Genomic DNA, 40,832 nt, shown 5'->3' on the forward strand with positions numbered 1-40,832 from the left:
CTATTGGTAGCCCCAACGGGATTTGAACCCGTGTCTCAGCCTTGAGAGGGCTGTGTCCTAGACCAGGCTAGACGATGGGGCCACATTTCAAAAAGAAATCGTATACTATCACCTCTTACTTAAGATAGCAATGTCGTTTTTGGATAACAACCTTCCCTTCACCGCCCGCGGTGCACAAAACATTTTCACTGCGGCGGCGGAAAGATTGTATGATAATCAACCGTTATATTTTGTGCCGTTTACTTTTGTTTTGTCATCGAAAAGCCATGTAGAAAGATATCGTTCGCCGGAATCACATTGCACAACCACTATCGTTTTCCCTACTGCTTCTTTTCGTTTTGCAACTTCGATTGCAGCCCACATCAGTGCACCGCTTGATATACCAACAAGGACACCCTCTTCTTTTGCAAGACGCCTGGCAACGAGACCTGCTTCAGCGTGCCCGACTGTCATTATCTCGTCTACTACATCCATATCAAGAACTTCGGGAACAAATCCCGGTCCTATACCCTGTATTTTGTGCGGCCCTGGCTTTCCACCGGATAATATCGGTGAATCTACCGGTTCGATCGCTATAATCTTAATGTCAGGATTTTTTTGTTTTAACGCTGTTCCAACACCAGTTACTGTTCCACCAGTACCGACACCAGCGATAAAATAATCCACTTTTCCGTCCGTATCATTCCAAATCTCTTCTGCCGTAGTCCTGCGATGCACTTCAGGGTTTGCAGGATTATTAAACTGTTGCGGCACGAAACTGTTTGGCGTCTCATTGACCAGTTCTTGCGCTTTATCGACTGCGCCTTTCATGCCTTTAGCTCCTTCGGTCAGAATGAGCTCTGCTCCGAATATCTTCAAGAGCTGCCGCCGTTCAATGCTCATTGTATCCGGCATAGTCAAAATAAGCTTATACCCTTTGGCAGCACAGACAAACGCAAGCGCAATGCCAGTATTACCGCTTGTCGGCTCTATAATAACCGTATCTTTATTGATCAGGCCCTGGCTTTCAGCGGCTTCGATCATCGCTAACCCTATTCTGTCTTTTACACTCGCCAGTGGATTAAAAAACTCCATCTTAGCTAAAATGGTCGCAGGTAATCCCTTCGTGAGCTTATTGATCCTTACCAGAGGAGTATTTCCTATTGTCTTTGTAATATCATCGTATATTTTACTCATACCGCATCTCCTTCGTATTATTTTATTGAGTTATCAAGTGCTTGAGAAATATCAGTTATAATATCTTCTACATCTTCAATACCAATTGATAACCGCACATAATCCTGTGTAACCCCTGCTGCTAACTGTTCTTCCGAAGATAGCTGCTGATGAGTTGTCGATGCAGGATGTATCGCAAGTGATTTCGCATCGCCAATATTCGCCAGATGAGATATAAGCTGCAGCGAATCTATAAACTTCTTGCCAGCTTCAATACCGCCTTTTATACCAAAACCAACAATAGCACCTGCACCTTTCGGTAAATATTTTTTTACTTTCGCGTTTTCACTGCTTGACTCAAGCCCCGGATAAATTACCCATTCAACATGCTCGCTCTTTTCTAAATATTGTGCGACTTTTAACGCGTTTTCAGAGTGTCTGGGCATCCGTAGATGCAATGTCTCTAAACCTTGCAAAAAGAGAAACGCGTTAAATGGCGACATTGCCGGACCCAGATCTCGTAACAGTGTTACCCGCGCTTTAATAATGTATGCAATATTTCCCATTGGTTTTAATGCTTCTACAAAATTAAGTCCGTGATAGCTTGGATCCGGGTCTGCTATTAACGGAAACTTACCGTTTGTCCAATCAAATTTACCCGAATCAACGATCAATCCGCCAATAGATGTTCCATGTCCGCCAATAAACTTCGTTGCAGAATACACAACAATGTCCGCGCCAAAATCTATCGGTCTAAACAGATACGGACAGGAAGTATTATCCACAATAAGCGGCAAACCGTTTTCATGTGCAATCTTTACAAGCGTCTCTATGTCAGCAACATTCAGTTTTGGGTTCCCAATCGTTTCTGCATAGATTGCTTTTGTTTTTGGTGTAATCGCTTTTTTAAATCCTTCCATATCTTCAGATGATACAAAATTTACTTTTACCCCAAATTTTTTAAATGTATAGTGAAGCAAGGTATATGTCCCGCCATATAAATTATCTGCCGAAACAATCTCATCTCCCGCTTGCGCGATATTTAAAAGTGCTAAGGTAATGGCTGATTGCCCGCTTGCAGTAGCGAGTGCGGCAACACCACCGTCTAATGCCGCCATCCTTTTTTCCAGAACATCTGTTGTCGGATTCATAAGCCGCGTATAAATATTTCCGAATTCTTTTAGCCCGAAAAGATTAGCTGCATGCTCACTGCTTTTAAATTGATATGATGTTGTCTGATAAATAGGTACTGCACGCGCACCCGTTGTGGGGTCAGCTTCCTGCCCACCATGCAATGCGAGTGTATCCAGTTTAAGTTTATTATCAATTTGTGTCATGTGTTCCTCCATTCATTTATTTATATTGTGTAATTAATACATTTAACATCTAATTCTTTTGATTTCTGCAACAAGTCATGCAACGAGACTTCTTCCAATGTATCTGCAATCTTCCCGCCCAACATGCCCCACAGGTGTTGTGTGACACGTAAAGACATATGCGCTCCGTGAGCTTGGTTTTGCGCACTTTCGACAAGATTAAAGTTTCCTTCCAATATTCCAACAATGTCTTTCATTGTGACATCCTTTGGAGGTTTGGCAAGCTCATACCCTCCATGTGCTCCACGATGTGATAACACAAAACCAGCCACCCTGAGCGGAATAATGATCTGGCTTAAATACTTTTCAGATATCTCCTCGCTGCGAGCAATATCTTTTAAGAAAACAGGTCCCTGCCCGTAATGCAAACCCAAAACATACATAAGCCGCATACCATACTGGGCACGCGTTGATATTCTCATTGGTATCCTCCTCTACATAGTAACTAGTGTATTTCTTTACAGCAGAAAAAACACTTATTTTTCACCAATTATTTCTAAAAACGTATCTTTTCCTATTTCTTCGATTAAATGACCAAGCCTCTGTCGCGATTTTGCATTCTCTTTAAAGAATGTGATAACTTTTTCAATCACAACAAGCACTTCATCTTCACTATACACTTTTTCTAGCTTGATACCTTCTCGTGGTGAGAGCCCTCCACACCCACCGAGATATACCGCAAAACCAATTTTCTTTTCAGGACTAGCCACATCAACCTGTCCATGGATCCCGATTTCAGATCCCCTTGGACGCGTACATCCATTTGGACATCCTGAAACAACTATCTTAAACTTATGTGGAAGGTCCATCCCGCACTCGATACCTTTTTTCTGAATTTTATCAAAAAGATCAAAGGTATTAACTAATCCTCGTTTACACCAATTTGTTCCCGGACATGCAGTCGTAGCACGAAGGCGTGGACCTGATGTTCCAGCATAAATTCCATTTTCTTCCATGATGTTCTCAATTTCAGATACCTTATCAATAGGGATAAACGGTATCTCTATTCCCTGTCTTACCGTAAGGTGGGTATATCCATTCCCGTATATTTTGGAAATATACGACAACTTCTCAAGCTGCTGAGCTGTATAATTACCACTATCCATACGAGTTCTAAGTGTCACACATCCTTCTTTCCGTGACTGCAAAAACCCTCTTTTTTTCAAATCATCATAATCAATTTTATTTTCTGTCATATCACAATCCTTTTTATAAGTTCTTTATAACCGTATGTATAACTCGTTTTGTTCTCTCAAGATCACTGCGTGTATGAGAAAAAGATATAAAGTTTGCTTCATACTCTGAGGGTGCAAAATATATGCCGCCATCTAATAGTCCCTTATACATCTTTTGAAAAAGTTTCTGAGATCCACATCTCACACTAAACATTGTCCCATACGATGTTGCTTTAATCTTTTTATTATACTTTTTACCTTGATCGTTGATTGTCTGAGAGAGCTCAGCTACCATCTGAGCAATTCTTTTATAACAAGCTCGTAACCGTTTTAACTCAAGTAATGTACTCACTCCTGATGACATTACTATATGATTTCCACCAAATGTTGAAGCTTGATATACATTACCTAACGGTGCAAGATGTTTCATAATCTGGTTTTTACCGCCATATGCACCTATCGGTAAACCGCCACCGATTATTTTTCCTAAACATATAATGTCAGGGCTGACCCCGGCTATGTGTGCAAATGACCCATAGTGAAAACGAAATCCCGTAATTACCTCATCAAAAATAAGAAGCGATTTGTATTTTTTTGTTATCCTTCTTACCGCCCGGAGATACTTCTCGTTTGGTGCAGTAACCCCATAGTTACCCCCTACCGGTTCAATAATCACTGCTGCAATATCATCTCCATGTTTTTTAAATAATTGCTCTAATTTTTCACTATTACCATATTCTGTAACAAGCGTATGTCTCACAAAATCCCGAGGCACACCATCACTTAATGATATCTTCTGTGTTGCCAGGCCTGATCCTCCTTCAACCAAGAGATAATCAGCGTGACCATGGTATGAATGTGCACATTTGACTATTTTATTTTTTTTCGTGTATCCTCGCGCTAAACGGATAGCTCCCATAACCGCTTCTGTCCCGGAATTAACAAACCGTATTTTTTCAATTGGCGGCACAGCATCTATAATCATCTTTGCAAGCTCAACCTCTTTACCGTGTGTGCTTCCAAAATGAAATCCATCAGGAAGTGACGTTTTCAACGCATCCACTACACTCTTTTTTGCATGACCTAATATCACTGCACCAAATGAAAGCACATAATCAATATAAGACTTACCGTCATAATCAAAAAGAGTTGAACCTCTTCCCTTTTTAAACAGGATAGGAGATATTCCCGCGTAACGGAATGATCGCACGGGACTATCTACCCCGCCAACCAGATACTTTTGAGCTTGTATGTGTAGTGATTTATTTGTCATTATAATCTCTAATCGCTAGCGCAATATCTTTTGCATGATACGTAATTATGTAATCTGCACCTGCTCGTTTCATTGAGTGCATGATTTCATTTACCATGCCGTCTTCATCCCAGAGCCCCATTGCGCTCCCATTTTTTACCAATGTATATTCACCGCTTACGTTATATACAGCAAGCGGATGATTATATGTATCTTTTGCTTTTCGGACTATATCTAGGTATCCTAATCCAGGTTTCACCATGACAATATCTGCCCCTTCATCGATATCGCGAGAGATCTTATCCAGCGCCTTTTCACTCCTTCGGGGATCTAATTGATATGCACTTCTATTACCAAATTTCGGTGCTGAGTCAGCTATTTCCCTAAAAGGCCCATAAAAATGTGACGCAAACTTTGCCGAATATCCCATTATTTTTGTATGCGTAAAACCATTTTGATCAAGTTTTTTTCTAATTGCCGCTACCTGACCGTCAGCCATTGCTGAGGGACAAACATAGTCAGCACCGCTTGCAGCATGCGAAAGAGCAATTTCAGATAAGGCATTAAGTGTATCAGATAATTCAATAGTATCAGCGCCTTTTTTAATGATCCCGCAATGCCCATGAGTCGTATAATTACATAAACATACATCAGTAAATATTGTCACATCTTTCAGATGGTTTCTTATTTCTCTTACCGATGCACTCACAATATTCGTATCTGAATATGCTCCCGTGCCAGTCCATTCTTTATTTTTCGGTATACCAAAAAGTAATATGTTCCGGATACCTATTCTATGGAGTTCTCTGACTTCATCAATAAGTGCATCTAGAGAGTATCGGTATATTCCCTGCATAGAAGGTATCTCAGGAGATAACGATAAATCCTCGCGCACAAAAAGCGGATAGATCATATCGCTCAAAAGAATCCCGTTATATTCCTGATTTTGTTTTTCTTGTAGTTCTTGCATATTAACTTACAACCTTTTTTCTACCACCTCTCCGACAATGAATACTGCCGGTGGCTGTATGTTTTCTTCTTTTACCTTTTTTACTATTGTTCCTATGGTTCCCTTAATGTACCGGGCTTTTTTATTGGTAGCTCGTTCAATAAATGCGCACGGTGTTTTTACGTTTCTACCACTTTTACGTAATGCTTTTACTACATTGGCTATATTTCCCACTGCCATGAGATAGACTACTGTCCCACATAACGGTGCTTCTATCACAGCGTTCTTATCTTTTTTTCTTCCGGCAACAAGTGCAACTGACGATACTTTGTTTTTTATCGTAATCGGTATCCCCACACTTTCCGGACCAGCAAGCGCTGAGGTAACACCAGGAATCACTTCACACTCCACTTTTTTTCGTTTCAAATACGCTGCTTCTTCATATCCTCTGCTAAACACAAACGGATCCCCGCCTTTGAGGCGCACTACTGTCTTATATTTTTTTGCTTTTTCGTACAACAGTGCATTGATCTGGCGTTGTTCCAACAAATGCAGTCCATCGGCTTTTCCTACACATATCTTTTCGCATGATTTTCTCAAATGTTTTAATAACTGCGGTGATGATAAAAAGTCATACAACACGCAATCCGCTTTTTCAAGGGCACGCAGCCCCTTAACGGTAATAAGTTCAGGATCACCTGGTCCCGCGCCAACAATGTATACTTTATTTGTTTTCATCACGATACTACTTTCTGCATATACATACTGTTATTTAGAATATTCTTTAGCCTGACATTATCTTCTTTTATCTGCACGGCAAGCGCCCCCTGTAAAGGATGCGGGGTAATAACATTAAGTGGTATTATTTGTGAAATCCTTTTTTCAAGCCCCAAACGCAAAAGCGCCGCGTGAGCAACAATTACAGCATCGTACTCACCCCTATCCAGTTTTTCAACCCTTTGGTCAATATTCCCGCGAATATCTTTTACATCTAGATCGTTACGATATCTCTTTATACTTTCATTACGGTTTACACTGCTTGTTCCCAAAACAGCACCAGAAGGAAGTGTGTCTAATGTATAACCGCCTCTTGCAACAAGACAGTCAAAACAACTGATTGATGGTGTCATAAGAGCAATACTAAGTGAATTTGGCATATTCTCATCTAAATCCTTCGCGCTATGAATAGCTATATCTATTTGGTCATGCAACAATGCCTGCTCAAGTTCGTAGGTAAAGAAATCGGTGTTTTCACGCACCGTTAAGGACGATACCTTATCCTTATCTCCCTTTGTTGCTATTTGCATGACATTAAATATCAACCCAGGAAAAAACGACCTAACTTCTTCTACCTGAGCGATTGCCAATCTACTTGGTCTTGTGCCTACCCGTAAACGCATAATTTCTTACCCCTCGTATACTAGAATCAACTTCATCTTTGATCATTTTCTCAGCTGCACGTAAGGCTTCAGCCACAGCACCACTCTTTTTACTGACAGTGCCTATATCGTCAAGATTTTTTAGCGATACCCCAGATATTGTCTCTACAGTCGGCTCCACATTACGCGGTAAAGCTATATCATATATAAAAAGCTCTTTATTCCTTTTTACACTCACTTCATCCACAGTATGTTTTTTTAGAACATAGTGAGGACACGCTGAAGCACTAATAACAGCGTCTACGTGAGAGAGATACTGTGATAGATCATCCAAGAGTATCGCTTTCCCCCCAGACATATTGGCTAATTGCCGTGATCTGGCATGTTTTTTTCGTGACGCAAAATACAGATTTGCACGCGGATCTTTCTTTTCAGCAAAGAGCCGGGCAATGGTTCCTGTTCCCACGATCATTATTTCTTTTTTACCGATGGTGATCCTTTTCTTCGCTATATCATCTATAATATAGTCTGCAATGTCATACACTGCGCGATACAATCCGGACTTAACCCTTATTATAGCTGCATGCTCAAGTACGGTTTTCCATATATCATGCACTCTCCCGAGAGGTACTGACTGATCTACCCATGATTCAAGCTGATCGTAGATTTGCTTTTCTCCTACAACTTGTGAAAGAAGTCCAGCTGCAAGCCGGATCATATGAGTTACCACTTGTTTATTGTTCGTAATAGTATATCCGTACTGTCCCAATGCCGGCACACTATAGACTAGTTGAGCGATTATCTTCTGTGCGATATCCTCATCATGCATATAAGCATAGAGTTCGACTCTATTGCAGGTAAAAAGCACCGATACATCTTCTGCTATAGTACGCACTTTATGCACGATCTCATCACGATTATGATACACGTTTTCACGTTGTGATAAAGATGCGGTATTATGATCGATTCCGATACAAAATAAACTCATCCCAATTATCCTTTAGATACTTTTTTATATCACGTGATAACTCTGGATCCTGTCCATCTGTATACACGGTAACAAGCACTTCCTTGTGACGCACAACAGCCGGAGATATATATGTAGAGTGCTTCTTGTTATCGACAACATTCACCAATATATTTTCTTGTTGAGCCCACATACTTACCTTCTCATTTACTGCAAGGTCATTCGTTGCTGCAATAACAAGCACGCTTTTTTTAATATCTGACCCGCGCACATTTCGTTCTTTCCACTGCAAGACACCCTTTGTATAAAGATTTGAAAGATACGTGGTAACGGTAGGAGAAACAACCGTTATGTTCGCTCCCGCTTTTATTAAAAGGCGCACCTTTCTTTCAGCGATACGGCCTCCTCCTACCACGACCACTTTTTTATCTTTCAACAATACTGCAATGGGAAAATATTTCATTACGTTTATACTCCAGGAAGTTTTTCCTTTAAAGGACGCGTATGAATACCGCATTCCCCTCCACATTTACTGGTACCAATCCATCTACCGGCACGTTCATTATCATCGCTGGTAATATGTGAACACGGCGCACAACCCAGTGACCGATACCCGCGTGCATACAGCTGATTTACTTTCACCTGGTACACTGCTAAATATTGCCATATTTCCCGTTCTTTCCAAATAAGAATCGGATTTAATTTCATCAGTCCTTTATCACGTTCTTCGACTTCCTGATAGTCTGTGCGTGTACGGCCCTCAGTACATCTCAGTCCGGTCACCCAAGAGTCAACATTCATTTCTTCAATCGCTCGTTTCACCGGCTCAACCTTTAATAGATCACAGCATTTGTCAGGGTCTGTTTTATATAATTGACCCTCTATTGTAACATCATTTTTATAAATTTTTAACTCTGGATATTGTACTACTGTCTCGCTCATGAAATCTATCGTTTCAGTTGGTTTGAATCGCGTTGTCACAATAAATCCACGGATATCCTTACTGACCTTTTTCGCAAGATCCCATACAACAACTGAGTCTTTACCGAGACTATTTGCAACAACAAGCTTATCACCATAAATCTTATAGGCTTCATCGATCAATTCCAGTGAACGATCAACCTTTTCTTTAAAATTGAGTTTTTCCACTAACTCTTTTAAATCAACTTTTTCATTTAAAATACTCATCTTACCCCCTTTTAGTTTTTTTGATTATTTTTTTACTTTTTACTTTTGAGTTTTGATTATTTCACACCCCCTGTAATTAAATTTGATATTCCGGTTCCTTTGTTCTGCCAAAATCCAATTTGTTCCATATTCTTTCGTGCATGTAGTACAGAAATATCTTCACACTGTTTGCACCAATACCCACAATCAGAGACTCTTTGATATCTCCACTGTATATATAGACGGCGATGACGGTTGTCGCAAATGCTATGATTCTCCAGGTCAGTGATTTCACTAAAGATCTTTTTGGTAGATCCATGCATTCCTCCATATATTATTGCATCTATCAACATACTAGTATTTAGTGTTAAAAAAATATGCTACTTCTTCTATCGACTTACTAGTATATTACTATATCTACAGAATTTGTCAAGGGGTGAAATGTATTTTTTTTTGCTATTATTCATAAGCACTTATGGTGTAGATGTTTATTTGTATTAAAAGCACCTTAAAGGCTTGTAATTGATGAGTTCTTTCCACATACCGGACAATTAATATTCTTTTTAAACTCTACCGTTCTAAAGTCCATATTTAACGCATCAAAAATAAGCATTCGGTTTATAAGCAACTTTCCGTTACCAATAATAAACTTCAATGCTTCCGTAGCCTGCATTGTTCCTAACGTTCCCGCAACAGCACCTAAAACTCCTACTTGTGCGGTTGACTGGATGGCGTCTTCTGGCGGGGGACTGTCAAACACACAGCGATAACACATTTCCCCCGGCACATAGGTGAGCGTCTGCCCACCAAATCGCACTACACCACCATGAGAATAGGGTTTTTTTGCTATAACACATGCATCATTAATTAAGAATTTTGCCGAAAAATTGTCAGTCGCATCAATAATAAAATCATAGCCCTTAATTATATCGAGTATATTATTTTGATCGACACGTTTTTGATAGGTTACAACATTTACATCAGGATTTATTTTCTCTATCTTCTCCTTAGCGGATACAACCTTTGGTTTATCTATATCGGGAGTAAAATGTATTACTTGTCTTTGCAGGTTAGTCATGTCTACACTGTCACCATCAGCAATGCCAAGTGTCCCTACACCGGCCGCGGCAAGATATAATGTCGAGGCAGAACCTAATCCCCCTAAACCAATTATGAGCACCTTACTTTCCATTATCTTGGCCTGTCCTTTCGGCCCCGCTTCAGACAAAAGAATATGTCTACTATATCGATCTGACTGTTCTTCTGTAAAATCCATCATACTTTCTCCAATGCTTGCGTAATAAGAATCAATATCCTCTATATACTATATGTATTACATCCAGTCTTTTAATACCGGTTGATACCCTTTTCCCTTTAATAACGCCCTTATCTGGTGAACGTTTCTCTTATCAGATATATCAAACTGTAATGAATTGATTTCCTCGTCACCATCTGCAGTATGCCCACCAACCGCTGTCGTTGACCCGGCAGACATTTTCGTTACTCCCAAGGGGAGAAGATTATCTCTCAAAGATGCTGTTTCGCGCGTAGAAATAGTAATTCCTACTCGCGGGAGATATATACGGAGTGCGGTAATTATCTGCACCATGTTTTTATCTGTTACGTCCCATGGCACTGAGAATGCGCTGTTCATTGTTTGCACTCTCGGAAGTGATATGCTCACCTCAGCCTCAGGATAAGTATCCTGAAGATATTTCGCGTGCATACCCACAAAAAATGCTTCTTTTCGCCAATCATTTAATCCAAATAATGCGCCAATATTTACTGTTCTTATCCCCGCCGATAGCGCTCTTTCAGGAGCAGCCATCCTAAATTCATAATCTTTTTTTGGTCCCTTTAGATGCATTCTACCATATATAGCTCGGTCATACACTTCCTGGTATATAGTAAGGCCATCTATTCCCTCAGCTATTAGTTCTTTATATTCACTCTCTGAGAGCGGATAAATTTCTATAGATATAGATGTGAAATATTTTCTTAAAATTTTTATCGATGCGGCAATATATGAGACCGGACAAGCAGCTCGTAAATCACCTGTTAATACAAGAATATGCTTCAGTCCCGTCTGAGCAATATACCGCGCCTCTTTTTCAAGCTCTTCTATAGTTAACTGCTTTCTTTCTACCGTGTTCTTTTCATTAAAACCACAATAGACACATTGGTTTTCACAATAATTTGAAAGGTAAAGAGGAGTGTAGAGTTGTATCGTCTTCCCAAAGTTCTGAACTGTCAAAGCATGTGATCTTTGTGCGGTTTTTTCTAAATGTTTCTCGGCTAAAGGCGAAAGAAGCCAAAGGTATTGTGAAGACTTTAGATTATTACTGATACGCGCTTGTTCAATATTCGCACTTGAAACATCTCTAAAAAATGAATCAAAATCATAGTTGCTCAATTTATTGTAAATCGTGTAAAAACTCATCCTGCAATTTATGTATCCTCTCTTAAAAAACCGGTCAGCGGAGAAGAAGCTTCAGCATGGTCTTTTACGGAAGGAATCCCTGAAAGATAGGCAAGTCTGCCAGCTTCAATTGCTTTGCTGAATGCAAGAGCCATATTAACTGGATCCTTTGCTGACGCTAAAGCGGTGTTTACTAATACTGCGGCGCACCCAAGCTCCATACACTCAGCTGCCTCAGAAGGATTTCCTATTCCTGCATCAACAATCACCGGCGCTTTAATTTCTTCTACAAGTATTCTTACAATCTCTTTTGTTCTAAATCCTCGGTTACTTCCAATGGGTGACCCGAGAGGCATCACTGCCGAGGCCCCTGCATCAACAATTCTTTTGGCATCAATTAAATCCGGATTCATATAGGGAAGAATAATAAAACCTTCTTTTGAAAGCACTTCTGTTGCTTTTATTGTTTCTTTGTTGTCAGGAAGGAGATATTTATTATCAGAAATAACTTCTATTTTTATCCAATCACCACATCCAAGCTCGCGCGCAAGCCGTGCTATGCGAATAGCCTCTTTAGCATTTCTCGCACCCGAAGTATTGGTCATAATAGTGCATTTTTTCGGTATATAATTTAATATATTCTCGTCTTTCGAGTCGATATCAACGCGCCTTAAAGCAACAGTAACAACCTCTGCTCCTGACACCTCCAATACATTCTTAACAAGTTCTTTTTGCGGAAATTTTCCCGTTCCAACAAAAAACCTACTTGAAAGAGTCTTATTGCCAATTTTTAATAGATCTTGCATACTCATCCACCACCAACGTAATTTACTATTTCAATCGTATCATCATTATTAATATATGTTTCGAACCATTTATCTTTTGAGACTATTTCACCATTATGTTCAATGACTATCGCGTCTTTATTCAGTCCTTTAGACTTTGTAAGAACTGATAAAGTGCACCTCTCACCAATGTTCATATTTTTTCCATTAATATTTATCTGCATTTCGCTATCTCAACCATTACTGCTTAGAAAAATACACCACTTTACGGACGGTAAAGTGGCATATTTAATTTAAATAACTCTAATCTTTTAAGACTTTGTCCAATCCCATGCTTCCTGCAATTGGTCAGTTTTATATGTTTTTAACTGTCCCTGCATGAAATGGCCGCTCACCTTTGTTGACCATTCAATCCATTTAGCATCACTTACGACTGCAATCTTCTCAAAATCATCTTTATGAGACATACCAAATTTTGCATCGTCCCATGCTGCACCGAGCTCCCAACCATGAAAATTTTCACCGAATACAAAAACAAAACGGCATTTACCGTATTCCTTCAATATTTCTTCTAATTTTGGGATCAATACTTCTTTGTAATCCTGATCCGTAAGTTTATCAATGCCTTTTACCCCTAATACATTGCCCTGACTTTCCGGTAAGATCTCGATCATATTCCCTCCTATGCTCTGTGTTGGGAATCAATAGTTGCCAAAAAAGGGGACTGTCCCCTTTTTATTGGTTGCCTAGCAAGGACTTCCTTCGCCCTACTCAGGACAAGCTCACTACTTACTACGTATTAACTTCTCTTTCTTTTCCCGACACCAACCCTTGATTTGCTTTTCTCTTCTCGCTGCATCTTTTTTATCAACATAATTCTCTATATGTAGTATTTCAGGATATCCGTGCTGCCTCTGCCTGTTCTTCACATCAGTCGTTATTCCTGTATAAAATAACTCCCCTTTTTTGCATATGTATAAATACCACATTATAACCAGCCTGAAAAGCGGACTATCCCTTTTTATTGGCTACCTAGCAAGGATTTCCTTCGCACAGCTCAGGACAAGCTCACTATTTGCATTACAACCAGTTAGTTTTTTTTAAAATATTGTAATCAGCCTAAAAAGGGGACCACCCCTTTTTATTGGCTGCCTAGCAAGGATTCGAACCTCGGTTACCTGATCCAGAGACAGGCGTGCTACCACTGCACCACTAGGCAGTCATATAGTATGTGTAATGTATACTAGTTTTAGTCCTAAATCAAGTTAATTCAGACTGAGAAATACACTGATTACTGCTATACACCCTCTCCACCCTCTTACTTATTCCGCACACAACTTCATATGGTATTGTTCCCGTAATACGTGCAATTTCTTCTACTGTTATCTCATTATCCCCCTGCCGCCCTATCAAAACCACTTCATCTCCAACACGCACCTCCGGTATATGCCCTACATCTACCATGATCTGATCCATTGTAACTCTCCCCACAAGTGGTGCATACTCGCCTCTTATTAATACCCGTCCCTTATTAGACAGCAGCCTGTTATAGCCGTCTCCATACCCTAAAGGTATTGTTGCAATAGTTGTCGCATTCTCAACAACATGTGTTTTCCCATAACTTATGGTTCTTCCCGGCCCGGTTTTCTTAATAAAAGACACTTTTGACTTTAATGAAAGTACTGGCTGAATATCATACTTCTTTTTGAATTCTGTGCTTGGATAAAGACCATACATAATAATCCCCGGCCGCACCATGTCAAAGTATGATTCGGGAATAGTTAAAATAGCTGCACTATTGGCCATGTGAAGGAGCGTTTCATTCGGACGTCGATCAGCACTGGTCACTGCTTTAAAAACCGCAATTTGCGATAATGAATACTCAATATCTTCATCTGAACAGGGAAAATGCGATAAGAATCCCTCAGCACGTAAATGCGTTAACTCTTTTATGTCTCTCATAAATTCACTTACATCTTCGTGCCATACACCTACTCTCCCCATACCGGTATCAATCTTCACATGAATTGGAATAATGATACCACTGGCCTTTGCCTCATCGTCTAAGGCTCGCGCCATATCTATATCACACACTATCGGCGTTAGTCGCGCGGAAACAATATCTGCTATGTGTTCCGTAAAAAGCTGTCCCAAGATCAATATATTACAATCAGCACTCAGTGCTCGAACCCTTTTTCCTTCAGATACATTCGCAACACCAAACCAGCTAATATTGTTCTCTAATAGTGATCGAACAACCTCGGTCGCGCCATGGCCGTACGCATCAGCTTTTACAATTGCCATTATACTGACATTTTCACCTACACATCGTCTAATAAAAGCAATGTTATGCTGTAATGACACAAGGTCTATCTCTGCCCACGCGTTTGACATCAACACTCTTTCTTTTTCTTTTTTAATGCTTCTAAACGCCTCTCTTCGGCTTGTGTTTTACGCAAATATATTGGTTCAATCGATTGGTATTCTCTTAAATTCTTTTTTGTCGCATTAGCAATCAGAAGTGCGCTACGAGAAGCTTTCGGCTCCCTGATATACACCTCAAGTCCTAAAGCTTCTGCCTGACTCACATCAGGCCCTACAAATAACGCATTCTTATAATACCGTTTCAATTTCCCAAGTGTTACTATACTGTCTTTTTTGTATTGAATAAGCTTCCCCTTTTCATTTTTGAATATTCTACAGTAATATTCATCACGGCGAGCGTCAAAAAGAACGACTACATATGCATGTTTCGTTAAATCAATATCGGGACAATGTCCTATTTCATAGGCAACATTATCAAATGCTGATACACCATATGTCGGCATAGTAAGAGCAGTTTGTACTCCCTGAACAAATGCTGCACCGATTCGTATACCGGTAAAGGATCCTGGACCCCTGCCAACCACAACAATATCAATATCATTGAGCGTTAATTTCTGCTTACCAAGGAGCGTATCAACTTTATTAACAAGATTTCTTGAATGACTACAATCTTTTGATATCGTAATCTCTTTTATTAATTTTTTAGCTGATACAATCGCTATCGAACCTTGGTTCGTTGACGTCTCTATTCCAAGCACATTCATGGATTTACCCTTTTTTTATTGATATGTACCGACCAGTTTCTGAAATCACTTTCATTTCTACTTTTGTATGTTCTTTGGGCAAATAATCTTCAATCTTGTCAGCCCATTCAATAATCGTTATGCCATCACCAAAAAAATATTCTTCATACCCTAAATCATATAACTCTTGAGGATCACTCAAACGATAGACATCAAAATGATACACTGTTTTTTTACCGTGATATATATTTATTAATGTAAATGTTGGACTCGCTATATACTTATCGGTAATACCACACCCGTAGAGTAACCCTCGAGTAAAGACTGATTTACCCGCGCCAAGCTCGCCAATAAGAGCGATAACGTCTCCGTTACGCAATTTTTTAGAAAATTTTTTCGCAAGAGAAAATGTTTCATTCTCACTTTTTGTTATTGTATGCACAATACCAGCTATAAGTTGTAAGCTATAAGTTGTGAGCTTAAAGCTGTTTTAAAAAACTACTTTTTATTCTTCGTTTTAAAGTGGTCGTATCCCTTATTCTCAGGGATAGTTACACTGCCATCTTTATTTACTAACCTCACACCTTTTTCAGGTGTCATAACACCGATTACCGATACCGGCGTTTTGAAGCTTCGCTTCCATTTCTTTATCAATGTCTTTACTTCATTCTGCGAGACGCTAAACAATAGCTCAAAATCCTCACCATCAGTGAGTGCCTTCTCTATTGAAACTTTCCGGGGACAATTCTTTTTTACCGCTGATGATAAAGGAATGTAATCAGTAAAAATAAGTGCTCCCAGATTACTCGCCTCGGTTATCCTCTGGCAATCTGAAAGTAGCCCATCAGAAATATCTATCATCGATGTAACCGAAAAGTTGTTTGCGAGATAGTACGCTTCACGGACTCTAGGAGTAAACGAATACTGCTTTTTTGCATATGAACCGCCAAGTGTACCGGTAGCCAGAATCACATCCCACGGACAAGCCCCGCTTCGCACAATACATTTTCTTTTATCAACTTCTCCTAATATCGCAATTGAAATTACCATACCCTTTGGTGAAGATACAGTGTCACCGCCAACAATATTTATTTTAAATACATCTAGCCATGAGTTCATACCTCGATAGATCTCTTCACAATACTGTACATTTTCTTGAGGACTAACACCAAGAGACACTACAGCGTATTGCGGAACACCTCCCATGGCGGCTATATCACTGATATTTGCAGCTATCGCTTTACGTCCAATCATATATGGAGACGCATCACTTTTACGAAAATGGATACCTTCTACAAACATGTCGCTTGCAAATAACGTATAGACATTTTTATTAGCTGAGGTAAGAACAGCGGCATCATCTCCAATACCGACTATAACATCCTTGTTTTTCTTAAGCTTATTTTTGAATTTGTCTATTAAACCAAATTCACCAATCTCTGATACCTTCATGTATTTTTTATATCTCCATCACTTTTTTCATGTTTTCATTATAGGGCGGCCACACAATACCTCGTTCTGTCACAATTGCAGTTATAAGCTCTCCGGGAGTAACATCAAATGCCGGTGAAAATGTTTTTATATCGAGTGGAGCAGTTCTCTTTCCAAACCCGTGCGTAATTTCTTCTGGGCCGCGCTCTTCAATCGGTATCTCTGATCCTGTTTCAATACACGAATCGACTGTTGATATCGGAGCAACAATGTAAAATGGTATATTGTGGTGCTTTGCAAGTACCGCTATATTGTACGTCCCTATTTTATTTGCTGTATCACCGTTCATCGCTATCCTATCAGCCCCGACAATAACACAGTCAACACCCTTATTTTTCATTACTGATCCGACCATATTGTCACAAATCAATGTAACATCTATCCCCGATTCTTTGAGCTCCCATGCAGTGAGTCGTGCACCTTGCAAAAGTGGTCGCGTTTCATCCGCATACACGGCAAATTTCTTACCTTGCTCATGTGCCGCATACATTACCGCTAACGCAGTACCCATCCCTGCTGTCGCAAGTGCACCAGCGTTACAGTGAGTCATAACGGTCGCACCGTCTTCAAGTAACACAGCGCCGTTATCCCCAAGTTTTTTACATATTTCTTTATCTTCTGAAAGTATCTCCACAGCCTCTTTGGTTATAAGATCGCGGAGTGATTCAATATCATTTGAGTTGTCATTATCAATCACTTTTTTTATGCGTTTAAGCCCCCAGAACAGATTTACGGCTGTAGGTCGTGATGTTGCCATATAAGATATCGTTTCCTGAATACGTTTTCTAAATTCTTCAATATTAGTACCTTCGTATACATGAGCATCTAAGGCAACGGCTAATGCGCCAATAACTCCAAGGAGTGGGGCACCCCTCACCCTCAGCATCTTAATTGCTTCCCACAATTCTTCACGAGTCTTGCAATTAATATATATCAATTCTTCCGGAAGTTTTGTTTGATCAAGTATCTTTACCGATTTTTCATTCCATTCAACTGTCTTTACCACCATAAAATCTCCTCCTTAATAAATTTCAATATTCAAATACCAAACAAATAACGGTACTGGTTTCTCCTGACTTACACCGCGTAGGAGTAACAAGTTCCACCTACGCGGTGAATACTCCATTCTATACGCTATGCGCTATCGATTCACATCCCATCTCTTCCACCGCGTAGGAGCCACTTTGTGTCACCTACGCGGTGAATACTCCACTCTATACGCTATGCGCTAAACGCTCTACGCTATGCGCTATTAATTACATATTCTTCAATATAAGAAATGTCAATAATATCGCAACAGTATTATTTAGCATATGAAATACAATTGGCGCTATTAATGTACCTGTTCTTTCATATAGATACGCAAGTATTATACCAAGTCCCATGACAGGAATAAACTGTGACATATTAAAATGTATAGCGCCAAATATTATAGCACTCATGCAGAGAGACTGTGTCACACCGAGATATTTTCTGAGGACCGTATAAATAAATCCGCGAAATACTATTTCCTCATAGAGTGGCGCAAAAACTGTTGCAACAAGCACTAAATAGATAATTTTATATGCGGATTTTTCGACACTAAATATTTTAACCAGTTCATGCGGCTGCGGACTAATACCAAAGTAACCACATATTACATAGCTCACCACAACTAACAAAAGAAATACAGGGACAAATGCTATATAGGCAACTATTCCAGTAAGAGCATTCCCAAACCAACTATGCAGTGAGAGCCCTATGCTCGTAACGGATAAAGAGTACTTCTTTATAAGCGACCGATACATACCGCAAGCCATAATCAAGTAAACCCCTAGTGTCCCGACAACCAGTCCCCCCATAGAAATAAGTCGACCAGAGATAATAGAAGAGGTAACACAGACATATAAAACTGCGTGTATAACCGTAAATATAAATAAGAAAAGTACCGTCATACGCGCAATATCTGATAAAGTCCACGGCACAAGATTGACACCACGCAATAATGTCTTCTCTTTAACAACGAGCTTATTAACTAACAACAGAAAATTAGTTATTAGCCCAAGTCCTACCCCGCCTATTACTGCAACATAGAAAACAAAGATAATATGCGGAGGTAAAGCACTGCTACTGAACACATCGGTTAATTCTGTCTGAACATTCTCTTTCTGAGGAATATTGTCTTTGTGGGTAGCCGGCGCGACCGTAAGAAAAAGCCATAACACAATTATCCCAATACCCATCAGATAATATATACTATCGCTTCTTGTTGCATTCATAACAAAACCTTACATATCAACATTCACAACTTCCACATCCTTAGGCAATGTGAGATAAAATTGTGATTGTGGCACACCAGAATTCACTTTAATATTAAAAAGCTCAGTTGTTGAATTATCTCCGTTCAATTCAACAATATAAAATTTTTCAGGGATCCATGACGTTTCTCTCACCCATATCTTTATTTTGTAAAATGTGTTCTTTTCACGTTCAGCGATCGGGGCTAAATCTAAAACATATTTTTTACCCTCTGGGGTCTCTTCAGTATCTACCAATGCTATAGAAAAATCTTTTTTTAGATTTTCCACTGCTCGGTCAAACCCAAATATAAGTGATATTCCCTTAGGACTATTTTCAACATCGATTTTTTGGGCCTGCTTGATATCCGGCACATACATTAATGTCTCTTTTTCATTAACGACAATAAGGCTTCGGTCAGGAGAATAAAACTCCCAGTACATCATGCGAGGTTTTTTATATTTAAAGACACCTTTAAACTCTACCGTATCATCAAAGTCAGTAAATACTTTTGTTTGCACAATATCTGCGGTGAGATCTTTGATGTTTTTTTCGGTACGTTCCATCTCAGAAAGGACCGTATCAAGTGTTCTCTCATCTTGGGGAGTGGTGATTTCTTTCGCGTACGCGTACGAGAACACTAGCAAGATCATACATATACTGATTATTTTGATAGAGAAATATTTCATTTACCAATTTCAATCCTTTCCACACCTTTAACAGAATCCAAAGAAAACACACCATCACTAAACGTTTGATTAAACGATGTCTTTAATAAATTTATACGCACCCATGTTCCTGTTTTAGGGCGTACAAAAACAATTTGCTGTGGAAAACTCACATCATCGCGCACTGTATATTTTTCATAGTAAACTTCAAAAGAGACGTTGCCGTCATTTTTATAATACGCTTGCTGTAATATCTTATGTGATTCAAGACTGATCACAATCTTTCTTTTCATGAAATACCTGAAATAGCCCGAATCTGAAAGATACTTATTCAGCACGTTTACTACACAGCTTTCACCGCTCCGCTCGAGAAAAACAATCTCCTCATCAGAATCATCGTCCACATTATCAAACGTCATTGCTGAAATAAGACTCATTGGATCAACATCTAACTTAATTGATGACGAAGAATCGTCCTCATAGGTTCCCGTATATAATTTCTTTTCTTTTGGAATATAAAACCAAAACTCTTCGCCGTTTGACGCCAAATCAAACAATGTCGGGACAAAAGGCTTATACCCCTTCATTCTTATCTTATCCGGTCTTAAGAGCATCATCTTGCCTTTACAAAATTGTGTATCAGGAATGAGGTTGCTCTTAATTTCGATCTGAATATCAGATTTTAAGGCACTAAACTCAGACGATTGGACATGTACAATATCCAGTGCTTCCTTAAAGCTTAATTGCTGCAGTTTCACCGGCCTCAATTCATTAATAATGGTTTTTTTCTGTGCCGCGCACCCGCACATCGTTATACATACTGCGATAATGAAAACTTTCATTCTTGTCATTTGAGTTAACCCCTTCTTAAAGACATTCGTTTAATCTAGAAATTATTCACTTTTTGTGGACACCTGCTGTGGTATTGTGGGTATAACCATACCGTAAACTAGGCAAAATGACAACGAACAAAATGACCAGGCATTTTTTCGTTGTAGTGAGGTGCATTTTCTTTACATTCATCTTTGATATAAGGACATCTATCGCAAAACACACATCCTTGACTATAATTGTCCGAGGGCTTACTTCCCTCATCCTCTAATATTACATTATTATCCGCATCGTTTTTACCAATGGCCGGTATTGCAGAAAGAAGCGCTTTAGTATACGGATGAAGTGCTTTCGTATATACATCTTCACCGCGTGCATACTCCATAATCTGTCCCCTATACATCACTGCAACATAATCACTTACATGGTAAACCACACTCAGATCATGTGAAATAAACAGATATGAAAGTTTCAGTTTTTCCTTTATCGATTGCAGAAGATTAATCACCTGTGCCTGTATCGACACATCTAATGAGCTGACCGGTTCGTCACAAACTATAAAACGAGGGTTCAGTGCAAGCGCACGTGCAATGCCAAGGCGTTGACGTTGTCCACCGCTAAATTCATGAGGATATCTATTGAGAATGTTTCCCGGAAGGCCAACCATATCAAGAAGTTCAACAACCTTTTGCTGTAAGACTTTTTTTGATTCACATAAATTGAATACTTTAAGTCCCTCACCTACAATATCATGGACCGTAAAACGTGGATTAAGAGACCCAAACGGGTCCTGAAATATTATCTGCATATCTTTACGAAAAGAACGCATCTTCCCCTTTTTTAGTGAAGAAATATCTTTTCCGTCAAACAGTATATTACCACTATCAGGGTTAATGAGCCGCAAAATGAGTCTTCCTAACGTCGTTTTTCCGCAACCGCTCTCACCGACAAGACCGAGCGTTGTGGCCGGCATTATTTTAAAACTCACCCCATCTACTGCCCGTACCCAGTCAACAGGACGAGGGATTATCCCTTTTGTTACCGGATAATACTTTTTCAGGTCACGAGTTTCCAGTATCGGTGAAGCTTCCATATATAACAATACTCCATTTTATTATTCTGCGAAATGACATGCCGCATAGTGAGCGTTACTAACCTCTCTTAAAAGCGGTTTTACTTCTTCACATATTCCTTCTTTTTTAAAACATCGCGGGTGAAACGGACATCCAGACGGTTTTGCTGCTGGGTCTGGTACGCTTCCCGGTATCGTATCAAGACGCTCTTTTTTTGTTCCTAGTCGTGGTATAGATTTTAACAATCCTTCACTGTACGGATGCAGCGGTTGCGAAAATAGTGTCTGCGCGTCACACGTCTCAACTATTCCTCCCGCATACATAACAGCAATCCTGTCGGCTAAATCAGATACAATGCCAAGATTGTGAGTAATCAACAGAACCGACATCTTATGTTCAACTCTGAACTTCCTGAAAAGTTTCATAATCTCTGCCTGAATCGTTACATCAAGCGCTGTTGTGGGCTCGTCTGCAATCAATAACTTTGGAGAACACGCCGTTGCAATAGCAATCATTATTCTTTGACGCATACCGCCGCTCAATTGATGCGGATAGCTTTTATATATCCTTTCGGGGTTTGGTATTTCAACTTTATCTATGAGCGAAAGCACTCGCTCCGTGACCTCGCTTCTCGTAAGATTGAAGTGTGTCTTTAACATCTCTGCTATCTGATACCCAGCAGTAAATACGGGATTCAAAGAGCTCATGGGTTCCTGAAATATCATAGCGATCTCCTTACCACGCAGTGCCCGTACTTCTTTTTCTTTCATGCGCAGAATATCTCTACCCTCAAATAAAATCTCTCCATCAACGATTTTACCCGGAGGATTTGTGATAAGACGCATTATTGAGAGCGATGTTACACTTTTTCCGCAACCGCTTTCACCAACAAGCGCAAAGGTCTCACCTTCCCCGATTTCAAAACTTACTCCGTCAACTGCTTTTGATATCACAGAATCTTTTTGAAAATATGTTTTTAGGTTCTTAACCTGTAAAAGCGGATTCATACAGTGCCACCTTAAGTTTTTGGATCATATGCGTCTCTTAATCCATCACCAAAAAAATTAAACGCTATAACCGTAAGAAAGATACATACCCCTGATGCAAGTATCCATGGATGATATCTCAACTCACCGATATTCATTGCATCACTCAAGAGATTTCCCCAGCTTGCATAAGGATCCTGAATACCAAGACCTATCATCGATAGTGCTGACTCACCTAATATATAGCCGGGAATACTTAGTGTCATAGATACTATCACAAATGAAAACGTGTTGGGTAAAATATGTTTTACAATGATGCTCAAGTTGCTTCTTCCCATTGCCCGTGCAGCAAGAACGTATTCTTTTTCCTTAAGTGATAACACCATTCCACGAATAATACGCGCCAATCCTGCCCAACCAATAAAGCTAAAAATAAGAACAATGAGAAGATACACTTTTACACTCGAAAGGTTAGGTGGAAATGCCGCTCGCAAGGCCAACATTAAATAAAAACCAGGAAGCAGCATTATCATCTCGCAAATCCTCATTAAAATTGTATCAACTTTACCCCCATAATATCCGGCTATACCGCCAACTAAAAGCCCTATGGTAAAAGTAAAAAGCGCCCCCAAAATTCCTATTGATAATGAAACACGAGAACCGTACAGTATACGCGAAAAAAGATCTCTTCCACGTCCATCTGCCCCAAGAAGATAGAGCCGCGTATCTTTGTCTACACCAAATAAATGTCGATCTGCTTTAAATAATCCACACACACTGTATTCAAAGCCTTTCACAAAAAATTTAATAGGATACTTTTTCGATGTATCAACGGTATATACTCTTTTGTAGTACTTATCAAAATGATATGAATATTTATAAATATAAGGATATATTGCTAGTCCGTTATCCGTATCTACCCAATGAATGCGCGTGGGAGGATTATATGAATTAGATCGTTTTTCATCATCGAAATGATAGGGAGCAAAAAATCCTGCCCCAATGCTCAACACATAAAATACGAGCAGTATCGAACCGCCAATTAACGCAAAACTATGTTTTTTTAGTTTCTTAAACGCAACTTTATACTCAGATCCTTCAGACCACGAAGGAATAAGCGGATTATCACGCGCTTGTGTTTCTTTAATCTCATGTAATGTTTTTTTATGTATATTCATAGTAGCGTATCTATTTGTATTTAATTGTCGGGTCAGCGGCAACAAGCAAAATATCTGAAACAAGGTACCCGCAAATAAGAAGGACACCGCCTAAGAGCATATCACCCATAACAAGAAAAATATCCTGACTTCGTACTGCGGTTAACATTGTTGAGCCTAGGCCGGGCCAGTTACATATAATTTCTACCAATGCCGCACCTGATAAAACCGTTGATAGCTCCCCGCCTAAAATTGTAAGAAGCGGATTTATTGCGTTTCGCAGAGCATGCCTATAAATAACTTTATTTTCAGGTAGTCCCTTTGCTCGAGCCATCGTAATATACTGTGCACGCAAGACTTCGAGCATATTACCGCGCGTAATACGCTGCAAACCCGCAATAGCACTTGTTCCAATAACAATGGTTGGAATAATAAGATGTCTTCCCACATCAATAATTCTACCAATAATTGACATACTCTCATAATCCGCTGACTTCATTCCTCCTAAAGGTAATATGCCATAGAAAATGTTTGTATCACTTAAATTGAATGTCAGACTCGCTGCAAATAGCAGTAGCATTGCAAAGAAGAAATTGGGCAGGCTCATACCAATAAACGACAAAAATGAAAAGAATTTATCAAATACCGAGTACTGTTTCACAGCACAATAAATCCCTATCGGGACCGCTATAATCCATGTGAAGAGCAATGCACAGATTGATAAAAGCATTGTGTTAAACAGTCGCTGCTTCAAGACTTTTGCAACCGGTTGTTTGTGTTCAAACGAATATCCAAGATCACCGCTAACGATAGTCTTTAACCAATAGACATATTGCACAAGAACATTTCTATCTAAATGATATTCTTGTTCAATATTAGTCACCGTTTCCTCTGACACAAGAGGATCCATGCGTAATCTGTCAAAATAACTGCCCGGTGTGACATGAATAAAAAGAAAGGTAATAAAGGACATTGCTAAAAGAAGCGGGATAGAAATTAGTATGCGTCGACATATATACTGTATCATTCAAATTCCATTAGGAGCTACTGATTATTGTTTTTCTTCAATTACATATATCTCTTCAATATTATGAAACGGTCCCCCATATGGTGTCGGATGTAAATTTCCAAATTTGTTCCGGACCGCAAAAAGGCTTTCCGGCAATACTGTGTAAATTAGCGGCACATATTGTGCAACAAGACGCTGCCACTGGTCATATAGCTCTTTTCTCTTATTACGATCGAATTCCTGTACCCCCTGATTAAATATTTCATCAATTTCTATTTCCCACTCTGTTTTCGGCTCTTTTTGTTTAGGATTCCAAACATGAAGATGGCCGCTTGATTGCCACACATTATTCCCAAAATGCGGTTCAATGGAACCGGTAAGTCCCATAATAACACAGTCCCAATTATACGTAGAGGTAAGCTTACTAACCATAGTGTTAAATTCGATTAAAGATAACTGCACTTTAAATCCTAGTTTCTCAAGATCTTTACGGACTATTTCTGCTATTTTTACCCGTTCCGTACTCCCCGGATTAGTCAGTATGGTAAACTCTACGTCATTACCATCACTATCTTCGATAATCCCGTCACCATTTCTGTCACTAAATCCAGCTTCTTGTAAAATGTCTTTTGCTTTTTCAATATTGTACTCATACGTCGGCACATCATCGGTAAAGAAAAACCCTTCTGACGGACTTACCGGTGATACCTGCGGATATCCCAAACCATTGAATACAATATCAATAATAGATTGTTTATCTACAACGTGTGCTACCGCTCGTCGAAACTGATCGTTGGTAAACCACGATAGCTTTTTAGATGGAATATAGTGCTCTTGAGTATCAGGGTTTCGTGTCGTATTTTGATTAAACACAATAAAATTTGTACCGAATGATGGGCCTGCACGGTAAACAGTAAAATTTCCCTCTTTTTCCTTTGGCTTTAGCTGAGGATAATCACTTCCCCGCATATCAAAATAATCTATTTCGCCTTCCTGAAACTTCAGAAAACCCACATCTTGATTCTGTACGATGAGAAAAACTATCCCATCAAGATACGGCAAGTTCTCTCCCTTATCGTTTTTCTTCCAATAAAGCGGATTGCGTTTAAGTTTTATCATTTGTCCTGAGGTATACTTATCAAGCATAAAAGGACCTGTACCGATAATATTCTCAGGATCTGTGTCTACACCCCATACAGAATTAAATGACCCTTTATCAACATATTCTTCAAGAATGTGTTTTGGAAGTATTGGGGCACTCATACTCCTCAAAAAAGGTGCAAACTTTGTCGGTAGCGTAAATCTGACGGTATAATCATCAACTTTTTCTACAGTGATTTCTTTTCCTTCAATCGTAAATATGTCTCGCATACTGTTGGGAATATCTTTATTAAAGATCAGTTTTCTAAAAGTAAAGACAACATCATCAGCTGTAAAAGGTTTTCCATCAGACCACTTGACATCGTCCCGTAAATGAAAAAGCCACGATTTTCCATCTGGACTTCGATCCCATGAATGTGCCAGCTGAGGTTCAACATCTGTGGTAATGCCGTTTGTCGTTGTCAAACCTTCAAACAAATAACTAATGACACCCGTTGTTGAGGTTTCCTTTGCAAGGATAATATTAAAAGATTTTGGATCAGAGGATGTTGCACGTATGAGACGACCGCCAAAATGCGGCTTCGTAGAAACAACCTTAGCGGCATCTTCTTTTTCAGCTTTTGAACATCCGGAAAAAAAGAGAGCGATTAGGAAAATAGCGTAGAGTGCAACTTTTGATCGTCCTTTCATCATACCCCGTGGTGAGATTCCTGCATTCTAATTATTCCGCAAACATTATTACTGAGCGTCTCTTAGGGGAGTATCAGACAAATCTATATCAACTTCTTCTACGTTAACAGGAACACCGCTAGGGGTTTCCGTTAAGGTCTCTTCGAGACTTTCATTTATATTCACTTCTGATTCTGTTACAGGAACATTTATCCCTAGTTTTTCTTCAACCATTGTCGGCTCAGTTCTCTTTTGGGCAGCACCTTCTATTGTTCCTTTGATTTTGTCAGCCACCTGCCTAGTCGTATCTTTAATAGACTGAAAGATATCCTGAGCTGATTTCGGAAGAGTAACCGGCAATTGCTGAGTCGCACCAGTTCTTGTGAAACGAGATGTCTTCATAACCGATGAACTATCACGCACAGAAATTGCAGCTAATGACACAGATGTAACCATAAAAAGTACCGCAAGCACCGCTGTCGTATGCGTCAGGACATCACCTGTTTGTGCTCCAAACACTGATTGCACGCCACCGCCAGAACCAAATACGTTTGCAAGTCCTGTTCCTTTACCCGTTTGAATAAGAACAATCGTAATAAGACCAATACATACTACGACGTGTAATACAATGAGAAATCCATACATTATAACCCCCTAATATAATAATAAATTCGAAATACTAATATCTAAACCCGAAAATAAAGGAACCATTTATTTCAATTCCGAAACTCTAAATCCTAAACAAATGATGTGCATTTTAATACTTCTTTGTCGCAAGAGCTCTATTTTTCATACTTAACTAACTGCACAAATGAATCGGCTTCCAGGCTTGCGCCACCGACAAGTGCTCCGTCAATACTGTCTTTAGCCATGAGCTCTGAAACATTAGATGGCTTAACACTGCCACCATACTGAATTCGTATCGAATCGGATACCGATTTATCAAACATATCGCCAATAAGCGATCTGATGTATTGATGCACGTCTTGCGCTTGGTCAGGTGTCGCTGTTTTGCCGGTACCTATTGCCCATACCGGTTCATAGGCAATCACACATTTTACCATTTCTTCTTTTGTTAAGCCTGCAAGCGATTCAGTTACCTGAACCTTTAGAACCTCTTGCATACGGCCTTCTTCTCTTTCAGCTAAAACTTCCCCTACACATACTATTGGAGTTAATCCTTCAGCGAGTGCGGCTTTAATTTTCTTATTTACCGTCTCGTTCGTCTCCCCAAAATACTGTCTTCTCTCAGAATGTCCAATAATTACATAGGTTGCACCAGTATCTTTTATCTGAGAAGCAGATATTTCACCGGTAAACGCACCCTTTGGCTCCCAAAACATATTTTGAGCGCCGGAAGCGATATTACTTCCAGATAATGTTTTAGCAACTTCCCAAAGAGCGGTAAAACAGGGACATACTACTATATCCACATCATCAATACCAGTTAAATCATTTTTTAACTTCTCTACTAATTCTTTTGCTTCAGTAATGTTTTTATGAAGTTTCCAGTTTCCAGCTATTATTGGTTTTCTCATACTAATCCTTTCTATGGCATTTACTTATCAGTCAACGCTTCAATTCCCGGAAGCGGTTTTCCTTCAAGGTATTCTAATGATGCTCCTCCACCTGTTGAAATATGGCTCATCTTGTCTGCAAGACCAGACTTATTTACCGCTGACACAGAATCCCCACCACCAATAATGGATACACAGTCAGTCTCAGCAATGAGTCGTGCCACTTCAAATGTCCCGAATGAAAAATCCTTTATTTCAAAAACGCCCAGAGGACCATTCCACAGAATAGTCTTCGCGCTCTTTATTTTCTCAGTATACAGTGCTATTGATTCCGGCCCAACATCTACACCTATCATCCCATCAGCAATATCTTTGCCTACAATCTCAGATGGAACACCATCGGCAACTTCTTTTGCTACACGATGATCTACCGGCAATATTATTTCAACATTCTTTACCTTCGCATCCTCAAGCGTTTTCTTTGCTATACCAAGCTTATCATCTTCTACAAGTGAGTTTCCGACTTTAAAACCCTGGCTTTTAAGGAATGTATACGCCATTGCCCCACCAATGATAATGGTATCAACTTTAGAAAGAAGATTTTCCAAAACGCCTATCTTCGACGACACCTTTGCTCCACCAATAATCGCAAGAAACGGATGTGACGGGTTATTCACTGCTTCATCCAAGAAATCAATCTCTTTCCTTAAGAGGTATCCACAGGCGCACTGCTCAAAATATTTTGTTACACCAACCATAGATGCATGTGCCCTATGAGAGGTACCAAACGCATCATTTACATATACATCACCGAGTCGTGCAAGCGATTTTGAAAACTCTTCATCGTTTTTCTTCTCGCCTTTATGAAATCTAAGATTTTCAAGTAGGATAACATCTCCATCTGCCATGTGTGATACTGCTTCTTCGACTTCCGGACCAATACAATCATCAAGCTTTAAAACTTTTTTGCCGAGTAATTCTGATAGACGCGCGGCAACCGGATCCATTCTTAACTGTGAAAACATTTCTTCAGTCTTTGGATTGCCCAGATGACTCATAAGAACAGCTTTACCCCCATGATCGACAACATACTTTATTGTCGGTAACGCAGCCTTTATTCTTGTATCATCTGTGATTTCACGTGCATCGTTAAGCGGCACATTAAAATCCACGCGGATTAATACACGTTTACCCGAATAGTCTATATCCTCAACAAAAAGTTTCTTCATAGTAAAACTCCTTAGTCTATATGTCACAAGGCAACAGACCACAGCCCTAAATTTTATAAGATCTGTGGTCTCTCGTCTTAATCTTGATTTATTACATTTTTGAGATAATCATTTCACACAGATCAATTATTCTGCATGAATATGCCCATTCATTATCGTACCAGCTGTACACTTTAACCATATTGCCGCCAACAACCTTTGTTGAAAGTGCATCAACTATTGATGAAACAGGATTATGCAGAAAATCTCTAGAAACAAGAGGTTCGTCACATACCTGCAATGCTTTCGGCATAGCTTTTGTGCCTTCTCTCAAAGCTGCATTTACTTCTTCAATCGTTGTATCTTTTTCAGTTTCAACGGTAAGGTCAACAAGTGATACATTCGGTGTCGGTACTCTGATTGCAATACCGTCCATTTTACCTTTTAACTCAGGTAAAACCAATCCTATTGCAGCTGCAGCACCTGTTCTTGTCGGAATCATGCTTGCTGTAGCTGTTCTGGCTCTGCGAAGATCCTTATGAGGGAAATCAAGTGTTACCTGATCATTGGTAAACGAATGAATAGTCGTCATAATGCCCTTAACAATACCGAAATTATCTAGTAGCACCTTTGATACCGGCCCTAAACAATTTGTCGTACATGACGCGTTAGAAATAATGTTATGAGAAGCCGGATCATACTTCTGGTCGTTTACACCCATAACAATTGTGATATCTTCATTCTTTGCAGGCGCGCTAATTATAACTTTTTTCACGCTACCACCAGCCATGTGGGCCTTTGCCTTCGTCGCATCAGTGAATATACCGGTTGATTCTATAACTATATCAACTCCGAGATCAGCCCAAGGAATTTGTGCCGGATCTCTCTGAGAAAATACTTTTACTTCTTTACCGTTAATAACTATCGCGTCTTCTTTTGCTTCTACAGTACCATCAAAAGTTCCAAATGTTGAATCATACTTAAAAAGGTGTGCGATTGTCTTTGTATCCGTTAAATCATTTACTGCTACAAACTCTAAATCTTTTGAAGCTAACCCTGCCTTTAAAGCAAGTCTTCCGATACGACCAAAACCATTAATTCCAATTTTTACCGCCATGAAACTCCTCCTCTTCTTTCTTTATTTATATTCATGTTTTTATGTTTTATTTAAACAACGACTTTTTCATATGGTTACAACAAATTAAGCTATCAATTTTATTGATTCATTATGCCTTGTCAAGCGATTTTCTTTTAATTATACTAATATATTGTAAAAGTAGTATATATTAATATCGAAAAATAGTGCTATAATACCGTTATAAAGGGAGTTATCAATGAATCAGGATAACAATTCAAATGATCAGGATAAAACCGTTTATTTGGATAATATTAATAAAGACCAGAAATCCCTTATCGGCTCACGGTTAGGTGAATTTGAAATAACGAGAGAGATTAACCGGGGGGGTATGGGCGTCGTGTATGAAGCGTACCAAAAAAACTTGAAAAGGTCCGCCGCAGTAAAAGTTCTCCCTAAATCTTTCGCCAATCAAAAAACGTTTGTCGACCGTTTTCACAAAGAAGCTGAAGTGCTTGGTTCGCTATCCCACCCACATATCGTGCCAATTTACAACTTCGGTGCCGTAAATGACATCTATTACTTTGCAATGGAATACATTAAAGGCCCCACACTTTCAGAAGTGCTAACACATAAGAAAACACTCACGCAAGTCGTTGATGAATCTGAAGCAATTAACATAATAAAGCAAGTCGCGTTAGGCATCAATTACGCTCACCATAAAGGCATTATACATCGAGATATTAAACCGGGAAACATCTTGATGGATGAAAGCGGTAGAGCCCGCATTGCAGATTTTGGTTTGGTAAAACTGCAGGCACTTGGCGCCGGAAAAGATACAACTCCGCTTATGGGAACGCCGCTGTATATGTCCCCCGAACAAGCACAAGGACGTGAAATTGACTACCGGAGCGATATATATTCACTTGGCTGTGTGTTATATGAACTTTTGACTAACACACCACCGTTTGTCGATAAAACGCTTAAACAGCTTATACGAAAAATTGAAAACGATAACCCCGCGCCGCCCGTATCACTCGCTCCCTCAACACCTTTGCTTCTTAATAATATCGTACTCAAAATGATCGAGAAGAATCCTGATCATAGATATCAATCACTTGATGAATTTCTCACTATCATTGATCGGTACGAAAAAGGCCTCTTGCACATTGATCTTCCAAGAGAAAATGAGGACACACCGAAAAAAACAAAGAAAAAATCCTCAAAGCATTCAGTTCCTTATATAATTATTGCCGGAATCATCATAGTCGGAATCAGCGTATATTTTTTCGTTGTTCCAGCTATAAAAAACATTTACTACAAAGAATGGGCAGAGATGAAACTTAACATTGCCGATAATTATAGAAACAACAGACTATATAAGCCCGCACTTAAGATCTATGAAAAAATAGTAAGAAAGGTACCCACAAGCACATCAGGAAAAGCGGCTCAGAAGAAAATAGAAGCTATTCGGAAAAGGATGAATTAAGTATCCTATCCCCTTAATTCCCTGGCTAAATAGATATTGCACCCTGGGTGCAATATCTATTTATGTGTCCAATGGGATACAATTGACAGGGCTTAGAAATAACACGCGCTTTGGGGATATAGTTTCCCCTTCGAGGATCAAATCCTTGGAAACGCTACGAGTTTACTAAAGGCGACTCTCTATAAAATACCTACCCTTTAATCCTACAGCAGCCCTAAAAATTTTTCTTTCTTTTTGTCTTTGAATAAATCTTCCAGCAGCGTATCAACCGCTTTACTTATAGAATCATCTATCATCTTCTTCGGCTGATTATCGTCGTAGGCAAACGTTGACGGAGGGGTAAATCTTGTTTCAATTCTATTATTCCACAATATCTTACCGCTTTTCACATCCTGAAGATAGAGCCGTATTTGAACATAGCAGTTTGAGAGTTTCGGCGGAATATTAGCGCCCGGGCCCGATCCCATATCGTTGCTGTAGAAAACATACTTGCTAATCCCCGATGAATCTGGGAATCCTTTTTCGTATCCCTGTTGATACACAAACGCGCCCGATCCTTCAGCGAGTCCGCCAACAAGTACCGCGAGCCACCCGTTTATGGGTTTTAAACTCTTCGTTTCATTAAAACCATATTCAATAATCTATCCACGGATAATTTTATCAGCTCCCAGTGTCTTGCCTATTTCTCTTACCTTGCCTTTCGAGAGACCGACTTTCACACCGTCTAAGACCTTGTTATCGCCAAAATCCTTCGATATAGAAAGAAGGTATAATAAATATTCTATCGCCTCTTTGTCCATCGGCTTTAAAATTAATTCCGCCGTAGACTATTGAATTGCTTAAGTATTCCCTGCTTACCGTAATAGTAAAATCTTCTATACACCAACCAGAATCTACTGAGGACATGTTTCCTACTTGTCTATCAATTAAATCAAAATTTAATTTATTACCATCAATGTCGTAGGCACTACTCTAAACCATGGAAAAACTACTGACAATACAACAATTAAGTGACCTACTTCAGGTAAGTATAAAGACCATTTATCAATGGACTCATACTGATTTCATCCCACACTATAAACTACCAAAAGGAGTGCGTTTCAAGACGGTTGAGGTTGAACGCTGGCTAGAAAGAAGGAAAAGAAAAGGCAGGAGCACTTACCACTTGAATATTCCTCTCAAATAATAACGACCCGTAGATTATGCTAGCTATTTTCTTTTTCCAGCGCTGCCAGTACATTACTTTAACGTTTCAGAAAGAAAAAAACAACTTGCAACACAATTGCTATCCCGATGGCTCCGGTCAAAATATAAGTCATTCTTTCAATATTCTTTAGTCTTTCAAATATTTTACTGCTGCCGATCTGATTTATCGTTTGAATAATCTGATGGCTCTCTTCAGAAAGCTTTTGAGTGCTTTCAATAAAAGTTAAAAGTTTTACACTAGCTTTTTGTAATTCGTCTTTAGCTTCCTGATAAGAACCTACCTGTTGATGAAGTGCCTCAAGATTGCTCACCAACTCCTGTGCACGTTCCTCAATTTTGATTATTTCATGTTCTGTAGACATATATTTACCACCTATGAATTAAAGATTTGTACTGCTTTATTGGAAATCTGATTAAACAAACAAACTGCTGGAACAAATATCATATTTTCATCAGCGTCTCCGTTGTTGATTAAGGCCTTTAAAAACTCACGGTCATCTAATGATTCAATTAACAATACTACATAATCATCATATATCAAAGTGCTGCGATTGTAAATCCTCCCCAACAACCATGTCAAAATATCATAGAGTGTATTTTTTGGAATCCGATATTTAGAAACCGCAAAATCACACGCCGCTTCAATATTCTGAAATGCAAGTTCATAATCCGGATTAATGCAATATGTTTCGGAAAGAGCACGCAACATAAGCAACCCTGGATGATCCGGGTATGATTCAAGATACCTTGAAACCTGACCACGAATTTCCGCAGAGTCACGAGGAGACCTCACTCCCCCAATTGCTTCTCCTGACTCTGCTATAACCCCACCATCAAAAATAATTTTGAGATTTGTGAAAGAGCCAACATCATCCAATACTTGTTGAATTTCTTCCGAGTATGTTGTTTCGAGATAGCGCAGTATCCTATCCCTTATGAAATCGTCCTGATTACTACCAGCTGAAACTGCCGCCTCCGCCATGGAAAGAATCTCACGAAATGCGCGCCTGCGGCCTTTCTCAATTGTGTCATAGATGAAACCAATAAGAATTTTTGCCGCCTGCTGAACAAAATCGGTAAAAGGTAAATCCTTATACTCTAGGATTTTGATATATTCTTGTGCTACACGCCCCCGATTATACCCCTCAACATAACGACAAAAATGCTCGATGACTTGATCCTTGGTCACACCAGAAAGTACAAGGCAAAAATCTTTCGCAGGATAATCAATTGTGTAATCACTAACAACACCAAGCAACAGCAGGCGGTGTACGCCTTTCTCAATATTTCCTCGATTATTGTTCTTAAATACTATATTTACTTTTCTTGCCGTCTCAAAATCACCAATTCCTTTCATTATGTTATGAATATCGGTGAGTTCTTTATCTACGCCACGGAATGCATTCAAATGAAACCAAAGCGCGCGAGTAACATCGTCATCGGTATCCCAGTCACGCTCTTTTTCTATTATATTATTGAGCTCGTCAATGGTAGCATCCGGATGCAATAGTTTCTTTGTCCTTTCTTTGAAATCATTTGAAAGGAGCAAAATACTCTGGGCAGTTTTCCTATCACGTCCAGCTCGCCCAGCTTCTTGATAAAAAGATTCTATAGAACTGGGAAGGCCAATGTGAATGGTATATCTAATATTGGGTTTGTCTATCCCCATGCCAAATGATTTTGTCGCAACTAGGATCGGATATTTGTTGTTTTTAAAATCGCTTGCATTTTGACGTTTCAATTGTGCCCAATTTATTCCAGCAGATAATCCTTTAGGTTTTTTTCCACTATAATATCTTACTTCCACACCAAGCATTGAAAGCACTCGTGTGTTTTCAACAACTCCGTAAGAACCACCCGCCCAAGGGCAGAATACTATGCCGCAATTTGTTTTTTCATTTTGTATGCGATAGAAACTTCCGAATGATGAAAACAATACATTTGGAAGATACTGTTGAAACACCGAACGCATAACATTTGCTTTTTGATCTGATTTACATTCAAACACTCCAAAATGCAGTTCTTTTCTATTAAAGGTTTCTGGGGTTATAATTGCCTCAAAATCTTTTATTTGCAACTCACGCAATACATCGCGTAATACAGCGTTTGAAGCTGTCCCTGTAAGCGCCAATAGTGGAGGTACTCTTCCATGTGATTTACAATACTCTCTAGTTGTTCTCCCAATATTTAAATATGCCGTGCGAAAATCGTGACCCCATTCGGAAACGCAATGTGCCTCATCAATTGCGATCAATGCAATGGGAACATTAACTGTTAGCGCTTTAAGGTTATTGCGATATTCATCACTCTGTAATCGTTCGGGGGCAACATAACAAAATATATATTCTCCCCTAGAAAACGCTTGAATTAACTGTGAACGAATAGGTCCCTCAGTCTGACTGGTAATTCCCTCGACTCTATCTATACCGCAACGAAATAGATTCTCTTTTTGGTCATCAATCAATGCAGTAATGGGATCAATTACAACCGTTACACCAGGTAAAACCAAAGACGCTAATTGAAAAGCTATTGATTTACCTGCTCCGGTAGGAAGCAAAACTACTGCGTCCTTTCCTTCTAAAGCCCTAAGAATTGCCTCAAACTGCCCCTCAAGAAAAGTTTCAAATCTAAATATATAGTGTAAGAAGTATTGTAATATTGTCTCCTGTGGTTCGACAATCTGAATACCAGAGGTTCTTTCCTCGCTATGCGCAATAGTATAAGGAAACGTGATATCCTGAATCACAAAACGAGCACCTTTCGTGCATTGATTTTCATCAAAAGTAATTATCACACCATCCACTGCACTAGGCTGCGTAGTAACAGTAGCAGATATATTACTAAAGTCATTGTCCACGCCATAAAGCGCACAAAAGTTGTGCATTAGTTCCAATAAGTCAGCCATAGCTGCTTCTATAATTATATCGGTTTCATGTTTCTCAAATGTTACCGAATTAGAGTCAAAATAAATGGTTACTTTGCCTTGATTAAGTGGCAACGAGCCAGCAATTAAGGCCTCAATAACCGTCATTTGAAATTGATAAGCCAGCTTGATTGCAAGCAAATATTTATCAGTAGCGGAAATAGAATTAATTATTTCTATTTTACTACCGTCAAGCGCATTGATAAGTTCTTGGAAATTAACACCGGCATCGTCCGCTAATTCTTGATTGGTAATTCTGATAGATTGAAAACCTTTATTTTGCAAGAGCATGTTTCGGTTGTCATCACGGGATTGATGGCTATCATGTCCTGGATCGTCTATCTCAACAATGAACGATTTTGTTGGGGTTGTAATTAGAAAATCAGCTTGCTGATAAACAAACGGGTCTGCACTATTCTGATCCCCCACCAAGCTAAAAAACTGCACCTGCGGTATGACAAATTTCTTATAGTAGGGCCCCAAATACTTATGTAAAACATCTTCATAAAAATACTTCTCCGGCGTTTTGTTGCTAAATATCGATTGTGCTTTTCCATCAAACTGTGCCGTGGTATTCTGGTTTGGATTAATTAAAGCGAGATAGTGCATTAGATCTATATTTGAAGCATCAAACTCGCATGGAGAAAATGCATTCCGCAAGCTTGCTTCAAGAGTGGGAGATAGAAGCGTAAGTCTTCCGCGCGTTAATATCTTTTTAGCAGCAAGTAATACTTGCCTATCCCTTGCTGACACTTCGCTTGTTATTGATTCAGGAAAATCAACGCGCCACTGCCCATAAAACCCAACCTGGTCTCTAGCAATCTCGCCTTTATTAATAAGATCCAGCAACTCTTTTGCAACTGCTATATTCTGGAAAAAAAGGGAACGGTAGGTCTCAAATCGTTCTCGCGCATTCAATATAACGGGCGGGCGAGTAAGCTTGTCTTGTGACTCGAGTAGCTGTTCTCCAGCAACCTGCGGCTGTTCATCATCTCCAATATTAACAATAACTCCCCTACATGTAGTTCTCCAGTTTGGACAACCATAAAATTGTCGACCAGCATAACGGCCCTGTCGCGATGTTTTTAATAACATCGTCGCTCCGCATTTTGGACATTTTGGTGTTTCTATAATCATATTATTCCGACAAATTTTTATACTACTCTTATCAAAATGTTAACTTATCAACTGCCTTATCGACATGTTCATCCGCAAGATGTGAATAGATCATTGTGGTATCTATATCTGAATGCCCCATAAGTTTCTTTACAGCAGGTAAATCTACGCCTTTCATAACAAAATGGCTTGCAAAAGTGTGCCTAAGGGTATGTATCTTAGTTAAATAATCAAGCCCACATCTTTTAGCAGCAACTTTAAATGGTAGCTGCTACCATTTATTCAAGTGATCCGTCCCCCGAATTTATAGCCTGCTATATAACAATAAGAATGCCATTTATTACTATTTTATATTATTATATCTCATACAATAATAGGTGGAAAAGGGGAGAACAGACACCTTTTCCTGGTCTTACTTCAGAGTTTTTGTTAAAATATCAAGGGTCTTTGAGGCAAAGGGATGGAAAAAGCTGTCTCCCTGATACAGTTTTATATCCGGATAGGTTATATCGAAATATCTTCCCGTAATTATCGCTTCTTCAATAACGTTCCGGAATGAAGAAGAGACAAGATACGCGTCAGAGGACCACGGTTCCGCATCAAGAACAAGCAGTAAATTGTCAAAAAAAGTGAAAAACTCACCCCAATTAATGTAATGGAACTTTTCCACGTCAGATATGCTCTTCACGAACATAGATCCATCCTGAAGTAAATAAAGAGTCTCTCTTTTCTTCCTCTGCCTTGCAAGAAAACCTGCCCCTGACCAGCTTTCAAGAATTCTGTACACTATTTTCTGATTATAAAATATCTCCTTAGCGATCCTATTTGAATTACCCTCTTTAATCGTCATAAGATAAAGTAGTATCTCGACTCTGGCATTCACCCCAAAAATACATCTAAGATGCAATTGCATAGATGCGTTTTTTTTAACCTGTGGTTCAACAACAGAATTTTTTAATACCATGTTCCTTATAGTCTGGCTATATTCTTCCGGAAAAGACTGTGATACTGAATCAATATCGATGCCCCCGATCTTGCTGTCAGCTGTCCTTTGAATCTCTTCGATCAGATCGATCAAGCCTTCTATGATCAACGGCCCATTCGGATATTTGATCTTTTCCAGAAAATGTTTGCTGAGATTCTTGAGCCTGGAAAGGTTTATATATCTCCTGTTTTTTAATATCCATCCTAATGATTCACCTAAAAGTCTTTTATCAAACCTACCTATAAACAATGTGGACAATATCAGGCTTTCGAGATCTATGAACCATCTACTCTGTTCTTTAACATTTGATGATAGCCCTAGCGCTGTCCATTGTTTCCAATGGAGTTCAATAAGTTTATTTTGTAATTCTTCCTTAAAATTGTTTGGCGATATTTTCATATCCCTTTTCCATAAGAAAACTTTTTAATATATCCCTGAACTCACTAGAGACATCTTGTGTTAGAACCCATTGAGATGCCATCAATATTTCTTCACTACTCGGTTTCAGCGCAAATAGGTCATCTGTATGATATCCGCCGCGATCAAGCGACGCGTAAAGCTTAAAGTGTATCTGATCCAAGCGGCTTATAAAATATACCGTGAGATATTCTCCGCATGCTCTCTTAACCAGCCTTTTTTCAAAACCATTCGGCAGTCCTGTCTCAATCTGTTTTGCCGGTCCTGTATTTATCCAATTATCCGGCAAATTAAAATCTCTTTGGACAATTTTCGCCGCTTTTTCAAACCATTCAGGAAATTCATCTATTTTCTCTATCTTTATCCGGCCATGCGACATTGAAATTTTGCCTATTACATCGACATCTTTAGTTGTTCTCAGAATCAACTTGAGGGCAAAAAGCGCAGTACCACCACATACTACTATAGAGATAGGAGCTCCTTGACTAATTCCGATTTGCTTATCCAAAGCAGAAAGAATCTTTTTAATATTTTGATTATCTATCATCATACTAAGTGTTATATAGCCTTATAATAAGGCTGTCAAGTACTATAATTATAATTAATAATTACCTAACATATTATTGATTTTATTGGACTTTGTTTGATAGTGAAGACAAAGCAGCCTATTGAATAATACGCCCTGATAACGTAGTATATAAATATCAATAAGGATCAGCAAAAAAGATAAATGGTAGAGATAAATGGTAGCAGCTACCATTTAGTTGATTTGAATTGAAGCGTCTTCTAGTAAAATATCTCAATATAAGATCGATAATCCGATGAGATCATTGAGATATGTGGTTGGGATATTAAAAACAGAGGATTGGAAATAAATTCAAAAAAACATAAAAACTAGGTGCAACTCTATTTTCCTACTGTAGCAAAATAAAATTCACGATTCAAGACCCCATTTTATGTAGCTTACCTTATAATTAAGTGATCCGTCCCCCGAATTCACATCTTTTAGCAGCAACTTTAAATGGTAGCTGCTACCATTTATTGAATCTGGACATAACAGTTTGAGAGTTTTGGTGGAATATTGGCGCCCGGTCCTGAGCCCATATCGTTGCTGTAAACATACTTACTAATCCCCGATGAATCAGGCAATCCTTTTTCGTACCCTTGTTGATACACAAACGCGCCTGATCCTTCAGCGAGTCCGCCAACAAGTACCGCGAGCCACCCATTTATAGGGTTTAAACTCTTCGTTTCATTAAAACCATATTCAATAATCTGTCCACGGATAATTTTGTCAGCTCCCAGTGTATTGCCTATTTCTTTTACCTTGCCTTTCGAGAGACCGACTTTCACGCCGTCTAAGACCTTATTATCGCTAAAATCACCCGTCGTATCCTGAGCCATCATATGAACAAGATTTGCCTGCTGCACTTTTTCATGAGGGTTATTCATCAGTTCCCACTGAGGGTTTGATACATCCTCCACGTTTTTATTCATTACCGCAATAATTCCTTCTGAAATCAGAAAACCGGTAACATCTTCCTGATTGAGGACAGTGATCCCCCGCGAAACAAGTCCGTCAGTGATCGCCTCTATTACTTTTAAATTGATTCCATAGCGGGGATTTCGTAAAAAAGACTGTTCTTTCGAGTAATCCGCAAGCGGGAAAATCGCTACAGTATTCATGTCTTTGACAACGGTCTGCGTTGAGATCTTCTCGGCCGTAACATTTGTTTTAACAGGTTTCACCGTTGTTGCAACATGCTGGCAACCGATAAAGCTCATAAAACCGGCTAGAATCACTGAGCGAATTCGGGTCGAGTAGATATAATATGGCCGTCACACTTAGACATGCTTTGTGTTCCCTGTTACTCTCCCCTTTCGGTTTGGAGAGTGTCACATTATTCTGTCTTATGCTTCGACTTCAACACCCCTCACAGAA

Annotated in this window: 43 protein-coding genes, 2 tRNA genes and 1 pseudogene; 1 reads left to right on the forward strand and 45 read right to left on the reverse strand. The window is 39.3% G+C overall.

Annotated elements, in window-relative coordinates:
- Positions 1 to 4 precede the first annotated feature (4 nt).
- From P9M13_02525 to gap, 37 genes are all read right to left on the reverse strand, one after another.
- Positions 5 to 82 (reverse strand) — tRNA-Glu (locus tag P9M13_02525).
- A 134-nt stretch (positions 83 to 216) separates the two neighbouring features.
- Positions 217 to 1,176 carry a cysteine synthase A gene (gene cysK / locus P9M13_02530; protein ID MDP8262162.1) on the reverse strand — a complete coding sequence of 320 codons (960 nt, stop codon included), beginning with the start codon at positions 1,174 to 1,176 and terminating at the stop codon, positions 217 to 219.
- Between the two features lie 17 nt (positions 1,177 to 1,193).
- Positions 1,194 to 2,492: a homocysteine synthase gene (locus tag P9M13_02535; protein ID MDP8262163.1), complete on the reverse strand. Its 1,299-nt coding sequence runs from the start codon at positions 2,490 to 2,492 to the stop codon at positions 1,194 to 1,196.
- 20 nt (positions 2,493 to 2,512) lie between these two features.
- Positions 2,513 to 2,953, reverse strand: a complete 441-nt coding sequence (locus P9M13_02540) for an Rrf2 family transcriptional regulator (GenBank protein MDP8262164.1) — start codon at positions 2,951 to 2,953, stop codon at positions 2,513 to 2,515.
- Positions 2,954 to 3,007: 54 nt separating this feature from the next.
- Entirely contained in the window at positions 3,008 to 3,727 is a 720-nt protein-coding gene (locus P9M13_02545; protein ID MDP8262165.1) for a hypothetical protein, read from the reverse strand.
- A gap of 13 nt (positions 3,728 to 3,740) precedes the next feature.
- On the reverse strand, positions 3,741 to 4,979 hold the full coding sequence (locus P9M13_02550) for a glutamate-1-semialdehyde 2,1-aminomutase (GenBank protein MDP8262166.1): 1,239 nt from the start codon (positions 4,977 to 4,979) through the stop codon (positions 3,741 to 3,743).
- Positions 4,969 to 5,928 (reverse strand): porphobilinogen synthase, encoded by a 960-nt coding sequence (gene hemB, locus P9M13_02555; GenBank protein ID MDP8262167.1) that lies wholly within the window; start codon positions 5,926 to 5,928, stop codon positions 4,969 to 4,971. The genes P9M13_02550 and hemB overlap by 11 nt, the downstream gene beginning before the upstream one ends.
- Before the next feature lie 6 nt (positions 5,929 to 5,934).
- Positions 5,935 to 6,645 carry a uroporphyrinogen-III C-methyltransferase gene (gene cobA, locus P9M13_02560; GenBank protein ID MDP8262168.1) on the reverse strand — a complete coding sequence of 237 codons (711 nt, stop codon included), beginning with the start codon at positions 6,643 to 6,645 and terminating at the stop codon, positions 5,935 to 5,937.
- Positions 6,645 to 7,307 (reverse strand): hydroxymethylbilane synthase, encoded by a 663-nt coding sequence (gene hemC / locus P9M13_02565; GenBank protein ID MDP8262169.1) that lies wholly within the window; start codon positions 7,305 to 7,307, stop codon positions 6,645 to 6,647. The genes cobA and hemC overlap by 1 nt, the downstream gene beginning before the upstream one ends.
- Positions 7,276 to 8,274, reverse strand: coding sequence for a hypothetical protein (locus tag P9M13_02570; GenBank protein MDP8262170.1), 999 nt, complete (start codon positions 8,272 to 8,274; stop codon positions 7,276 to 7,278). The genes hemC and P9M13_02570 overlap by 32 nt, the downstream gene beginning before the upstream one ends.
- Positions 8,243 to 8,716: a bifunctional precorrin-2 dehydrogenase/sirohydrochlorin ferrochelatase gene (locus P9M13_02575; GenBank protein MDP8262171.1), complete on the reverse strand. Its 474-nt coding sequence runs from the start codon at positions 8,714 to 8,716 to the stop codon at positions 8,243 to 8,245. The genes P9M13_02570 and P9M13_02575 overlap by 32 nt, the downstream gene beginning before the upstream one ends.
- 5 nt (positions 8,717 to 8,721) lie before the next feature.
- A complete protein-coding gene (locus tag P9M13_02580) occupies positions 8,722 to 9,441 on the reverse strand; it encodes a phosphoadenylyl-sulfate reductase (GenBank protein MDP8262172.1) in 720 nt (239 codons plus the stop codon).
- A gap of 76 nt (positions 9,442 to 9,517) precedes the next feature.
- The gene (locus tag P9M13_02585; GenBank protein ID MDP8262173.1) at positions 9,518 to 9,739 is read right to left on the reverse strand and encodes a DUF2061 domain-containing protein; all 222 of its coding nucleotides are present in this window, start codon (positions 9,737 to 9,739) and stop codon (positions 9,518 to 9,520) included.
- A 189-nt stretch (positions 9,740 to 9,928) separates the two neighbouring features.
- Positions 9,929 to 10,699: a HesA/MoeB/ThiF family protein gene (locus tag P9M13_02590; GenBank protein MDP8262174.1), complete on the reverse strand. Its 771-nt coding sequence runs from the start codon at positions 10,697 to 10,699 to the stop codon at positions 9,929 to 9,931.
- Positions 10,700 to 10,753: 54 nt separating this feature from the next.
- Complete coding sequence (gene thiH / locus P9M13_02595) at positions 10,754 to 11,860, reverse strand: 2-iminoacetate synthase ThiH (GenBank protein MDP8262175.1); 1,107 nt, start codon at positions 11,858 to 11,860, stop codon at positions 10,754 to 10,756.
- 8 nt (positions 11,861 to 11,868) lie between these two features.
- Positions 11,869 to 12,645 (reverse strand): thiazole synthase, encoded by a 777-nt coding sequence (locus P9M13_02600; GenBank protein MDP8262176.1) that lies wholly within the window; start codon positions 12,643 to 12,645, stop codon positions 11,869 to 11,871.
- A gap of 2 nt (positions 12,646 to 12,647) precedes the next feature.
- Entirely contained in the window at positions 12,648 to 12,848 is a 201-nt protein-coding gene (thiS, locus tag P9M13_02605) for a sulfur carrier protein ThiS (GenBank protein ID MDP8262177.1), read from the reverse strand.
- 87 nt (positions 12,849 to 12,935) lie between these two features.
- Positions 12,936 to 13,298, reverse strand: a complete 363-nt coding sequence (locus tag P9M13_02610) for an STAS/SEC14 domain-containing protein (GenBank protein ID MDP8262178.1) — start codon at positions 13,296 to 13,298, stop codon at positions 12,936 to 12,938.
- A gap of 111 nt (positions 13,299 to 13,409) precedes the next feature.
- Positions 13,410 to 13,613 (reverse strand): hypothetical protein, encoded by a 204-nt coding sequence (locus P9M13_02615; protein ID MDP8262179.1) that lies wholly within the window; start codon positions 13,611 to 13,613, stop codon positions 13,410 to 13,412.
- 156 nt (positions 13,614 to 13,769) lie between these two features.
- A tRNA-Gln gene (locus P9M13_02620) sits at positions 13,770 to 13,843 on the reverse strand.
- Between the two features lie 41 nt (positions 13,844 to 13,884).
- On the reverse strand, positions 13,885 to 15,018 hold the full coding sequence (alr, locus tag P9M13_02625) for an alanine racemase (protein MDP8262180.1): 1,134 nt from the start codon (positions 15,016 to 15,018) through the stop codon (positions 13,885 to 13,887).
- On the reverse strand, positions 15,018 to 15,713 hold the full coding sequence (tsaB, locus tag P9M13_02630) for a tRNA (adenosine(37)-N6)-threonylcarbamoyltransferase complex dimerization subunit type 1 TsaB (protein ID MDP8262181.1): 696 nt from the start codon (positions 15,711 to 15,713) through the stop codon (positions 15,018 to 15,020). The genes alr and tsaB overlap by 1 nt, the downstream gene beginning before the upstream one ends.
- A 4-nt stretch (positions 15,714 to 15,717) precedes the next feature.
- On the reverse strand, positions 15,718 to 16,134 hold the full coding sequence (gene tsaE, locus P9M13_02635; protein ID MDP8262182.1) for a tRNA (adenosine(37)-N6)-threonylcarbamoyltransferase complex ATPase subunit type 1 TsaE: 417 nt from the start codon (positions 16,132 to 16,134) through the stop codon (positions 15,718 to 15,720).
- Positions 16,135 to 16,190: 56 nt separating this feature from the next.
- Positions 16,191 to 17,144 carry a thiamine-phosphate kinase gene (thiL, locus tag P9M13_02640; GenBank protein MDP8262183.1) on the reverse strand — a complete coding sequence of 318 codons (954 nt, stop codon included), beginning with the start codon at positions 17,142 to 17,144 and terminating at the stop codon, positions 16,191 to 16,193.
- A gap of 7 nt (positions 17,145 to 17,151) precedes the next feature.
- On the reverse strand, positions 17,152 to 18,192 hold the full coding sequence (gene mtnA, locus P9M13_02645; GenBank protein MDP8262184.1) for an S-methyl-5-thioribose-1-phosphate isomerase: 1,041 nt from the start codon (positions 18,190 to 18,192) through the stop codon (positions 17,152 to 17,154).
- Positions 18,193 to 18,439: 247 nt separating this feature from the next.
- Positions 18,440 to 19,441: a CPBP family intramembrane metalloprotease gene (locus P9M13_02650; protein ID MDP8262185.1), complete on the reverse strand. Its 1,002-nt coding sequence runs from the start codon at positions 19,439 to 19,441 to the stop codon at positions 18,440 to 18,442.
- A 9-nt stretch (positions 19,442 to 19,450) separates the two neighbouring features.
- The gene (locus P9M13_02655; protein ID MDP8262186.1) at positions 19,451 to 20,149 is read right to left on the reverse strand and encodes an outer membrane lipoprotein carrier protein LolA; all 699 of its coding nucleotides are present in this window, start codon (positions 20,147 to 20,149) and stop codon (positions 19,451 to 19,453) included.
- Complete coding sequence (locus P9M13_02660; protein MDP8262187.1) at positions 20,146 to 20,979, reverse strand: hypothetical protein; 834 nt, start codon at positions 20,977 to 20,979, stop codon at positions 20,146 to 20,148. The genes P9M13_02655 and P9M13_02660 overlap by 4 nt, the downstream gene beginning before the upstream one ends.
- A 98-nt stretch (positions 20,980 to 21,077) precedes the next feature.
- Complete coding sequence (locus P9M13_02665) at positions 21,078 to 22,052, reverse strand: ABC transporter ATP-binding protein (protein MDP8262188.1); 975 nt, start codon at positions 22,050 to 22,052, stop codon at positions 21,078 to 21,080.
- 21 nt (positions 22,053 to 22,073) lie between these two features.
- Positions 22,074 to 23,039 (reverse strand): ABC transporter ATP-binding protein, encoded by a 966-nt coding sequence (locus P9M13_02670; protein ID MDP8262189.1) that lies wholly within the window; start codon positions 23,037 to 23,039, stop codon positions 22,074 to 22,076.
- Positions 23,040 to 23,050: 11 nt separating this feature from the next.
- Positions 23,051 to 24,196 carry an ABC transporter permease gene (locus P9M13_02675; GenBank protein ID MDP8262190.1) on the reverse strand — a complete coding sequence of 382 codons (1,146 nt, stop codon included), beginning with the start codon at positions 24,194 to 24,196 and terminating at the stop codon, positions 23,051 to 23,053.
- 10 nt (positions 24,197 to 24,206) lie between these two features.
- Positions 24,207 to 25,202, reverse strand: a complete 996-nt coding sequence (locus P9M13_02680; protein ID MDP8262191.1) for an ABC transporter permease — start codon at positions 25,200 to 25,202, stop codon at positions 24,207 to 24,209.
- 24 nt (positions 25,203 to 25,226) lie between these two features.
- Positions 25,227 to 26,978, reverse strand: a complete 1,752-nt coding sequence (locus P9M13_02685) for an ABC transporter substrate-binding protein (protein MDP8262192.1) — start codon at positions 26,976 to 26,978, stop codon at positions 25,227 to 25,229.
- A 45-nt stretch (positions 26,979 to 27,023) separates the two neighbouring features.
- Entirely contained in the window at positions 27,024 to 27,599 is a 576-nt protein-coding gene (gene secG, locus P9M13_02690) for a preprotein translocase subunit SecG (protein MDP8262193.1), read from the reverse strand.
- 137 nt (positions 27,600 to 27,736) lie between these two features.
- Positions 27,737 to 28,492: a triose-phosphate isomerase gene (tpiA, locus tag P9M13_02695; GenBank protein MDP8262194.1), complete on the reverse strand. Its 756-nt coding sequence runs from the start codon at positions 28,490 to 28,492 to the stop codon at positions 27,737 to 27,739.
- Positions 28,493 to 28,512: 20 nt separating this feature from the next.
- Complete coding sequence (locus P9M13_02700; GenBank protein ID MDP8262195.1) at positions 28,513 to 29,700, reverse strand: phosphoglycerate kinase; 1,188 nt, start codon at positions 29,698 to 29,700, stop codon at positions 28,513 to 28,515.
- A 91-nt stretch (positions 29,701 to 29,791) separates the two neighbouring features.
- The gene (gene gap, locus P9M13_02705) at positions 29,792 to 30,796 is read right to left on the reverse strand and encodes a type I glyceraldehyde-3-phosphate dehydrogenase (protein MDP8262196.1); all 1,005 of its coding nucleotides are present in this window, start codon (positions 30,794 to 30,796) and stop codon (positions 29,792 to 29,794) included.
- A gap of 217 nt (positions 30,797 to 31,013) precedes the next feature.
- On the opposite strand from gap, the gene P9M13_02710 reads away from it, so the two are divergent.
- Positions 31,014 to 32,243, forward strand: a complete 1,230-nt coding sequence (locus P9M13_02710) for a serine/threonine-protein kinase (GenBank protein MDP8262197.1) — start codon at positions 31,014 to 31,016, stop codon at positions 32,241 to 32,243.
- Between the two features lie 203 nt (positions 32,244 to 32,446).
- Here P9M13_02710 and P9M13_02715 read toward each other — a convergent pair whose 3' ends face one another.
- The 8 genes and pseudogenes from P9M13_02715 to P9M13_02750 form a co-directional block, all read right to left on the reverse strand.
- Positions 32,447 to 32,785: a hypothetical protein gene (locus P9M13_02715; GenBank protein ID MDP8262198.1), complete on the reverse strand. Its 339-nt coding sequence runs from the start codon at positions 32,783 to 32,785 to the stop codon at positions 32,447 to 32,449.
- 99 nt (positions 32,786 to 32,884) lie between these two features.
- Positions 32,885 to 33,043 (reverse strand): hypothetical protein, encoded by a 159-nt coding sequence (locus P9M13_02720; GenBank protein ID MDP8262199.1) that lies wholly within the window; start codon positions 33,041 to 33,043, stop codon positions 32,885 to 32,887.
- 444 nt (positions 33,044 to 33,487) lie between these two features.
- Positions 33,488 to 33,811 carry a hypothetical protein gene (locus P9M13_02725; protein ID MDP8262200.1) on the reverse strand — a complete coding sequence of 108 codons (324 nt, stop codon included), beginning with the start codon at positions 33,809 to 33,811 and terminating at the stop codon, positions 33,488 to 33,490.
- 11 nt (positions 33,812 to 33,822) lie between these two features.
- Positions 33,823 to 37,467 (reverse strand): RecQ family ATP-dependent DNA helicase, encoded by a 3,645-nt coding sequence (locus P9M13_02730; protein ID MDP8262201.1) that lies wholly within the window; start codon positions 37,465 to 37,467, stop codon positions 33,823 to 33,825.
- 73 nt (positions 37,468 to 37,540) lie between these two features.
- Positions 37,541 to 37,738 (reverse strand): annotated as a pseudogene (locus tag P9M13_02735) (tyrosine-type recombinase/integrase).
- 162 nt (positions 37,739 to 37,900) lie between these two features.
- Positions 37,901 to 38,872: a hypothetical protein gene (locus P9M13_02740; protein ID MDP8262202.1), complete on the reverse strand. Its 972-nt coding sequence runs from the start codon at positions 38,870 to 38,872 to the stop codon at positions 37,901 to 37,903.
- A complete protein-coding gene (locus tag P9M13_02745; protein ID MDP8262203.1) occupies positions 38,847 to 39,440 on the reverse strand; it encodes a hypothetical protein in 594 nt (197 codons plus the stop codon). Before P9M13_02745 ends, P9M13_02740 begins: the two co-directional genes overlap by 26 nt.
- Before the next feature lie 488 nt (positions 39,441 to 39,928).
- On the reverse strand, positions 39,929 to 40,675 hold the full coding sequence (locus P9M13_02750; GenBank protein MDP8262204.1) for a hypothetical protein: 747 nt from the start codon (positions 40,673 to 40,675) through the stop codon (positions 39,929 to 39,931).
- Between the last annotated feature and the right edge of the window lie 157 nt (positions 40,676 to 40,832).

The sequence above is a fragment of the Candidatus Ancaeobacter aquaticus genome, assembly GCA_030765405.1.
GTDB classification, from domain to species: Bacteria; Auribacterota; Ancaeobacteria; order Ancaeobacterales; family Ancaeobacteraceae; genus Ancaeobacter; species Ancaeobacter aquaticus.

Excerpts from the sequence above, each read along its gene's own strand:
- cysK (MDP8262162.1), bottom strand. The coding sequence starts at position 1,176 with ATGAGTAAAATATACGATGATATTACAAAGACAATAGGAAATACTCCT.
- P9M13_02535 (MDP8262163.1), bottom strand. The coding sequence starts at position 2,492 with ATGACACAAATTGATAATAAACTTAAACTGGATACACTCGCATTGCAT.
- P9M13_02540 (MDP8262164.1), bottom strand. The coding sequence starts at position 2,953 with ATGAGAATATCAACGCGTGCCCAGTATGGTATGCGGCTTATGTATGTT.
- P9M13_02545 (MDP8262165.1), bottom strand. The coding sequence starts at position 3,727 with ATGACAGAAAATAAAATTGATTATGATGATTTGAAAAAAAGAGGGTTT.
- P9M13_02550 (MDP8262166.1), bottom strand. The coding sequence starts at position 4,979 with ATGACAAATAAATCACTACACATACAAGCTCAAAAGTATCTGGTTGGC.
- hemB (MDP8262167.1), bottom strand. The coding sequence starts at position 5,928 with ATGCAAGAACTACAAGAAAAACAAAATCAGGAATATAACGGGATTCTT.
- cobA (MDP8262168.1), bottom strand. The coding sequence starts at position 6,645 with ATGAAAACAAATAAAGTATACATTGTTGGCGCGGGACCAGGTGATCCT.
- hemC (MDP8262169.1), bottom strand. The coding sequence starts at position 7,307 with ATGCGTTTACGGGTAGGCACAAGACCAAGTAGATTGGCAATCGCTCAG.
- P9M13_02570 (MDP8262170.1), bottom strand. The coding sequence starts at position 8,274 with ATGAGTTTATTTTGTATCGGAATCGATCATAATACCGCATCTTTATCA.
- P9M13_02575 (MDP8262171.1), bottom strand. The coding sequence starts at position 8,716 with ATGAAATATTTTCCCATTGCAGTATTGTTGAAAGATAAAAAAGTGGTC.
- P9M13_02580 (MDP8262172.1), bottom strand. The coding sequence starts at position 9,441 with ATGAGTATTTTAAATGAAAAAGTTGATTTAAAAGAGTTAGTGGAAAAA.
- P9M13_02585 (MDP8262173.1), bottom strand. The coding sequence starts at position 9,739 with ATGGATCTACCAAAAAGATCTTTAGTGAAATCACTGACCTGGAGAATC.
- P9M13_02590 (MDP8262174.1), bottom strand. The coding sequence starts at position 10,699 with ATGATGGATTTTACAGAAGAACAGTCAGATCGATATAGTAGACATATT.
- thiH (MDP8262175.1), bottom strand. The coding sequence starts at position 11,860 with ATGAGTTTTTACACGATTTACAATAAATTGAGCAACTATGATTTTGAT.
- P9M13_02600 (MDP8262176.1), bottom strand. The coding sequence starts at position 12,645 with ATGCAAGATCTATTAAAAATTGGCAATAAGACTCTTTCAAGTAGGTTT.
- thiS (MDP8262177.1), bottom strand. The coding sequence starts at position 12,848 with ATGCAGATAAATATTAATGGAAAAAATATGAACATTGGTGAGAGGTGC.
- P9M13_02610 (MDP8262178.1), bottom strand. The coding sequence starts at position 13,298 with ATGATCGAGATCTTACCGGAAAGTCAGGGCAATGTATTAGGGGTAAAA.
- P9M13_02615 (MDP8262179.1), bottom strand. The coding sequence starts at position 13,613 with ATGTGGTATTTATACATATGCAAAAAAGGGGAGTTATTTTATACAGGA.
- alr (MDP8262180.1), bottom strand. The coding sequence starts at position 15,018 with ATGTCAAACGCGTGGGCAGAGATAGACCTTGTGTCATTACAGCATAAC.
- tsaB (MDP8262181.1), bottom strand. The coding sequence starts at position 15,713 with ATGAATGTGCTTGGAATAGAGACGTCAACGAACCAAGGTTCGATAGCG.
- thiL (MDP8262183.1), bottom strand. The coding sequence starts at position 17,144 with ATGAAGGTATCAGAGATTGGTGAATTTGGTTTAATAGACAAATTCAAA.
- mtnA (MDP8262184.1), bottom strand. The coding sequence starts at position 18,192 with ATGGTGGTAAAGACAGTTGAATGGAATGAAAAATCGGTAAAGATACTT.
- P9M13_02650 (MDP8262185.1), bottom strand. The coding sequence starts at position 19,441 with ATGAATGCAACAAGAAGCGATAGTATATATTATCTGATGGGTATTGGG.
- P9M13_02655 (MDP8262186.1), bottom strand. The coding sequence starts at position 20,149 with ATGAAATATTTCTCTATCAAAATAATCAGTATATGTATGATCTTGCTA.
- P9M13_02660 (MDP8262187.1), bottom strand. The coding sequence starts at position 20,979 with ATGACAAGAATGAAAGTTTTCATTATCGCAGTATGTATAACGATGTGC.
- P9M13_02665 (MDP8262188.1), bottom strand. The coding sequence starts at position 22,052 with ATGGAAGCTTCACCGATACTGGAAACTCGTGACCTGAAAAAGTATTAT.
- P9M13_02670 (MDP8262189.1), bottom strand. The coding sequence starts at position 23,039 with ATGAATCCGCTTTTACAGGTTAAGAACCTAAAAACATATTTTCAAAAA.
- P9M13_02675 (MDP8262190.1), bottom strand. The coding sequence starts at position 24,196 with ATGAATATACATAAAAAAACATTACATGAGATTAAAGAAACACAAGCG.
- P9M13_02680 (MDP8262191.1), bottom strand. The coding sequence starts at position 25,202 with ATGATACAGTATATATGTCGACGCATACTAATTTCTATCCCGCTTCTT.
- P9M13_02685 (MDP8262192.1), bottom strand. The coding sequence starts at position 26,978 with ATGATGAAAGGACGATCAAAAGTTGCACTCTACGCTATTTTCCTAATC.
- secG (MDP8262193.1), bottom strand. The coding sequence starts at position 27,599 with ATGTATGGATTTCTCATTGTATTACACGTCGTAGTATGTATTGGTCTT.
- tpiA (MDP8262194.1), bottom strand. The coding sequence starts at position 28,492 with ATGAGAAAACCAATAATAGCTGGAAACTGGAAACTTCATAAAAACATT.
- P9M13_02700 (MDP8262195.1), bottom strand. The coding sequence starts at position 29,700 with ATGAAGAAACTTTTTGTTGAGGATATAGACTATTCGGGTAAACGTGTA.
- gap (MDP8262196.1), bottom strand. The coding sequence starts at position 30,796 with ATGGCGGTAAAAATTGGAATTAATGGTTTTGGTCGTATCGGAAGACTT.
- P9M13_02710 (MDP8262197.1), top strand. The coding sequence starts at position 31,014 with ATGAATCAGGATAACAATTCAAATGATCAGGATAAAACCGTTTATTTG.
- P9M13_02720 (MDP8262199.1), bottom strand. The coding sequence starts at position 33,043 with ATGGACAAAGAGGCGATAGAATATTTATTATACCTTCTTTCTATATCG.
- P9M13_02725 (MDP8262200.1), bottom strand. The coding sequence starts at position 33,811 with ATGTCTACAGAACATGAAATAATCAAAATTGAGGAACGTGCACAGGAG.
- P9M13_02730 (MDP8262201.1), bottom strand. The coding sequence starts at position 37,467 with ATGTTATTAAAAACATCGCGACAGGGCCGTTATGCTGGTCGACAATTT.
- P9M13_02740 (MDP8262202.1), bottom strand. The coding sequence starts at position 38,872 with ATGAAAATATCGCCAAACAATTTTAAGGAAGAATTACAAAATAAACTT.
- P9M13_02745 (MDP8262203.1), bottom strand. The coding sequence starts at position 39,440 with ATGATGATAGATAATCAAAATATTAAAAAGATTCTTTCTGCTTTGGAT.
- P9M13_02750 (MDP8262204.1), bottom strand. The coding sequence starts at position 40,675 with ATGAGCTTTATCGGTTGCCAGCATGTTGCAACAACGGTGAAACCTGTT.